Below are 57,671 nucleotides of genomic sequence, written 5' to 3' on the forward strand. Positions count from 1 at the left end.
TATTCACTGAAATGAAGATCATATCGGCTTCCTCAATTGCTTGGTCTACATCGGTATCAAAAAACAGGTTGCGCCCTCTTGCTTCTGCAACAATGGCATCTAATCCTGGTTCATAGATCGGCAACTTGTTTAAGTCGGTATGGTTCCACGCCTGAATACGCGCTTCATTGATATCCACTACTGTGATTTGAATATGTGGATTTTTCTGTGCAATGACAGCCATGGTAGGACCCCCTACATAGCCTGCACCCACACAACAAATCTTAGTAATCTTTTTCATTTTTATTGTACCAGCTTATTATAATCTACTATCTACTTCGTTTGGTTTTAACACACTCTTGGTGTCAAATACCACGCCAGAGGATTGAACCAATTCTCGGACGTTAAATTTATTGAAATCGCGGTGTGCTGTTGTTAAGACAACCGCATCATATTGTTGTTTTACGATGTCTAAGGAATTTACTAATGTAATTCCGTATTCCGTTTTTACTTCTTCTGGATTCACCCAAGGGTCATACACCTCTACTGTTAATCCATAAGAAACTAACTCATCGTATATCATAGCCACTTTGGTATTGCGGGTATCGGGACAGTTTTCCTTAAAGGCAAAGCCCAATAGCAATACTTTAGATTGGCTTACATTGATGTTTTTTTGCACCATAAGCTTGACTACTTTACTGGCAATAAAAACGGGTATTTCATCATTCACACGTCTTCCTGAAAGGATAACGTCAGGGTAATAGCCCAATTGAATGGCTTTATGTGCTAAATAATACGGATCGACCGAAATGCAATGTCCTCCTACTAAACCGGGTTGAAACTTCAGGAAGTTAAACTTGGTTCCCGCTGCTTCTAGTACTTCTTGGGTATCGATTCCGATGCGATCAAAAATCAAAGCCAACTCATTCACAAAAGAGATATTGACATCGCGTTGTGCATTTTCAATTACTTTAGCGGCTTCTGCTACTTTAATGGAGGAAGCTTTATGTGTACCTGCTTGGATGATCTGTTGGTATAATTGATCGATTTCTTCTGCAATAGCGGGTGTGCTACCCGAAGTTACCTTGACAATGGTTTCTAAGGTATTGATTTTATCTCCTGGGTTGATACGCTCTGGTGAATACCCTACGTAAAAATCGCGGTTGAACTGTAGTTTTGAAGTGGCTTCTAATACGGGAATACATTCTTCTTCTGTACAACCTGGATATACGGTAGATTCATAGATGACGATATCGCCTTCTTTGAGGACCTCTCCGACTAAACGGGAAGCGCTCTTTAGGGGTGATAAATCAGGTGCGTTGAATTGGTTAATGGGTGTTGGAACGGTAATAATGAAGACATTGGATCCTGCTAAGTCTTTTCTTTCAAAGCTAGGCAAATATCCTTTTATACCTCCAGAGGTTTGGTATGCGATAAGGGAAACTCTTAGCTGATCTTGGTCGGCTTCTTTGGTTTCATCTTGTGCTTTTTGTAGGGATTCAATGCGTTGGGCATTGATATCAAATCCCACTACAGGGTAGTGTTTAGCGAATGCTAGCGCCAAAGGCAAACCTACATAGCCTTGTCCTACAACTGCAATCTTATATTCCTTTTCCATTTTTTTTACTACTTTCTTATTTACTTTAGGGACGGGATAAAAAAGTAAGGTGTTTTAGCCATAGGCTACTCCCTAAGCTTACAAAGGTACATTTTTTAACTCTTTCTCTAGCATAGATTTGATTATTTTTAAGGAAAGTCGCCAACTGTCACTTCCTAAAAACACACACATAAAATGAATTAATTGTTAAAATTATTTAAATAAAATGAAATAAACGCAATGGTATACGCTATCTGTATGTTTTATTGAAAGAAATAATGCTTTTGCTTTTTGTGCTTTGTGAGGTTTGTGCTTTGTGAAATCGCAGGATTTGTCGATTAAAGAAGAATGGCTCACTGTTATGAGGTTATGGGTTAAAGGTTATGGGTAAAGTCTGATCTCACCGCCTTGTAATCCACCCCCAGTATGTCCTGAGGCAATGAAGGGTCGCATCACGCGCTGACACAATGCTGTGGGGGCTGTGTGGAGTGACTGATTAGAGCAACGGATGCGTTCCCTCCTTCGTCGGGATGACATACAGAGCGGAGCGACTGAACGAATACTGGATAGAGTAACGGATGCGTCCCTTCCTGCGTCAGGGACATACAGAGCGGAGCGACTGACTAGCGTATTGTCTTTTTGCTTTTTTTCAAATCCTCTTTAATCGATAAACCTACAACCTCACAAAGAGCAAACCTCACAACACCCCATGCTTCTTCGCGAAAGCCATAAAATCTTTTCCTACCCAATCCCCTATTTTTCTACTTCCGAATGTATTCAGGTGGTCTTCATCGTAATAGCCTAGGGTATCATTGAAGTAGGGCAATGTGGAAGTACGGTCAAAATCAAATTGCCAATAGAGTACTTGTTCGGGGTTCTTTTGAATCGCGTCGCGTACGTATGGTGGTTCTGAAGCGTGGACCACTTGGATATCCGCACTTTCATCATTATAGAGGTAATCACGGGTTGCGCGTATCGGATTGCGGTCTAACGTAGGGTAATCGCCCAAGATAACCAGGCGTTGATCGGGTTCTAAGCTTTCTACTAAAGAGGTAAAAGCAACGGCTAAAGAAGGGACATCTTCTAACCAGGCACTAGCCACGAAAATGGTTTTGCTCTTTTCTGTTAGTTCTTCTACTTCTTCCATCAGTTTTTCATAGGTTTCATAATCTGCTTCTTTGTCAAAATCACTTCGATTGATATTGGCAAAAAGTGGGTAACGATTATTACTCACCGACCAAAAGGAGAAGTTATTGTCCTTCCCTATTTCATCGAGAATGGCTTTATATACTAAAGCATGACTATCGCCAATGAGGCAAATGGAATCGGGTTGTGTTTTGGTCTCATCCCCATATAATCCCACTGCTTTGAACTGATGCGCATGGGACTCCATACCGAAGGTTGGTGTTGCATAGGCCGCTGGAATAGGGAATAAATATTGATTCATGCGGTAAATTCCACCGCCTGCCAGTACCACAAGCATCGCTAACCCGACAAATCGAGGAACGAACACCTTATTGGAATAGGTACGAAATACATTTTCTACATAGGTATAGGACAACCAGGACAATCCATAGGTCAAGGCGGTAATTCCGACCATCTCGTAAAGAGTGAAGTCCAGCCGCATGTTATAATAGCGCAAAAAGGCCATAATCGCCCAATGCCACAGGTAAATCGCATAGGATAGTTCGCCTAGATGCACCATTACCTTGGTTTTAAAGAGTGCATTTACTTGAGAAGTCGTCGTCAAGAGTAAACACCCCGTAAACACACAAGGGAGTACAACCCATAGCCCCGGAAAGACAGTTTGTTCTGAAAATCCTATGGCACAGGCTATAATCCCAACCAAAGCAATCCACGCGATGGGATTTTGATATTTACTAAACTTTGTTTGGAGATCATCCGCACGAATCGCGAGAACTGTACCGATTAGAAATTCGGGGATTCGCGCAAGTAAAGAAAAATACATCTCACTTTGCTGATTGAGGTATACACTGGAATAAAAGGAATACCCCAATAACCCCACAACGAGCATCAAACTCACCACAAAGAGGTATCGCTTACGCACAAACCATAAAAACAAAGGCAACAACAGATAGAACTGCATTTCGATGGACAAGGTCCAGGTATGCAACAACGGATTCTCCTGATTTGAAGCACCAAAATAGGTATCGAGATGTGCAAAGTAATTGTTGGAATTGAATAAACCCGCTACAACTAGGGTACGTCGTAAGTTGAGAATATCCACCCATACATAGGCCCAAGCTCCTACTATTCCCACACCTAGCAAAAGCAATAAAAAGACGGGTACAATGCGCTTAATCCTTCCTAAATAGAAATCCAAGAAATGAAAGGTTTCTTTTTCTTTTTTGTGCAAGATGATACTACTGACCAAAAAACCCGAGATCACAAAAAACACATCTACACCTATAAATCCACCACTGAGCCAAGCGGGATTGAGGTGAAAAATAAAAACTAAAAGTACGGCTAAGGCTCTCAATCCTTGTATGTCGGGTCTATACTGCATGGTGGTGCGTGGTTGTAAAGTCGTTTTTTTGTGAAGTGGTAAAGGTAGAAGATTTATCGATTAAAGATGGTTTTTTGTGAGGTTCGCTCACCTCCTTTGTCGGAAATCATCCAGTTATTTGGCAAATTGCCATTTACCACTACGAGATTTTACATCTCATCGCCTCACCTCCTCACCTTCTCACCTTCTCACCGTCTCACCGCCTTTGTCGGAAATCATCCAGTTATTTGGCAAATTGCCATTTGCCACTACGAGATTTTACATCTCACCGCCTCACCATCTTCTCTCCCCTTTCCTCTTTCCAATTGATTTTTTGTAACTTTGTGTAAATCCACTCTTCGTTATGTTTAGACACCAGGGTAAAAATCGCGCGTATTCCCATAACCTCAAATTAGCATCCGTACTATCCTGTGTGGCTGGTATTGTCAATAGTGTGGGAGTTTTGGGGTTACATACCTTGACGACGAATGTAACAGGCCATTTTGCTTTTTTTGCAGAAGAAGTCATTGAAGAAAACTACAATCGTGCGATTGTCTATCTGGTCTACACCTTTTTCTTTCTCTTGGGATCCTTTGTTTCTAGTTTAATTATGGAATGGGTATTGAAGCATAAACCCGAAGTATCCTATGTGATTCCCATTGTATTAGAGATGGCGCTCTTGGTGGGACTCAGTATTATTGATATCAATGCACCCCAGGCCTTGGTGAAATACAGCGTATTTACTGCTTTGATTTTACTATTTGCAATGGGCGTACAGAATTCCTTGGTAACTAGAGTATCCGGTGCTGTCGTGCGTACCACCCACTTAACAGGGTTATTTACCGATTTGGGGATTGTGTTATCCCAGCTGTTCTTCTATAAGAACCGTTCCGAACGCATCAAACTCTACCGCAGTATTTTTTTGATGCTTGCGATTATTGGCTGTTTCTTTATTGGTTGTGTAGCAGGTGGATTCCTTTATTTTCACTACCAATTTAAGACCTTGCTACTTGCCGCTTTACTCTTGTTGTTTGCCCTTTGGTATGATCAGCTACTCATGAGTTACTATGCCTTAAGACGCAAAATCCAAAAAAGAGACTTTCGATTTTAATGAAGAAATTGTTTTTTTTGCAAAAGGCTTTTTGAAACAATCCTATTTAATCGATAAATTCTACGATTTCACAAAGAGCAAACCTCACAAAGCCCCCCTTTCTTTTTTAAAGGGTAAAAAAGAAACAAAAAACCCTTCAACTAACCCAAATAAAGGTCAAATTAGTTTTCAAGGCTGAAAATAAAAGAACTCACTACGCTCAAACACCTTTTATTTTTACAGCCTTTTCAAACATTTGACGCTCTTTATTTGACTTACGTTGAGGTAAATTGTCTTTTGTAAAGAGGTTGTTTACTTTTAAGTAAATTGGTTTTCTATTGTTTGCTAGATTGCTTTTTTGTGATTTTGCAAAAGGCTTTGTGAAACAATCTTCTTTAATCGATAAATCCTCACAAAGCACGAACCTCACAAAAAACAAACCTCACAAAAAACAAAGTACAATCCTTTCTTTTTTAAAGGGTAAAAAAGAAACAAAAAACCCTTCAACTAATCCAAATAAAGGTCAAATTAGTTTTCAAGGCTGAAAATAAAAGAACTCACTACGCTCAAACACCTTTTATTTTTACAGCCTTTTCAAACATTTGACGCTCTTTATTTGACTTACGTTGGGGGTAAATTGTCTGTTATAAAGATGTATTTTGCTTTTAAGTAAATTGGTTTTGTTTTTTTTGCAAAAGGCTTTTTTTTAAACAATTCTCTTTAATCGATAAATCCTACGATTTCACAAAGAACAAACCTCACGAAGCCCCCCTTTCTTTTTTAAAGGGTAAAAAAGAAACAAAAAACCCTTCAACTAACCCAAATAAAGGTCAAATTAGTTTTTAAGGCTGAAAATAAAAGAACTCACTACGCTCAAACACCTTTTATTTTTACAGCCTTTTCAAACATTTGACGCTCTTTATTTGACTTACGTTGGGGGTAAATTGTCTTTTGTAAAGAGGTTGTTTACTTTTAAGTAAATTGGTTTTCTATTGTTTGCTAGGTTGCTTTTTTGTGATTTTGCAAAAGGCTTTTTGAAACAATCCTCTTTAATCGATAAAACCCACGATTTCACAAAGAACAAACCTCACAAAGAACGAACCTCTTCCTCCTTTAAAAATTATGAATTATGTTTGCATAGTCTTAACATCTGATGGTACGTTATCGGTATCACCTTGTTTGTTTTGGACTAAAAAAGGGTAACGATTTAGGGAGAATCTCCTAATTTTCTTATGGTTTCATTTAGGTATACATACTTCTTCATATTGGTTCTTGTTTTGGTGTTGAGCTGTACAAAACGGCCAATGCTTGAATCGTCTCCACGGCGAGCAACTACTGCAACGGAACAGAGCATTAAACAAGGTTTGAATTTCTACTTGAGTTTAGATACGGTTCCGACTTTAGCGCGTAAGGAGTATATTGCGGCTTTTCTTCATCAACAAGATACGGCCTTTACTTCCTCTCCTTATGGTCGTTTTCTAGAAGGATTGCCTTTTTATTATGCAAAAGCACCGGATAGTTTTGCGCCTTATTTTGTACCGGCACTCACCCACTACGCTACGCTAGATTTTCGTTGGAAACGCCTAGTTACCTATACTAAACTACAACAACAGTTAACGCAACAGGGGGTGGCTACTTCCGACTTTATGGCTTTGCTTTATGCGCAGCTCGACAGTGCGAAACAACGCCCTACTCCTGTGGATTATCAGTTGTATGATTTATTGGCTAAGGCTTATTTTATGCATCGCGATATTCCTCAGGCATTAGAATATACGACCTTACATTTTGAACATCATCCGTTTCAAAATCATCGCGTAACACAATCTCGTTATTACGATATTTCTTTTTTATTGGCGGCAGAGTTAGAGGATAGCACGAAAACACATCAGGCTTTACTTCAATTGAAAGTCCTCTTGCAACATTCTACGGATTCTATTGCCATAGCACGATATTATGATATGGAAGCGCGTTATTTTGCGCTGGTTGGTCGCTATGATGAGGCCTTAAAAAGTAGCAAGCGCTACGTTGAAGTGAATGAACAAAACAATCAAATCAATCCTGTCATTTACAACAACTTAGCAACGAGTTTTGAGCGAAACAATCAGTTGGATTCAGCTATTTTCTACTACAAAAAAGGGATTGCCGTAGCGCGGCAAATGAAAATTAAAGAACAGCACCTTCTCTATGGTGGATTGAGTACGGTGTATAAACGCCAAGGGAATTATCAACAAGCTTTACTTGCCTTGGATTCTTCTTTTGCCCATGTTACCCGCCTAAAGGAGCGAATGAACGCCAATAAACTGAAGGAGCTAGAACTGCAATACCAAACAAAGGAAAAGGATGTAGAAATCTCCACCTTAAAAGATAATTTTTTACTTCAACAAAAGAACTTCCAACAGCAACGTTGGATTACGTGGTTGGTTGTCTTTTTTATTATTGGGATATTATCTTATGGTTTAATTCTGTATCGCCAGCGTTTGCTACAGGAAAAAAAACAAACACTTAGCGCTTCAAAACAAGAAAATGCAGTTGGAACAACGCATCTTACAGGTGCAGTTGAATCCTCATTTTATCTATAATGCTATTGCGAATTTACAGGGGCTTATCAACCAAGAAAACAAAGCGGTAGCGAATCGTTATCTCATTGCCTTATCCAAGTTGATTCGCCATATTTTAGAGCTGAATCGCCGTGATTTTGTTCCTTTATCGGAAGATTTACAAGCCGTTGAGAATTACCTTCAGGTGCAACAGATGCGTTATAGCAATCGATTCACTTATAGTATTCATACGGATAATATAGCCGTGGACGATATACTCATCCCTCCGATGTTGTTGCAACCCTTTATTGAGAATGCGATTGAACATGGTTTTCAACATATTGATTATCAAGGCGAGCTAACGCTTACCCTAGATCAACGAGATCAGGAATTATTTATCTCTATTCGCGACAATGGCCGTGGATTTCAACCCACAACGGAAACAGCGAAAAAACAATCGCTTTCCCAAATTATCACCCAAGAACGCTTGGATGTCTTGTTTCACGATCAGCCTCAACGTGCGTTTTTTAAGCTACGCGAAATTCAAGACACCTCTTCTTCCTCTGGGGTAGAAGTTATTTTGTGCTTACCGCTTATTTATCCTTAATTTCCCCTTATGAAAGTATACATCCTTGAAGACGAAGCTGCTATTTTAAAATACCTTCTAGCCCTAGTTGTTGATATTCCTTACCTTCAACTTGTAGGGTATTCGGATACCATAGCAAAGGCTCACCCAGAGATTAAAGCCTTACAACCCGATTTGATTCTAGCAGATATCCAGTTGAAAGACGGCTGTAGTTTTGAATTATTGCAACAGGTTCACCATCCGAATTTGCAGTTGATTTTCATCACCGCTTATAGTCAATACGCGATTAAAGCGCTTAATCTTGGTGCATTGGGTTATCTACTGAAACCCGTAGACGATATTGAGTTTACGCAAACCATTGAGCGTTGTTATCAAAAGAAATCTACGCAAAAGGTGGAGGAAGTACAGCTTCAAGTGGCGATGGATCATCTGCAGTCATCGGCTTCTCCAAAGCGCCTAGCACTAAAAACATTTCACTTTACGCAAATTGTTTCTATTGCATCGATTATGTATGCGAAAAGTGACAAAGGATATACTACTTTTTACTTGCAAAATGGCGAAAAACTCATGGTATCGAAAGTATTGAAAGAATACGAAGATTTGTTGTTACCGGAGGACTTTATCCGCTGTCATCAATCGTATTTAGTAAATACAGCTTTTATCAGTAAGTATTACAAAGAAGGCTACTTGGAACTAGTGGACCATACTGACATTCCAGTTTCTGAACGCAAAAAAGAGTTAATTCTAGCTTATATTCAACGCATCTCCTAACCCGCTTTAAACGAAAAATCCCTCAATTCCTACGAATATTAATTCAAGAGGCACGAAAATCAAGAAGCGCTTACTTCTTTGGTCTATCCCTTTACCTTTGCATCCAAGAAAAAGTTGATCGATTGGCATGTAAGCGTTTCGTATACCCAGAGGAAGGAGAATTATTGTAATGTTACCTACTTAGTCCCCATTTTTCTCTGGTTTACTCCCTTACTTCAATCCTCGTATAGCAAGTATAGCTTGCTATAGTGATGAATTAATGGCTATGAAAACTAAAAATATAAAGATGAGAAAATCAGTTCTTTTAATGGGTTCCATTCTCGCTTGATGAACGGTTTATCGCTTACAGTGTAAGGTGAACAGCTGATGGTTGATCGTGAATCGTTTTCGGTGAACGGTTCACAGTAAATGACTAATAGTTAGTAAGGTCTATGCTTTTTTACTCCTCCATCATCTGTCATCCTATTTCGCTCATTATTTTACAATCTATAATTTATTTACAAAAAACTTTGAAAAAGAATTTTTACGTTTAGAGAGTGCTATAACCTAAACTACAAATTAAAAAACGCGAGATGTTTGACATACTCGCGTTTTTTTATGTGCTTTGCTCTTTGTGAGGTTTGCTCTTTGTGAGGTTTGTGCTTTGTGAAGTTGTAAAATTTATCGAGTAAAGATGGAACTCTGATTCGAACTGTTTGAAAAACTCATCCAGCAATAGATCTTTTGATTCTACAATTTATCTTGTTACTTGGTAAATTGCCATTTGCCACTACGGGATTTTACATAACACCTCCTCATCTCTTTTTTTCCAGAATTTATCTTGTTACTTGGCAAATTGCCATTTGCCATTTGCCACTACGGGATTTTACATCGCACCGCCTGACCTCCTCACCGCCTAACCTCCTCACCTTCTCATCGTCGTTTTTTTTTAATAATTTGCGCCTTCACCCGACATCCTAGTTGTTTTTATCTCCCTCTTTCAAGCTATTTTTCCTTAAACTAGAAATCCGTTGCAAAGAATGTCCATCCATTTTATCTTGTAAACTGCTCTTTTTTCACATTCTTACGTCAAGAAATGGAAGAAAAACAGGCATTGCTTGTTGAAATTCTTATACTAAGTCTATTTTTTGTGGAATAACACTTAAATAAAGAATAATCTTTTTACTAAAAAACCCGTTGCTAATTAAAAAAATCCTACCTTTGCTTCGATTTTGGCAATTAAACGAAATTGTATAGCCTGGTAAATTTCATCCACAGCTCTAAACTGTGTTTATTTTTTTCAAACCTTTACTACTGTTTTTGCATTTATCAACCAAAGGATAAATATTTTTTTATTTTCATTCGTAGTAAGTAGGTTTTTCAAAACAACTTTGCAACACACGTTCGTTTCTAACGATAGAAACGATCTAAATGATGACTACTAATTTAATAATCAAGTGTTCTTCTTTATCGTTTGCAAAACGATAACAATTTACAAACTAACGAATACAGCAAATATTTGTTCACTTATAATTCAATTAATGGCAGACTCATTTTTTAAGAAAGAAAACAACAAAAAGAAAAAACAAAAGCAAGACGAAAAATTAAAACGCCGAGAGGAGCGTAAACAAAACAATAACAAAGGGAAGGATTTAGAGGATTTATTTGTTTACGTGGATAAGATGGGGCAATTAACCCACCTTACTCCGGAAGAACAAGCTGCTCAAGAGAAAAAAGAAGCAGTAAAGATCGAAAAGATCACACAAGAGGAACACGAAGGTATTATCAGCTATGTAACAGATAAAGGATATGCGTTCGTTATCGATTCTCAAACAAGAGAAAGCATCTTTCTTCACCAAAATGAATTAAGTGTCCCATTAGAAAAGGGATTAAAGATAAGCTTTAAGCTAGAACAAAGTAAAAACGGAATACGCGCGGTACACGCCGCTAAAAAAGAATAAATTAATTTTAATACATTATGCAACAAGGAACAGTAAAGTTTTTTAATGAAACTAAAGGATTTGGTTTTATCACACCAGACGATAACGGAGCAGATATTTTCGTTCACACTTCAGGTTTAGTTGACCGCATTCGTGAAAACGATGTAGTTACTTACGAAGTTGAAAAAGGTAAAAAAGGATTAAACGCAGTTGAAGTTAGAAGAGTAAGATAATTACACCTAACTTTTACGGTTTTTCCGTAGATGATTAAAAAAAGCCAATCAATGTATGTTGATTGGCTTTTTTTATTGGAAGAGGGCGAGATGGTGGGGTGGTGTGATTGGTGAGAGGGTGTGATGCAAAATCCCGTAGTGGCAAATGGCAATTTGCCAAGTAACTAGATAATTCCCGATAAGATGACAAGGTGGTGACATACAGAGCGGAGTGACTGAACGGAATTACTAGCGTTGAGTAACGGATGCGACCCCTCTGCGTCGGGGTGACATACAGAGCGGAGTGACTGGATGGAATTACAGACGTTGAGTAACGGATGCGACCCTTCCTGCGTCGGGGTGACATACAGAGCGGAGTGACTGGATGGAATTACAGACGTTGAGTAACGGATGCGCCCCCTCCTGCGTCGGGGTGACATACAGAGCGGAGTGACTGATTAGAGTATTGCTTTTTCGCTTTTTTGTCTTTTTGTGAAGTTGTAGGGCTTATCGATTAAAGACGATTGACAAAAAAAGCCTCCCACACAGAGCAAACCTCACACAGAGCAAACCTCACACAGAGCAAACCTCACACAGAGCAAACCCCACAAAGAGCAAACCTCACAAAAAACAAACCCCACAAAGAGCAAAAAAAAAGACCAACCCTAAAAAGGATTGGTCTTTCTTATTTCAGATTATCTACTGTAAACTGTCAACTGCAAACTGTCAACCGTCAACAATTACTTATACATTTTATCTCTTAGTTCTTTCACTTTTGGATCATCTAAGTAATCTTCAAACGTCATATAACGGTCGATTACTCCATTTGGCGTTAATTCCAAAATACGTGTTCCAACGGTTTGAGCAAACTCCTTATCGTGTGTCGTGAATAGTACAGTTCCTTTAAACCCTTTTAATGAGTTATTGAAGGCTGTAATTGACTCTAAGTCTAAGTGGTTTGTTGGTTCGTCTAACATCAATACATTAGCTCTTAGCATCATCATACGAGACAACATACAGCGTACTTTCTCTCCTCCTGATAATACTCGACCTGTTTTTAATGCTTCTTCACCAGAGAAAATCATTTTTCCTAAGAAACCACGTACATATACTTCGTCTCTTTCTTCTTCTGTTTTCGCCCATTGACGCAACCAGTCTACTAAAGTCAAGTCATTTTCAAAAAAGGCATGGTTATCTGCTGGTAAGTACGACTGAGAAGTTGTAATCCCCCACTCTACTTTTCCTGCATCTGCAGCACGATTTTCATTGATGATTTCATAGAAAGCTGTTGTTGCACGAGAATCACGAGAGATAACTACAATTTTATCTCCTTTCACTACGTTTAAGTCTACATCTTTAAACAGAACTTCACCATCAATTGAACTAGCCAATCCTGTGATATTTAAGATTTGATCTCCTGCTTCTCTATCTTGATCAAAGATAATCGCTGGATAACGACGAGAAGAAGGTTTAATATCATCTAATTTCAATTTATCAATCATCTTTTTACGAGATGTTGCTTGTTTTGACTTCGCAACGTTCGCGCTAAAACGACGGATAAATTCTTCTAATTCTGCTTTTTTCTCTTCTGCTTTCTTATTTTGCTGAGCTCTTTGTTTCGCTGCTAATTGGCTTGACTCATACCAGAAAGTATAGTTACCCGAATAGTGCGTAATTTTTCCAAAGTCAATATCTGAAACGTGCGTACAAACCGCATCCAAGAAGTGACGGTCGTGAGAAACCACCAACACTGTATTTTCATAGTTTGCTAAAAAGTTCTCTAACCAACCGATGGTTTCAAAATCCAAGTCGTTGGTAGGCTCATCCATAATCAACACGTCTGGGTTACCAAATAAAGCCTGTGCTAATAACACACGTACTTTTAATTTAGCATCCATTTCAGCCATTAATGTATAGTGAAATTCTTCTGCAATCCCCAAGTTAGATAACATGGTAGCGGCATCAGATTTCTGCATTCCATCCATTCATCTCATCGAAACGAATTTGAAGCTCCCCAATACGGTCAGCATTCTCATCTGTATAGTTCAAATACAGCTCATCCATTTCTTTCTTTACCGCGAATAGGTCTTTATTCCCCATTACTACCGTTTCTAATACGGTATTTTCGTCAAACATATTGTGGTTCTGATTCAAAACCGACATACGTTTGCCCGGCTCTAGAATAACGTGTCCAGATGTTGGATCAAATTCTCCAGATAAAATTTTCAAAAACGTTGATTTACCAGCACCATTTGCACCGATAATTCCATAGCAATTACCTTGTGTAAAGGTTACATTTACTTCATCAAATAAAATTCGTTTACCGAACTGAACTGACAGATTTGAAACTGTTAACATTATTTCTCGTTTGATTTAATTTGTGCAAAATTACTAAATATATATGAGATTTAATCCCTCTTATTTATTTCAATTTTGAATTACTTATTTTAACCATCTGTTAACAAGTTTAAATAATCGTAAAACTTACTTTTGCTATCGACGTCAATTTTTAACTAGCATTATTCCCCAAAACAATGTGTAGTAACTTTTTACATACAAGTATTCGCTATGGTTTATTGCCATTAATCACGTTGCTATTTTCTTGTCAGAAGAAATTTGAAGCAACGGATTACTCGGCCTATTTCAGTGGCGAAATACAAAACCCAACGAGCAATTACATTTTATTTTTCAAAGATAACGACTTGTTAGACACCATCTACCTAGATGAAAACAATCGCTTTGAGAAGAAATTTGATTCGCTCAGTCCAGGCATGTACATATACAGGATTAATCCTGAGTTTCAATACGTGTACTTTGATAAAAACGATAGTTTACACCTGCGTTTAAACTCAAGAGACTTTGATCATTCTATTATCTTCTCCGGTCGTGGTTCTGAAAAGAACAACTATTTGATGAACTTAACGGTAAAGAATTTAGTAGATGAATCGACTCGCTACGAGAATTACGACTATGGTGTGGATCGATTTATTCGTTTTATTGATTCGACCCATGCTGCTCGTACTACCAATTATTTGAGGAGTAAAGCAATTATTGGCTGGGGACCAGAATTTGACGTATACGCGAAAACGAAATTAGACCTTCATTTTTATAGTCAGAAAGAGATTTATCCAATCGCTCACTACGTGCGTACGAAAGAGGATATTCGCGAGCAACTACCAGCGGATTACTATGCTTTCCGCAATAAGGTAGATTTCAACAACGAAAACCTTATTCGCTATTCTTCTTTTACGAAATACTTGGCCATCATGCTGAGCTCTATTAGTGATGAATCGGATCTTGATTTTGACAGTGAGACAAAATTTGATAAAAATATCACCAAACTCAATGTTGTGGATACCTTAATTCGCAATGAGAAGGTAAAAAATACGATTTTAGATAATATTGCCCTGATCTATCTCTTAGAAGATCAAAATCTAAATAACAACGATAAGTTTTTTGATGCTTATTTTAAACTCTCTACGGACACCACTCAACACCAAGAGATTATTAAGATTCAAACGGCTGTTCAGAATCTAAAATACGAAAACCGCTTACCTAAAGTGGATTTAGTAGACCTCGATGAGAAGCCCGTAAACTTTAAAAAGCTAATTCAAAAGAAAACACTAATGTTCGTTTGGACCAAAAACGGCTTAGCGCACGCAGAAGCGAGCCACAAAAGAGCATTAGATTTATTGGAAAAACTCCCAAATATCCAAGTAATTTCTGTTTGCATCGATGGGGAACACCAAGAGTGGAAAGAACTAGTTAGTCCTTATAAACATCCTAACCTTATCGAATTGCGTTCTACGGATTTTAATGACATGAAAGATAAATGGATCATTACCAAAATTCAACGCAGTATCATCTTAAATAAAGATGGCAGCATTCAAGAGGCCTTCGTCAATATTTTTGACCGCAATATGGAGCAATTGCTGAAATAGGTAATGTAGTTTTGTGCTTTGTGAGGTTTGTGCTTTGTGAGGTTTGCTTTTTTGCAAATCGCCTTTAGTCGATAAATCCTACAACTTCACAAAAAACAAAAAAGCGACTTAGCAGATAATAGAAAACTAATTTACTTAAAAGCGTAAAACATCTTTACAAAAGACAATTTAACCCCAACGTAAGTCAAATAAAGAGTGTCAAATGTTTGAAAAGGTTGTAAAAATAAAAGGTGTTTGAGCGTAGCGAGTTCTTTTATTTTCAGCCTTGAAAACTAATTTGACCTTTATTTGGGTTAGTTGAAGGGTTTTTTGTTTCTTTTTTACCCTTTAAAAAAGAAAGGAGGAAAGGGCTTTGTAAGCTTTTTTGCAAATCGCCTTTAGTCGATAAACCCTACAACTTCACAAAAAACCAAAAAAGCCGACTTAGCAGATATTAGATAATCAATTTACTTGAAAGTAAAATACCTCTTTACAAAAGACAATTTAACCCCAACGTAAGTCAAATAAAGAGTGTCAAATGTTTGAAAAGGTTGTAAAAATAAAAGGTGTTTGAGCGTAGCGAGTTCTTTTATTTTCAGCCTTGAAAACTAATTTGACCTTTATTTGGGTTAGTTGAAGGGTTTTTTGTTTCTTTTTTACCCTTTAAAAAAGAAAGGAGGAAAGGGCTTTGTAAGCTTTTTTTGCAAATCGCCTTTAGTCGATAAACCCGACAACTTCACAAAAAACAAAAAAGCGAAAAAGCAATACGCTAATCAGTTACTCCGCTCTGTATGTCACCCTGACGATGGAAGGGTCGCATCCGTTACTCAACGCCAGTAACTCCGTCTAGGATTAGGTGAGCGCGGGATCATCTCATCGGGAATTATCCAGTTACTTGACAAATTACCATTTGCCACTACGGGATTTTTACATCTGACCAATCTCACCGCCTTATCGTCTCATCGGGAATTATCTTGTTCCTTGGCAAATTGCCATTTGCCGCTACGGGATTTTACATCTCACCAATCTCACCCTCTATCTCACCGAGTTACTATTTTGTTTTGGTGTTCGATGAATATATCTCACCGAGTTGCTATTTTGTTTTGGTGTTCGATGAATCTACACTTCGTTTCGATTTTCACTGCGTTTCGATTTCACCACCTTATCATCTCATCGGGAATTATCTTCTTCCTTGGCAAATTGCCATTTGCCACTACGGAATTTTACATCTCACGAATCTCATCGCCTCACCGTCTTTTGTTCATAATTTATCATGTTACTTGGCAAATTGCCATTTGCCATTACGGGATTTTACATCACATCCTCTTGGTTTGTTCCTTCACAAAAAAGCACAAAAAAACCCTTCAATAGCAGAAAGAAGTTTGAGGCTATCAAAGGGTTTATATATCTTTAAGAATTCAGTATAATATATTTAGTCCCCACTAATATTTTTATGATATCTTAAAATGTTCATACACAAGTAGATTTTGTGTACTATTTTCAAACTCCTAGGACAAAATTACAAGTAGTTTTGTAAAAACAAAGCACATCCGTTCTTTTTTTTCCTTGTTTCATCCCTCACTTCCACTCACCTAGACGAATAATACGGATAAAAAATAGTCAATCGTTTTAAAACCAGCACTATTAGAGAAATAGTAAAAAATTAAAGTTTTTCTTTCCATTTTCATTGTATGTTCTCCTCATTATTTGCTTCATTCCTATATTCTGTATATTTCGTAGGTGTTTTTCTTCTTTCATTCTTAAGATTTCTTACTTTGGGTCCTAGCAATTCGGGTATAGGATTTAATAATTCACAATCTTTCCTTGATTTTACGTCATAAAATGAAAATAATCCGAATTTCAACGGCATAAATCATTATTTTTATTTTTTTTATAGATATAAATCCCTATTTTATAAAAGAATAGTAGTACCTTTGTGGCTATTTTTAAATTTTATATGAACAATTTCGAACTATTAGGTCTAAATGAATTGCTAGTATCTGCAATTAATGATTTGGGATTTGAGAATCCCTCAGAAATCCAAGAAAAAGCAATTCCTTTATTATTAGAAAAAAATACCGATATTGTTGCGTTAGCCCAAACAGGGACTGGGAAAACCGCAGCATTTGGTTTTCCGCTTATTCAGAAAATTGACCTGTCTAAAAAACACACTCAAGCGTTGATTTTATCGCCAACGCGTGAGTTATGCTTGCAAATTGCAAATGAAATCAAACAATACTCTAAGTACGTAAAAGGACTTCATACAGTAGCTGTATACGGTGGGGCGAGTATTACAGAGCAAGCAAGAGAAATCAAACGTGGTGCACACATCATTGTAGCTACTCCAGGTAGAATGCAAGATATGATTAACCGCGGAATGGTTGACATCAAACATATTGAGTACTGTGTGTTAGATGAGGCAGATGAAATGTTGAATATGGGGTTTTATGAGGACATCACCTCTATTTTAGCTGACACACCAGAAGACAAAAGTACTTGGTTATTCTCTGCAACAATGCCTGCTGAAGTAGCAAGCATCGCAAGAGAGTTTATGTCTAATCCTGCTGAGATTACAGTTGGACATAAAAATCAAGGTTCTACTAATGTTAGTCACGAGTATTATGTAGTTTCTGCTAGAGATCGCTATTTAGCGTTAAAACGTTTAGCAGATGCTAATCCAAATATCTTCTCTGTAATCTTTTGTAGAACAAAGAGAGATACACAAGCGATTGCTGAAAAATTAATCGAAGACGGTTATAACGCAGCAGCTTTACACGGTGATTTATCGCAAGCACAACGTGATTCGGTAATGAAAGCGTTTAGAGGAAAGCAAATTCAAATGTTAGTAGCGACAGACGTTGCTGCTCGTGGAATTGACGTGGATGATATTACACACGTAGTAAACTACCAACTTCCGGACGAAATCGAAACGTACACACACCGTAGTGGTCGTACAGGACGTGCTGGAAAATCAGGAGTTTCTATGGTGATTATCACGAAAAGTGAGGCTCGTAAGATTTCTCAAATCGAACGCATCATGAAAACGAAATTCGAAGAGAAACCGATTCCTTCAGGAATTGAAATCTGCGAAATTCAGTTGTACCACATTGCTAATCGTATCAAAAACGTAGCGGTTAGTTCTGAAATTGATACTTTCTTACCTTCTATCATGGAGTTATTGGAAGATTTAACAACGGAAGAATTAATCAAAAAAGTAGTTTCTGTTGAGTTTAACCACTTATTAGAATACTACCAAAAATCTGGCAACAGCTTAACTAATGTAGGTTCTGCAGGAAGAACTTCTAAAGAGGTTCCTACAGACGGAGCAGTTCGTTTCTTCTTAAACTTAGGAGCAAAAGACGGTTTCGACTGGATGAGCTTGAAAGATTACTTACGTGATACCTTAGAATTAGGACGTGATGATTTGTTCAAAGTAGATGTAAAAGAAGGATTCTCTTTCTTCAATACAGATGCTGAGCATGCAGATAAGATTATGACTATCTTAAACAACGAAACGTACCAAGATCGCCGAGTAAATGTTGAAATCTCAAATAATGACGGTGGAAGAAACGCTGGCAGAAGAGATCACAACAGACGCGGAGGCGGTGGACGTGGCGGAGATGGAGGTTTCCGTTCTGAGCGTAGAGATCGCGGTGATAGAAATGACAGAGGAGGCGAAAGAAGAGGTGGTGATCGTTCAACGAGCAACCGTTCAGATCGCGGAGGACGTTCTAATGATCGCAACGACAGAAATGATCGCGGTGACAGAGGAAACAGAAATGACAGAGCACCTCGTAATGAGAGAAGCTCATCAAATTCTTCTAGAAGAAGTGGTGACAACAGCGCACCAAGACGTCCAAGAAGAAGTTAATCTGTTAATTTTTTTCAAATAAGATATAAAACTGTAAAATATCCACTATTTTTAAGCAATTTTAAAAATGATGAGAAATTTTACAGTTTTTTTATTTACATGCCTAATCTCTTTCGCGGCATGGAGTCAGTCTTCCCAAGTGAAAGGTACAATCTACAACGACAAATCGCTTTTACCAGTGGATGATGTCAACGTAATTAACATCACCCAAGTGAAAGGAACAGTCAGCAAAAGGGATGGTTCATTCTCTATCGCTGCCAACCTCAACGATTCCATTCACTTTTCATTTCCTGGTTATTTGCCTATTAAGTTAAAGGTAACCAATGACTGGTTGAACAACGATAATCTTAAACTGTACTTGACGGAACAGTCTATTGAATTGGCTGAAATCTTCATCAAGAAATACGACTTAACTGGAATTCTAGAAGTGGATACCAAATTAATCGAGCTGAATGATAAGCTACAGGTTGACTTTTACAGACGTACGAGTATGCCAACGTATAATATTGCGGTAGGTAGTTATTTTAGCCCTGTAGATGCGGTATACAACTTATTCAAAGGAAAAGCCAAAGAACTTAAAAAGATCGAGGACATTCGAGAGGATCAAAACATGATTGCTTTGATGCAAACACGCTATGACCGTGAGATTGTTTGTGGTTTATTGGGTATCACCCAAGAAGATATCATAAAGACATTAAAAAACTGCAACCAGTCGGATCGCTTCATTTATACGGCTACTGATTTTCAAATCTATCAGGCGCTAAATGAATGTTTTGAGAATTCGAAAATATTAGTAAAAAAACAAAATAATACATCCAGATAAGGGGTGTATTTTTTTTGTTCTTTTCTTCGGATACTTCCTCGCAAAACCAAAAAATAAAAAGTATTTTTGTACGCAATAACTACACATAACTAATTTTAATTCTCGCACTAAAATGAATATCATTTTAAAATCTGCAAAAGTCATAGATTCAACAAGTCCTTTCAACAATCAAGTTGTGGATATACACGTAAAAAATGGAAAAATTGAAAAAATAGCGGCTTCGATTACAGAAGCGGATGCTACAGTTGTTCAATTGGATCATTTAAGTGTTTCTCCAGGTTGGTTTGATACTTCTGTTTCCTTTGGTGAACCAGGATATGAAGAGAGAGAAACCTTGGTTCATGGTTTAGAAGTAGCTGCAAAGAGTGGTTTTACGCAAGTGGCTATTGAATCAAACAACAACCCCATCACGGACAACCAAAGTATTGTGAGCTTTATCAAGCAAAAGGCATTCGGACAAACAACGGAAGCTTTCCCAATTGGAGCGCTAACAGTAAAAAGTGAAGGAACGGATCTAGCAGAATTATACGATATGAAAAACGCGGGTGCTGTAGCATTCGGCGATTATAAAAAAGCGATTGACAATGCAAACGTCCTAAAAATTGCGTTGCAATATGTACAAGATTTTGATGGATTGATTCTTGCTTTTTCTCAAGATAAGAGCATCAAAGGAAAAGGAGTAGCACACGAAGGTGTAACGAGTACGACATTAGGATTAAAAGGAATTCCTCCTTTAGCAGAGGAATTGCAAGTGGCTCGCAATTTATTCTTGTTGGAATATACGGGTGGAAAAATGCACATTCCGACTATTTCAACGGCTAAATCGGTAGAACTAATCCGCGAAGCTAAGGCAAAAAGGACTACAAGTAACTTGTAGTGTGGCCGTTCATCAGTTGGTTTTAACGGATGCTAAATTAACGGAATTTGATAGCCGTCATAAAGTATCTCCTCCTCTACGCGATGAAGCAACAAGACAAGCGTTACTACAAGGTGTCTTAGATCATACCATCGATTGTATTACTACGGATCATACGCCCTTAGATATTGAGCATAAAAAGCTTGAATTTGATATGGCTACGTCTGGAACTATTGGATTGGAGTCTGCTTTTGGAGCCTTGAATACCGTGTTGCCTATTGAGATTATCATTCAAAAACTAACAGCAGGACGCGCTATTTATGGTGTACCGACGGCTAGTATCCAAGAAGGAAATGAGGCTAACCTCAGCTTATTCTCTACGGAAGGCACCTGGACCTTCACAAAGGAAAACATCCTATCAAAATCTAAAAACTCCGCGTTTTTAGGAACAGCGATGCAAGGAACGGTATATGGTGCCATTCGCCTTGACAAGCAAACATTTAATTTTTAGTTTGACTAAAAAACAACTTATATTATTCAAGTATTATGATTAAAACTTTTACGGCCAAAGAAATTGAAAGCGGAAAGAATATGGCACTTGCATCACACCTTACTATTTTAGGGTGTATGATTGTCATCTTTATGAATATTGAGCCGAAGAACAAATACGCTGGATTCTACATCAAGCAAACGTTTGGTTTGCATTTGATGTTCTATATCTTTGGGTATTTTGTATCCAATGTGGACTCACTCATTGCAACAGTTCCCTTTTATCTTTGTTTTGTTGTCTTGTGGTTCTATAGCTTTTTAGGCTCTATTCAGGGAGACGTACGCGTACTACCTGGAATAGGGGGTTATTTTCAAAAATGGTTTGACAAATTATCTGCATAAATATGGAAACATCGTTATCAATCAATTACTTGATTCAAGAACCTAAGGTAAAGAAGGATAAGAATCCTTTAATTCTATTGCTTCATGGTTATGGTAGCAATGAGGAGGATTTATTTTCATTTGCAAGTGAACTTCCTGAAGACTATTATATAGTATCTGCTCAAGCGCCCTACCTTGTTCCACCTTACGGTTATGCTTGGTATGCGATTCACTTTGACGCTGATGCTAATAAGTTTTCTGATGATCAACAAGCCATTGAATCTCGCGATTTAATCGTAAAATTCATCGATGAATTAACAGCAAAATACGCGATTGATTCAGATAATATAAACTTGGTTGGATTTAGTCAAGGGGCTATTTTAAGCTACGCAATTGCACTATCTTATCCGGAGAAAATCAATAAAGTGGTTGCCTTAAGTGGTTACTTCAATGCCAATATCATTACCCCTGGTTTTGAACAACACGATTTCAGCCAGTTGCGCTTGTTTGCTTCTCATGGTACAGTAGATCAGGTCATTCCTGTTGAATGGGCTAGAAAAACATCACCTATTTTGGATGCCTTACAAGTTAAACACCAATACAAAGAGTACCCGGTAGGTCATGGTGTTCATCCCTTGAACTTTGCAGACTTTAAACAGTTTTTGATTGGTTAATTGGTAATCGAATATATTCATAATAAAGCCCATTCTGCTGTAGAATGGGCTTTATTATTATGGGTAATCGGTGATATCGATATTGAATCATGTCATAAGACCAATTGTCATTGGCCCCTACGCACCTCATCGTCGCAACAACAACCAACGTACAAAAAAACCAACCCCTTTAAAGGATTGGTTTTCTAGCTATTGAAAATCTTCTGTTAACTCTTAACCCTTAACTCTCAACCAATTAATAGTTCAACTGTACCCAGCCTGTTTTTAATTTACCATGGGATACAATCACATAATAGTACGTACCAGAAGGTAATTTATTGCCGGATTTATCTTGTCCCATCCATTCATTTTTATATCCTAAACCATGGCTATATACCTCTACTCCATTTCGATTAAACACTTGTATTTTAGCTACGCCATACTCCGTTAAATCAAAAGAGTCATTGATTCCATCTCCATTTGGCGAGAAACCTTTAGGTATAGGACAATCTTGAAAACTAATGGTAAAACTGCTTTCATCCCAACAAAACGCATCATTCCCTCCGCGTTTAGCATAGATATACAGCGTAGTGGGTTCTATTATTACCTCTCCTTCTTTTAATTCTAATCCTTTTCCCTGAGGCTCGGTATGATATGAATTACCAGGGGATAATGAAGGAAGCACGTAATTTTCACAATATACCCATTGATTGTCAATGTGATCAGCTATAATAGGTTCATAGATGGTGAGTTGGAATGAACTTTCTCCATCACAGCCACGCTCCCCTACGGTATAAATATAGAGTGTTGACTCTCCTTTTACCGTATAAACCTCCCCTGCTTGATAGCGAGTTCCTTGTCCATCTTCTTCTGAATAATACTGTTCCCCTTCTTTTAATTCAGGCAACACATAGCTTTCACAAGCATATACAGCATTTAATTTGGTTACTTGAATAGGAGCCGTTCGAATTGCTTCAAATGTTGCCACCTTGACGCATTTTGTTTTTAAATTAGTCACCTTAACATAAACCATGGTGCTGCGTTTTACCTCGATACTATCGGGCATCTCTCGGGTAAGTTCCTCATCTTCATAATACGCAATCGCATACTTACGCACACTATCTTCTCCCAAGACTTCGAAAATACGGTCTTTATGCTGTGCAATGTTCATGCTTACCTGACCTTGAGGATCTTTTACACTCCCACAAACAACATAATTTGGTAGATTATTCACTTGAAAATCATCTTTTATGAAATTGAATGAACGTTCCATAACAAAATCTTCTCCTTCACAATTTTGATACATCGCTTTAGCAGTATAATTAACGTCTTCGGTAATAATCACATCAATGATTTCTTCTCTTGAAAACGGCATGCCATTTTTATACCATTGAAAATTAACCGATGATTCCCCATCGGGAATGAAACGCCAAGCTTCATTCGTTGTGGTCCATGTTCCTGTATTGCGTCCTGGAGGTACTTGAAATTGCGTTCTTGTTCCTCCTTGGATACCGATTAGTCCATTTCCGCTATTGTGACTGCGATTGACGGGTCTATTTTTAACGTAGACATCAATGATATTCGTTCCTTCATATAAAACGATTTGGGAGGTTTGTGTGCTTCCCTCAATATCATTTGGATTAAAGGGCACATTAAACAAGCCCATATGATACATATTGACAACCAACGCTCGACAAGGGTATGTACCCAACACTTGGTAATTAAAGGAATAATCTTCGGGGGAAGTAGCGGGATACAAATCCTGGTATACGCCAAATACGGCTTGGGTAAAAGGTCCCATTGTAGTTCCTATTGGCAAAGAAGGAAGCGCTTGATTGAATTCCCATGCACTAAATGCATTGGGGCTATACATCCCTTCCGAGACTTCATTTTTAATACTAAACGAAAGAGCTCCATTGGTAGAGACTAATGCTTTATTGTATTGCTTGCCATAAAAACAAAAATCAAACCCTAAGTGAATGATATCCGACCAAATATCATCTGCTGTTAAAGCAATACCATTTCCGCCAAAAAAAGGAAAAGGTGGGTCGTATTCAATAGCTTCGACGCGATATTGATCTGTTTTTTTAATGTCTACATACTGAACCGCTAATCGATGGGCTACAGGCCCTTCTTCGCAGATGTAATAGGTATCTGTTGCGGAGGGAGGTAATCCTTCTACTCCTCCATCTAAATTAGCACACATTGGAGGGATGAAGTAAGAATACGGCAAGGGGCCTCTCCACTTCGTTTTGGTTTGCCCTGATGCATCTTGACAAATCGCTCGGACGTAAAATTCAAAAAAGGCTCCTTCTTCTACCTCTTCCACTAGGAGCGCTGGTGTATTTTCTACTAGGATTCCCCTTGTAGTATCTGACGGAGCTGCTTGTCCTTGCAAGGTTGTATACACTTCCCAAGCACGTTCTTCTCCACGTGGGGTCCACGATAAGCGTACATCAGCGGTTCTGCCGATAAATTCGGCTTGTAAGTTTGTGGGAGCAAAACAGGTTACTTGCTGACCAAAGGTCAGTTTAACATTGGGCCGATTGGAACTGGAACTTAGATACTCCATTGGAATAGCATTATCTCGGGCAGCTGTAAAATGCATTGCTGCGATAGAAGTAGCTGCGACATTAAATCCGTCAACTCCATCTCCATTTCCACTTCCCCCCGCATTTGCCTCTACTAAAACCAACAAACTTTTTGTACGGTCTAAAAAGGGGAATGATTCGTCAAATGCGATGAAATTAAACCCTAAACCAGCAGAGGTAAATGGGCCATCATACATCAGGGTAGCTCCTTGTATAAAGGTATTCCAATTGGCTGCCGTAAGTGAGGTTGCCTCCACCTCTTTCAAGTAAATTTTGATCGGTCTTGTAGGTTTGGTTGTTCCAATAGACCAAGCAATCTCGTTGATATAGCCCGTTCGACCTATTTCTGCAGCGGTATAAAGTGCCGCAGAACGTTCAAAACCATACCAATTACTCAATGGTTGTCGGATGGTAGCTGTACCTGTTCCGATTGTTACTTCTTGTCCCAATACCTGAACAAGATGAAACAAGAAAAGAAAAAGCAAGGTAATTTTTTTCATCTGTAGTTATTTTGGTTTTTTTAGTTATTTCCCAAATATATACTAAGAAAATATTATTATTAACATAAAAATAACAGATTAAGTAAATTTAATTTCGCTTTGATCTGTTTTTAATGACCTTTTAATGTTATTCTAATTTGTATAAAAAATAGAGTGCCCTGGGGTACTGAAAAACATTTTTACGTAAATTTTGGTGTAAATGGCAGTAGATAAACAAAAAAAGCCAATCCTATTTCAAGGATTGGCTTTTTCATTTCAGCATATCTGTTGTCAACAGTTAACCGTTAATCTCAACCCTTAACTCTCAACCCTTAACTCTTAACTCTTAACTGTTAACTCCTTAATAATTCAACTGTACCCAGCCTGTTTTTAATTTACCATGGGATACAATCACATAATAGTACGTACCAGAAGGTAATTTATTTCCTGATTTATCTTGTCCCATCCATTCATTTTTATACCCTAAACCATGGCTATATACCTCTACTCCATTTCGATTAAACACTTGTATTTTGGCTACGCCATACTCCGTTAAATCGAAAGAGTCATTGATGCCATCTCTATTTGGCGAGAAGCCTTTAGGTAAAGGACAATCTTCAAAATCAATGGTAAAGCTACTCTCATCGTAACAGTACACTGTTTTATTTCCGTTTCGTGTTACAACATAAATAGTCATTGGTACGATAACCTCATAACCTTCAAAAAGCTCTATTCCAGTTTCTCCTTCCCCGGTGTAATATTTGCTATCCGCAGGAAGTTCTGGTAGGGTAAACACCTCACATGTAAGCACCTTGCTTTCCAATACCGGAGCAAACACCTCTGGTAAAATCTCTATTTTAAAATTCGATTCCCCATAACATTGCTTCTCGTCTTCGTGATAGACATAAAGGGTGTTGATTCCTACCACATCATATCGATCCCCTGCATTGTATCGAGTTCCCGCTCCATACGGTGCTGTGTAATACGCTTCTCCTTCGGCTAATGCTGGGAGTATTGTCTCCTTACAAACGAAAATATCTTTTATTTTCGTTGCTCCTAGCTGTGTATTAATTCCCAATTTAAAACTTACTGTTTTAGAACATTCCGTAATGTTGTTGGTAACCTTCATAAAGATGGTTTCTGCCAATGGATCCGTAGTTGTATGTAGCGTTTCCAACTGATTTTCTCCATTTTCAGCCTCTGCTTCTGTGGCATAATATTCAATCGTAAAGTCATCTACATTTAACTGTTGCAGTACATTTGGAATATTTTCATCCAAATTATACGTATACGTACTACCTGGTTTTTTCGCACAATCAAATACTGTTTTTGGTGTTCCTAGAATCATTGGTTCTTTCAAAAACTTAAAGCTTTTTTCGATGACCATCTCTTCACCATTACAGTGTTCATACTTAATTCTACCCGTATACGTTGTAGACTCTTCAATCGTTACGGTAATATCTGTATCTGTAGTAAGTACCTCACCATCTTTCAACCATTCAAAACTCGCGATTGACTCACCATCTGGTGTAAAACGCCAAGCTTCATTTTGTGCCGTCCAATCACCTGTATTTCTATCTGCTGGAAAGTGAGCTAAAGTACCGTCTTGGTTTTGCATCCCTATTAAACCATTACCTTCATTCCAGTCCTCACATGGTATTCTATTTTTCACATACACCTCTACAATATTTGTTCCTTCATATAATACAACCTGGGTAGTTGCAGTGCTTCCTTCAATATCATCTTCATCATATCCACAACTAAACATACCCATTTGATAAATATTAAACACCAAGGCACGACATGGATATGAACCCAGAATCTGATAATTTACTGAATAATTATCTGGTGATTCTTCAGGATTAGTATCTTGTAAAACACCAAATATTGCATTGGCAAACGGAGGATCTCCAAAATCTCCTACAAAAGGAATAGGATCAAAAAATTCCCATCCACCTCGAGTACCTGGTTCATATAAACCTCCTGGAACAACTCCCTCAATACTAAATGTAATTGCCCCATTGGCGGAAATTAAGACTTTGTTGTAACTATTACCATAAAAACAAAAATCGAATCCTAAATCAATGATGTCCGACCAATCGTCATCCAGAGTCAAATTTACAGCATCTCCTCCGAAAAATGGGAATGGTGGCGCATAGTCAATCGCTTCAACTGTATAATCTGTTGTTGCTTTGATATCGTAATAGTTTGCTTTTAAATCTAATGTATACGGATCATCGGAACAGATGATATAATCTCCATCTGCCGAAATATTTAATTCAATATCATCTAAAGTAATTCCTGCACATCCAGGAGGATGAAAGATAGAATAATCTTTAGGTCCTGTCCACCAACCTTTTTCCGTATCCGAACAAATAGGACGAACGAACACCTTATAGAACGTCTCTTCCGGCACATCTTCTACGATATAAGAAGGATCACCTTCTACTATAATCCCTGTATCCGATTCCGTTGGATACGGCTCTCCATTTTCGATAATAAAAACCTCCCATTTGGTTTGTCCTGGTCCAGGAATCCACGTTATTTCAAAATTATTTGTATTTTCAATTAACAAGGCATTCAAATCTGTCACATCTTTACATGTATAGATCTTAACTACTATGTTATCCACAGCTGCAGGTGGTTGAGTTCCTGAATATGAATTTTGTATCCATTCAAAAACAAGGCGCATATTTTGGCCTGCAAAAGCTGTCACATCGACCACATTTCGCTGAACTGTAAATTGATTTGCATTGACAAACAAGGTAGTTGGGTCAATCTCTATGCGATTAGCAGCTGGGGTGATTGGTGTATCTGCTGTTGGTGTAAATGAGGCTGGCACCATCCAAACCTTCATGAAATCATTCGGTTCATCATCCCATCTAGCATCAAAGTCACCCATTGCTCGCCATACAAAAGAAATATCGAGCTGCTGTGTATTTGCAGGAACAATAAAGTCTTTAAATGCATGAATTACCGTTTCCTCGTCCACGTTGTAGGTATTCCTAACTCCACTGTTATTCGTTACGTACAAAGAACGGGTTCCGTAGGCACTTACTGCATTTCCAGCTACCCACTGATGAAAATTGTTTTGAGTCGTTTGAAAATAGACATCTTCTTCAAAAGACTCGTTGTACGGTAGCGCTTGAGCTGTCATATTCGGGATATTAACCGCAATAGGCCCAATCCATTTACTCTTGGTTGTTGCATCACAAGCCGTTCTCATCCACACATAGTAAAAAGAACCCGTGGTAAGATTGGCAAATGTATAGGTATTTCCAGTAGCACTATGTGTAGCTACGTCAGTATCCAAAGCTAATGGCAATGGATTTGTTCTCAATAAAAACTCGTAGTTATCTACACCAGTTGCAGGCGTCCAACCTACAGTAAAGCTTGTGCTAGTAACGGCATTTACTGTTAAGTTTTGAGGTCTACTACAAAGCACTTTACTCAAATTGACATTATCAATAGCAGCAGGAGGTTGTGTACCACCAAAAGCATCGTTTACCCATTCAAAAACCAAGCGCACTGTACTGCCTGCATAAGGCGTTCCATCAAAAAAGATCAATTCACTTTGGAAGACATTATTCCAATAATAATTAGACTGCCCAATTTGAACCACTCCATCCTCATCTTCGTCAATTTCCTCATTGGTCACCAATACATAATCAGTAGGGACCACCCAAACTTTAAAGTAATCACTAGGCCAAAACTCACTGTCTCCCATACAGAGCCAATCAAAGGTCAACTGTAATTCATTGACATCAGCATCAATAGTAAAATCTTTATACGCATGCGCAACCGTCGATTCCCAATCTTCATCCTCTGTTTCATAATGATGCGAAACCCCTTCATCATCGCTGATGTACATGGCGTGCGTTCCACCGTTATTTACAGCAGTACCAACAACCCATTTATTCACTTTATTGCCGAGGAATACAAAGTTATTTGTTCCTTCAAAATCATCTATAAAAGGCAATGCAGTCGGAACCATTTGAGTACTGAAATTCACTGGTCCAACCCAATCAGAAGACTCATCGTCTGTACATTTCGCTCGAACATATACTTCGTATGCTGTATTCGATATAAGCTGCGTTGCGTTATAAGTAGCGGCTTGTACTTCTACACCTGAAGTAGGCTCACCCGTACCAGCTATTTGTACAGCTACTTCCCACTCCTCTTCTTGGTACCCCGCCGTCCAATTGATTTGCGCGCTATCTACTGTTCGATTAGAAACCGTTATCCCGCTCGGCGTAGGACAAGCTGGAATATCTTCCACAATAACATTGTCAATATATAAACGCCATCCATCTAATCCTCCCGGTGGTACATGCCAAGCAATATTGACATTTCCTGTAAAAGGCGTGCCATTTTCATCTGCTAAATACACGATTTCTTCTCGGTACTCTATATTAGAGTATTGATTCAGTGGGACTAATTCACGTGTAAAATTAGCCGGTGCGGTTCCATTTGTTGACAGCATCACTCTAAAATCATTGGGTTCACCCTCAGACTGAACACGATAGAAATAGCGCAAGCGTTGATTACCGTTCAATTGAATGGTTGGTGAGATTAACCAATCATCATTATCTCCATCATTGTAATCGGTATACAATATCGCTACTTGATCTCCTACATAAGGATTGCTACCGTAGTTTAAATCCCAAGTATTATCATCCTCATTTCCATCTACAACCGTCCAACATTCTTTTGTTGGAGAATCGGAAGCAAAGGTTTCAACAAAGGGAAGAGTAGTGATAACGGTACAAGTAGTAGGATCTTCAAAAAATAAAGTTGATTCATCATTTCCTCCTAGTACATTTAAGATACTACTCGTTTCAAACCAATGCATTCCTCTATCCTCCATCCAAACTTTAATCTTTGGTGAGGCTAGGACAAATGCAGGTATTACTAAGAGAGCGAGTAGCACTCCCTTCAGTAATTGTTTTCTTTTTGCCATAAATTTTTTTTTACTATTACTACTATGAATGAACTAAATTAAACAAAAATTTAGTTAAAAAAACATTCTCGAAACTAAGTAATCAAAAAAATATTTGATTTAAAAAACGAAAACAAAACAAATATCGCAAAATATAAGAGAATAAGACAATCTACAGTCGTTTAAAGCCTATTTGTTTTCCTAATTTTTTAACACGTAAGTTTATTCAATTTCTCTTCCTTAGGCTGCAAAACATCGAAGAAATCAGTTATAAAAAAGAAAGAGAAGACTACAATTGCATATCTTTTTCGCATATTCTAGCAGAAAAAGTATCGTTCCCCATGATTAATAATTACATTTGTTAGAAATGAACTAAAAATGACGGAAGAACACAACAATAATTCTGGCGTACAGCGCAAACTCAAAGCTCGACACTTAATCATGATTGCCATTGGCGGTTGTATTGGAACGGGTTTATTTATGGCCAGTGGTGAAGCCATTCACCAAGCAGGACCTGGAGGTGCGGTATTAGCCTATATTGCTATTGGTGTAATGGTTTATTTTTTAATGACTTCCTTAGGTGAAATGGCTACCTATTTACCTGTTTCTGGATCATTTAGCACCTATGCTTCCCGATTTGTCGATCCTTCACTTGGGTATGCTTTGGGTTGGAATTACTGGTTCAATTGGGTTATTACTGTAGCCGTTGATGTTTCGATTGCTGCCTTGGTTATTTCGTATTGGGAACCTTTGAGCTTCCTTCCTCCTTGGGCTTGGAGTTTGTTATTCTTTGGAATTATATTAGGATTAAATACCTTATCTGTAAAAGCATACGGAGAATCCGAATATTGGTTTGCCTTTATTAAAGTTATTACAGTGATTGTCTTTTTAGGGGTTGGTTTATTGACCATTTTCGGTATTTTAGGAGGCGAATACATTGGTTTTAAGAACTTCACTATTGGAGATGCTCCTTTTATAGGGGATGGATTTTCAGGTAAGTTCCTTACTGTTTTAGGGGTATTCCTCATTGCGGGATTCTCTTTTCAAGGAACAGAACTCATTGGAATCACAGCTGGAGAGTCTGAGAATCCTGAGAAAAATATTCCCAAAGCCATCAAGCAGGTCTTTTGGCGTATCCTTATCTTTTATATCCTTTCTATTTTTGTAATTGGCTTGATTATTCCTTATACTAGTCCAGAGCTTCTAGGTGCTGATATTACCGAAGTTGCCAAATCTCCTTTCACCTTAGTTTTTGAAAAGGCACATTGGGCATTTGCTGCAGCTTTGATGAATGCGGTTATCTTAACTTCTATTCTCTCTGCGGGAAATTCAGGTATGTATGCTTCTACTCGTATGTTATATGCAATGGGAAAAGACGGAATGGCTCATCGTTCATTTGGTAGAACCAATAAAAATGGAGTTCCTATTTTATCCTTGTTAGCCACCGCTTTAGTGGTATTGCTTATTTTTATCATTCAATCGATTACACCAAAAGCCGTTGATTTTATCTTAGCAGCTTCTGGTTTAACTGGTTTTATTGCTTGGTTGGGTATTGCCATTAGTCACTACCGCTTTAGACGTGCGTATGTTACACAAGGTCACAATCCTAAACAATTGGTATACCGCGCAAAACTGTTTCCATTTGGCCCCATCTTTGCCTTTATCCTTTGTTTATGTGTGATTATTGGTCAAGATAGTAAAATGATTTTTGAAGGAATCGTCGATTGGCATGGGATCTTTATCACCTATATGGGGATTCCTTTTTTCTTATTCTTCTACTTTTATCACAAGCTGAAATACAAAACGAAGCTCATTCCACTGAAAGAAGTGGATTTGAAGCGATAGTTTATTGGTTTACGGTGGACTGTTAACCGACCACCGTAAACTAAATTAACAGTTAACTATTTCTGTTGAAAGGCAAGATGAAGCAATTCTGCTTTTATTCTGTTTTCCTTAAATACATCTTCGTGAAAATCCATCAACTTGTTTAAAAGATAAAGCGACTGTTGTTTTTCACTCGGACGTAAATCTCCCGTAATCAATGAGGAAACACGCTGAATTTCATTCATTTGATTTAGCAATTCTCGTTGTCCTATTGGGGTAATTTCTATAATTTTACTTCTTTTATCTACTTCAGAATCCTTTTGAAGTACAAATTCTAACTGAATCAAGCGGTTGATGATTTGCATCCCAGTAGCTTTCTCTTGTGTGCTTCTGCGAATTAATTCCATTTTTGTCATTTCTCCGTGTATCCACAAATTCAATAAAACAATCCAATTATCTTGGTTTGTTAGGGATCCATCCGCTAACAAGGAACGCCAATACATTTTACTGTAATTGGCCATTTTAAATAAAGCTAATGTAATTTGTTGTTCGGTTGTAAGTTTTGTAGCTGTAAGTTCTAAAGCATTGTTTGGTATAATTTCTTCTTTTGTTTCGCGAATCCACTTCTTAAATCCATCGATCGTTTGAGCATAGGTTGGCACTAACCCTCCCTCTGTTTCCTTTTCAAACTCGAAAAGAAGATGCATAAATTCAAGTAGTAATTTGTGGTTCATATTGACCTAAAACATTTAAATGGTAGCAAGCAACTTCCTCAATTGCTCAACCAAATATATCTATTTCAAAACATCAATTATTTTATTATATCTTTACCAAACAAGACACACTTAACCTCTTATTCCTAAGAGTTATTTCATTCTCTAATGAATTATACTATATTATTACTTATAAATTCGCAATTTGAGAATGTTTTGTTTTTGTAAAAAAACTGCATTTCACCTCATTTAGAAGTACAACTTCTTAAAAACAACTTTTTGGCTTCGCTGCTTACTCCTTTTTCTCTTTTATTTTCTCTTTTTTATAGAAGAAACGACAGACAAATACGACATCCTATTGGTCACAAAAGAGAAAAAACCCTACCTTAGTGCACGATAAAATTAATCACACAATAGAATGAAAAAAATACATTTACTTGCTCTAGCTATACTTTCAAGTCATGTTCTCTTTGCTCAACGCAATTTGACTATGCAAGAAGCAACCTTAGGGCAGTATACTTCTTTTGCACCTGAGAAACTTACTCAACCGAATTGGAAATCTTCTAATGCTTTGACGCATTTGAATACCAAACGAGATAGTATGTTTATCCGTACATCATCTGTACAATGGGAATCTTCTTTTTTACTTACAGCAGCAGACCTCAATCAAGCGATTAATCAATCGATCACAGAGGCTAAATTTAAAGTAGCTTCATTTCCTTCTGATATCCGTTGGAAAAGCGACGTAACGATGAATTTCTCTATTTTAGATACAGAGAGTAAATTCAGATGGTTATTGCAATACAACACACAAGATAAAAAAGTAGAGATTCTACAAAAAGTACCTGCAAAAGGCCAGGAACACCTTGTATCCAGAAACTATGATTACGTTGCTTGGTTGCAAGACAACAATATTGTAGTTAGCGATAAAAAAGGGCAACAAATAGCAGTTACTCAAGATGCTGATGCAGCTATTGTTAATGGTAGTTCTAATACACACCGCAACGAGTTTGGTATAAACAAAGGAATGTGGTGGAGTCCAAAACAAGAGCAATTATTGTACTATAGAAATGATCAATCTCAAGTAACTGATTATCCCCTGGTCCAGTGGACCCCTAGAGTAGCTGAAAATACAAACATCAAATACCCTATGGCAGGCATGGCAAATGAACGTGTTTCCTTGGTTATTTTTGATGTCTATACCCATGCTAAAGTTACCTTACAAACAGGAGATGCAGATCAATTTTTAACGATGGTTACTTGGGATCCTTCTGGAAACTATGTATACGTTGGAGTATTAAACCGCGAGCAAAATCACCTGAAAGTAAATAAGTACAATGCAGCGACAGGTGCATTTGAAGGAACGTTATTTGAAGAAAAATCGACTACCTATACTGAACCTTCTCAAGGCTTGATTTTCAATCCAGCAGATAGCAAATCATTCCTTTATTTATCTGAAAGAGGAGGCTACCGTCAACTGTATTTATATTCAACTGAGGGTAAACTCATCCAAGCCTTAGGTCATGCTTCTGTTATTGTAGAGGAAGTTCTAGGTTTTGACAAAGAAGGGAAGAATGTATACTATACTGGAATTACCAATCAAGGATTGGATAGACAGTTATTTAAAGTAAACCTTAAAAAAGCAAAAACAGAACAGCTGACTACTCGTACAGGAACACATGACATTGTATTCAATGAAGATAAAACCTTATTCGTAGATTCTTTTAACAGCATTGAAGTACCTACAACCGTTTCTATCGTACAGGCATCAAATCAAAAAGAAGTAGAGCTCTTAACGGCTAAAGATCCTTACCTAGGAGTGATTGACATGCCTAAGATGGAGTTAGTAACCCTTACTGCAGCAGATGGAAAAACACCGTTAAATGCACGCGTTATCTATCCTACTAATTTTGATGCTACGAAAACCTACCCTGTTATGGTGTATGTATACGGAGGACCACATGCGCAATTAATTACCAACACTTGGTTGGGTGGTTCATCTTTATTCTTCCAATACATGGCCCAACAAGGTTATCTTGTTTTTACGGTTGACAATAGAGGAAGTTTCAATAGAGGAAGAGATTTTGAACATGTGATTCACCGTCAATTGGGACAAAATGAAATGGCAGATCAAATGCAAGGGGTTAAATATTTACAATCCCTTCCGTATGTAGATCAAGAGAAAATTGGCGTTTACGGTTGGAGTTTTGGTGGATTCATGACTACAACCTTGTCCGTTACCCATCCTTCTATATTCAAAGTTGGTGTTGCAGGTGGGCCCGTAATGGATTGGAAAATGTACGAAATCATGTATGGAGAGCGCTACATGGATACGCCTCAAGAAAATCCTGAAGGATATGAGCGTACTAGTTTATTAAACAAAGCGACTCAATTGGACAATAAATTATTAATTATTCACGGTGCACAAGATCCTGTTGTTGTACAACAACACTCGATGCTATTCATTGAGGCTTGTATTAAAGCGAATAAGCAAGTTGATTACTTCTTGTATCCTACGCACGAACACAATGTACGTGGACTTGATCGCGTTCACTTGAATACGAAAATTGCACAATACTTCTTTGATCACTTGGCTAAGCCTAGAAATTAAAAAGCCACATTGATTCAAACAATCCAATACACCAAGCGGGTAATCTAGTTCGATTACCCGCTTGTTTCATTAAAAAAAGCCTGCATACGAATATACAGGCCTGACAAACTAAAAAAACGCATCAATTCTTACTTCAGTGAATAAGTAATTTTCTTTTTTATATTTTAAGCAAGAAACAAGTCCAAGGAATTGGCCCGTATTTCTACCATTTGATGATCGGTATACAACAAATTGAAGATCAATTCTTCATCCATCCACAAGGGAGATGCTCCTAATTGTTCCAGACGCTCTTCGATCAACTCCTCCAAACTATCTACATCTGCATAACATAAGGCATTCAGCCAGACAATATGTCCTTTGCGTTTTCCTTTGGTGATTTCTGCATATTGATTTCCCTCCTGATCTTGTGCAAAAACAAACAAGTAATCCGATAGAATACAATCTTCATTGCGTTCTATAATATCCCATACCTCATCTACTCCATCAAAAGTGTACCACTGCATAACCGTTGGTTCCTTTTTACGTTCACGTTTTCCTAAATAATTAGCCTTTTCGCTTCCACTTTGCGTTTGGATTAAAATTAATTTGCGCATTTCTTCTGAAAAGCCAAATCGACGCTGTAATGCATTGATTTCTTTGTCAACTGCAACAGTTACACCAGAATCAATGAAAAATAAATGTTTTTGGTAGTGTTCCATCGTTTTTTTTTGACTACTTAAATTTCATCAAAAAAATTGACACAAGACTACCCGAATCAATAAGATAACCTTTTGATAACTTGGACAAAATATAACGTCAAATCTGGACTAAATTAATTTTTATCCTTGATTTGCTCAATAAAAGTAGAAGGGGAAATGCCTTTAATACGTTTGAAAGTTATCGTAAAACGGCTATGAGAGGCGAATCCACACAAATCAGCTAAATAGCTAATTTTGTATTTAAGGGTTTCTGGATTCTCTTGCAACAACATGACAATATAATCAATGCGTAGTGTATTGATATAACTCGAAAAATCTTGTTGTTTATGATGTTTAATAACATAAGATAAATACCGGTGATTTACTCCTATTTGGCTAGCAAGTTTACTCAGAGAAATTTCATGCTTTAAGAATTCTTTTTTTGCTTCAAACAGCTGAATTCCTTGTAGGATTAATTCTTCTGTTTCTTTGGAAATATAACCATGATCTACGGCAGTATCCGTTGTTTTGGGAACTACTTCACTTGGTGTAACAACAGGTAAAACAACTGGAGATAAGGTAGGGTGTTGCCTTTCACTTTCTCTGCTGTATTTTCTTCTACGGTAGTAAAACAACGAAATAAAAACAAGCATACCACTTCCTATAGACAAACTATACAGTACATATTTTTTGTATGCATCCTTGGTTTCGCCTTCTTTTTCATAATAAGAGCCTACAAGGAAATCGGCAATTTTCATTTGAGCGTCCAATTGTTGTTCGATCAATTGCATGTATTTCTCATTATAGAAGACATACTGTTTATTATCTCCTATTTGCTTGGCGTGTTCTTTTAAAGAAGCTAGTACTTGTTTTTTTAATTCCAAAAAATCCGCTTGCTCCCCTACTTGTTGTGCTTTCATCAAAAGCAAAAACGATGTTTCATAATCTTGGCCAATTAAATGCGCCATACCTAAACTATTGTAAATAAAGCCTTTTAGAGGACTTTCGGGATAGGCTGAGTTCTTCAACTCTTCCAAGGCATTACTCAATATATCAATCGCCTTTGGCATATTTTTTAAGCGAATATAATTTTCTCCTATTAACTGATCTGTGCTTGCTAAATGAAAAAAACGCAATTTAGCGTCTTCTATTTTCTCAAACTCTTTTCTTCCCTCATTCAAGCATGTAATCGCATCGGTATACAATGCTGCATTCATGTGGTAATAAGCTTGTTCTTGCATCAAATTACCTTTTAAGATACTCATTTCTATAGGATTGCTAACAGCTTTACTCCAGTATTTTGCTTTGATCAACGACAACTTACCTAAAGTTTCGATACCATTTTCACGATACAAGGTCGACAAAGCCCCTTGTATTCTTGCCTGTAGATTTGGGTGTTTATATCTTGCTGCTAGGCTATCAGCTTGTTTTAGTGTTACGATTGCACGGTCTCTATTGCCGTATTGCCGCAACAAGGAGGCCCGCAACATATAAACTTCTATTTGTTCTTCGCTAGTAGTAGAGGCTTGTTCAAGCTTCATTAGATGCGATAGCGCAGTTTGTGGAGTCGATGTGGAGGACACCTTCGACATCTGCTGATACAGGCTATCGAAGGTGTTATTTTGAGCTTGGCTAGCCGTTGTAGTAATCAGAATACAAAATATTATTCTAAAGTTCATTAAAATTGCTATTTTAAAGCAAATATAACAGAAGATATTGCTTATATATTATAAATATTAGTTGATCTAGGGGTTACTATTACTTGCTTTCAGGTAGACTTAACTTCCCATAAGGGGTGAACTAAATTGAAGCAACTCAAAAAAGCCTATGTAATAAACATAGGCTTACTATCAAACACAAATATAATAATACAACAATCAAAATGGGGACCTGAGTTTATTTCAATGCAGATTTATTGCTTATCTAAATTTAGTGTTTTTCAATTCAGTATTACGTTTCGTATTTTATATAAATAAAATACTCTTTTACATTTCTTTTACAAATATTTAACTAACATTCAACAAATTAAAGAAAAGCACTTTACGAATTGCGTAAAACAGCAAATAACAACAAATTTAAAAAGCTTACTAACAAGAACTTACACCTATATAAAAATTAAAAAAAAATTCGCTCTACTACGCTTAAAATGGTTTCTTTTTAGTTAAAAATTACAAAATTTTAAAAATGGAGTAAAAAATAATAACTCCTTTTCCTTTTTATTTTTTTGCGGTAAATAAAGACACAACAAGGCATTCTACTCCTTTTTCCCTGCTATAACCTCCTATTTGCCTCACTCTTCCGTTTCAAATTCTGAGGAACGAATTAAAAAAAAGCGTATATTTAAGTACAAAACCAAAAAAAAATCTGCAATGAAAACTTCTGAATTAACCACTCAAATCCAACTTTTCTTGGATTTCAATGAGCCAATTGTGCTACAGGTGTATGCAATTATTGGCGAAAACTTAGAGCTTATTCCTTTATTTCTTACGCGAGATGAAGCCACACATTTAAGCTCATTGTACAGTAATCAACTTTCTAAATTACTCAAGAAAAATGAGCATCATTTAGATGCGTCTGACGGTTCCATCTCTGATATCTTTTTCCAGGGACAAGGATTTTTAAAGGGTGATAAAACGCTAAACAATAGTGACCTTCCTACGGTAAAATACTTGTTAATTGAGCTAAAAAAAGAGAATCAAGAAGTGCAAATGCTCAAAAAAATAACGCACAAGCAACTTATTGAAGGCCGACACCAACAGTTAATTACACCTGTACCTAAAATTAGACAACGAAATGTATTAGACTTGACCCCAAAAGTCAAGGCTATTTCCATGAACAATCACACTTTTATTGCTTAGGCAAGCAAATTAAGAGAAAAATAAGTCCCCACTCTTTTACTCTCTCATTGCATACACCGTATAGTTTTTAGTTTCGACTGAGAATAGTATCTCCAACTTATGGCGATCCAATCGAATATAATTGGTTTCATCTGCATCGATCGTTATCATTGCAGCTCCGTTTACTTTCTTCAATGTAATCTCTGGCAATGTTGGAATATCATCGCTAAAGAAAAAACTTGCTTTATTTCCCATGTTGACTACTCTAATGTGTCCTTTATCACATTGAATTAAGGTATCTTCATTTTCAAATAGTACAACCCCCGAATATTGACCGACAAAAAAATCTGTTTTGGTTATCTCTCTTTTCATGTATTTTATACTAAATATAACAAGAGATACTATACACAATCCTAGTATTACGCGTCCTATTCTAACTTTCATTTTATTTTTTATTTGATTCTTTAATTTAGAATCAAATAGTATACTAAAATTCATTTTTTATCTGTAATTTAACATTTTAATCACAAAGCTTATGAAAGCAACAAAGGGGGGCAATAATTGAATGGAAAAAACACAAAAGCTCTTGTATTATTGACGACTATTTTTACTGTATTTTCAAGTTTACTATAAAAATGAACGTAAAAATGCATTTGAATTATTTTTTTTACATTTGACAAACAAAACCATAAATAAACTTCAAAACGATTATAGCATTCAAGAATTAACTTTAGTTGATTCTCCCCTTAATTTATTGAACATGAAGAAGAACAAAAAAACAACAATACAAGACACGGATCAAGCCGCTGAACCGGTCAAAGTCAGAAAAGTATCTTCTGGACCTATCCGCGATAAAGCACGCACCATGAGCAAGATGATTGCGGCGGTAGGTAAAGTATTACAAAAAAAGGGATATACAGGACTTACTGCACCAAATATTGCTAAAGCCGCAGGTGTGGATAAGAAATTAGTATGGACCTATTTTGGAGGAATAGACAATTTAGTAGAAGAGTACATCAATCAGAAAGACTTCTTTAAAAGTACTGCGAAATCTGGTATTGACGACCTATTGCAAGATCCAGAAAAATTAACGCAAGACCACATCAATCAGCTCCTTCAAAATCAATTTGAGACCTTATTAACCAATCGCGCCCTTCAGCGTATTATTCACTGGGAAGTAGGAGAAAGCAACGAAATCTTGCGCAAAATAGCAGATAAACGAGAAGAGATTGGAGAGGAATTATTCTCAAAGACAATTCCTTATTTCGAGCATTCCGATGTAGATGTTCGCGCGCGGTTTGCTATCGTCATCAGTGGTATTTACTATTTGACTTTACACGCTAAAAACAATGGTAGTAAATTCTGTGGTATTGATATCAATACAGAGGACGGCAAACAACGCATCTCAGATATTATTCAGGAATTAATTTTTGATGCCTACGATAAAGTAAAATAAAAAGAGGATCTAGTGTAATACTAGATCCTCTTTTGTTATTTTTTTATCTTGTTATTCTTTGTCCATTGCTTTTCGAATTTCTTCGTGAACAGCTTCCCATTTCTTGGTTAGTTCATCACTGATTTTCGCTCCTCTATTCTTCAGCTTCTTAAGCTTCATACCATATAGGATACTAAATAAACCTAAAGTCATAATAGAAAAGGCGGTCCAATACACAATGGTAAATGCACCTGCTTCTAGATTTGTCATCATGAAAATAGCAAATAGTAAACCTAAAATTCCGAAGAGTACCATGGAAGAAATCCCCTTTACTCCATAGTTATTTAATTCTACAGCCATACTCAAACTACGCACAGAACGGAATAATAAAACACATCCAACGTAAATAGGTAAAACCTGTAAGGTAATAGCAGGTTTACTCAATAGAATCAAACCTAACACTACATCGACAATTCCGGAAAAGAGAATCCATCCCCAGCCATCCAACTGCTTTCTATTGCTTAAAGCGAAAGCGATTTCAGCAATTCCCGAAAAGAAGAAAAGCCAACTAAACAATAAGGCTAATGATAAATACGATGCAACCGGTGTCATCATAATGAATATTCCAGCAATAATGAATACAACTCCTAAAATTACGGGAAGATACCAATGTTTCACATTTTGCTTGATGCGATTTAAAATAATACTACTCATATGTTTATCTTTTCTTTTAAAGATACAACTTTATTGGCTTTTGTGAAAAAAAAATCAATAAATAGCTTCTAAAATAAAAACACAAATAGTATTCACATTAAATTCTCCTAAAAAACGAAATTATTCATCACTTTCTACGTCTTCATATCGAGCGACATTGAAGCTAGGAGAGAGTACTTTTAAGGCTGTATTAGGATCTTTGCGTTCCAATCCTTTCACACCCATTAAATCGCTAACAATTGTATATATGTTTGTCGTGGAGATAGGTGTTTGATCTCGGCCTGCTACTTTATATTGTTCATTCACCGAATCACTATGCCAAATAACGAAAGGTACTTCCAATCCCTTTTTAGTAAAACCATGAACGAATTTATCTTTTCGGTGTGTTTGACCATGATCAGAGACATATAATACCATACTTTTTTGGTGATCAACCTTTTTAATAATTTCATCTAATACATAATCAGTATAGAGGATACTATTGTAATAAGCATTAATTAGTGGACGATCGTCTCCTTTAAAATGCTCAAAGGTTTCAGGATATCGTTCACTTACCTTCATATGACTTCCTTTCAGGTGAATAAATACCAATCGTTTTTTACTTGAATCTTGTAGTATTTGTTCCAGCATCGGAAGTACAACCTCATCATGGGATTTCTCTTTGATGTGTTGCTTGTGTTTTGCGTCTTTCGTTATAATACTATATAAGTTTTCATAGATGCCTATTTCATCTTGATTAGACAGCCAATACGTTTCCCATTGCTTTGTACTATTTGCAAGACCGATAATATTATCATTCAAAGCTTCCAGTTTAAAATCCTTCTTTTCCACCGGAACTCCTTTTGATAACATGAAGGTTAATGACGTATTTGTAAATGAACTTGGTGCGACTGCTTGATCGTAAATCAATACATTAGCTAATCGTTTCTTTAATAAAGGTGTTGTTTCAAGAGAGGAACCATAAATTCCTAGTGCATCTTTACGCGCTGACTCTCCAAGAACTACAACAATTGTCTCTAGATCTGTATCTTCAACTGTAAATGGAGGATATACCATGTGCTGTTTTTTAATCTCAGCCAATTCTTTAATAAAACGATTGGCTTCATAAAAAGAAGCGATATTATACAGCGGAGTATTGGTTAACATATTGTATTTTGCCATCCATCCCATGGATTCACCAGTCAGTATTTTATCCTTTTGATAAAAGCTATACGATTTAAATCCGATTGGGTAAATCAGTAAAACCACAGCTAAAAGAAGTACATATTTCGTTTTTATTTTATACTGCCCCAATCGATACATTCCGTACAACAGCGCAGCATAATATAAGAATACCAATACAATTGTTAGTTTAAATGTCAGTAACGCTTCTAACGCTTCGGCCTTATTTGTTGTTAAGAAATTATAGGCCAAGGCTACATTAAAGGATTCTTTGTATAGCAGAAAACTCATAATCGTTAAGCCATTATTCCCTACAAATAACGCCAACAACAAAGCTCCTAGATATTTTCCTATTTTAGGTATATTCCAACAAGCGAGAATGATACACAATAACACTACGTTGTTTAAGAAGAGCCTAAACTCCAACATCGTATAACGTATAAAGTACAAAATATTAGGTAAGAAAACTAATAAAAATAAGCCGATGAAAAGATACAGTTCTTTTCTTTTTTTTGTCAAAGTCATAAGGTAGTGCAAATCGATTATCAGGTATTAGGCCTTTACTTTTTGAACTAAAAAAAGCAAGTATTCCTCTCCTGGTTTTGGGAAATCGGTTGCAAACTTATTTTAAAAAAACAAATTTAACAATTATTTAAACTAAATATTACTTTATTTTTAAAAAACCTAACTTTCATTTTTATTTTAGCTTCAATTTTACGTTAGTTTTTAGGTGTTCTTGTTTTAATAAAAATCATCACAATAGCAGTTGTAATTACGCCCATCATCAAAGCCATCAAAAACCCTTGTCTGGCATAATTCCCATAGTTAAAATAACTAGCTGCATCCGCTTCATTTGCATAGAAGCCTAATTCAACTGATCGTTTAATGACAGTTGGGAAAAAATCAGGTGTAATGATATAGCTTGTAATCCACTGTGTCAAAGGGCTTAGTATCGCAATAACTAAAGAAAGTACTACCCCAGACAACATTCCTTCACCATAATTCATATCCCCATCATAGAAGTTTTTTTTCTTATCCTTTAAGGCAAGAACCATAATTACAATCGCTGGAATAGCAAATAAATTTGTGAGGTATAAGTGATAATCAATATATTGGTCGTGTAATCCACTTACTTTTTCGAGGACCATCCACAGCAATCCCACAATAGAAAAAATAACGCCCCACTTTACTTCGATACTAATATTTTTCATTGGTCTACTTTCAATTTTAGTTTAGTAATTTCTCGATTTTCGTTCCCAGTTCCAAGCACTAGCTAACATCTCATCTAAGGTTTTTGTCGGCTTCCAACCTAATACACGTGCAATTTTATCCGTATTTGCCCATGCTTTGTCTATATCGCCAGGACGGCGTTCTACTATCTTATAGTTAATTTTGATTCCACTCACGCGTTCAAATGAATGTACAAGTTCAAGGACAGAATATCCCTGACCATTCCCTACATTAAAAGCTTCTACTTGTGCTGTATTTTCCTTTTTCAATAAATATTCCATGGCACGTACATGGGCATCTGCCAAGTCAACTACATGAATATAGTCACGTACACACGTTCCGTCAGCAGTATCATAATCATCACCATAAATAGATAAATAAGGGCGAATCCCCACTGCGGTCTGTGTAATATAAGGAATCAGATTATACGGTACACCTACTGGAGATTCACCAATGAATCCCGATTCGTGTGCTCCAATGGGATTGAAATAACGCAATAAAACTGCCTGTAAAGGATAAACTTTGGCTAAATCTACGATAATCTCCTCTCCTACTTGTTTGGTATTTCCATAAGGAGAAAGTGCCGTTTTAATCGATTCTTCTTCTGTAATCGGCATCACCTCCCCTTGTCCATAGACAGTACAAGAAGAGCTAAATATTATTTTATCCAACCCTTTCTGTTTCATGGCCGATAGCACGTTAATTAAAGAGAAGAAATTATTTTCATAATATGCTAAAGGCTCTTTCATGCTCTCTCCTACCGCTTTCGATGCTGCAAAGTGAATGACTCCCTCAATATCGTGATGCGTATCAAAAAATTGAAAAACACTTGATTTATCACGCAAATCTATTTTTTCAAATAGTGGTGCATGTCCTGTGATATTTTTAATTCCATCTACAACCTCTACAGCTGCATTGGATAAATCATCAATAACGACTACCTCATAGCCTTTTTGCTGTAATGCCACAACTGTATGAGATCCTATAAATCCTAGCCCACCTGTTACTAGTATTTTCATTCTATTTATTATAAAAAGTTATCTTTCAAAGATAACAGATTTTTACACGTCTAGTTTGTAAAATTTCAATCTCACAAGCAAACAATAATAGCATGCCTGCAAATCAATCATTAATACCTCTTCATTGTTTCCTCTACTTGAAGTAGTAACCATCAAATTCTCATTTTATGCATTTTTCACTTGACCATCTATCGTTGTAAAACAGTATTTATTTCAACATTTGGTTTCTCTTTTTTTTGGACTCAATCTAAACAATGTGTTGTCCAATTCAACAATATGGGGAAGTGATTCGACCAAAAACACCTTAAAACCCCAGTAAAATCGAATGGCACGCATCTTGCACTAGATAACGCAAGAGATTCATATCTCCTCAGGTTTCTTGTTTTTACTCTAATCTAGAGCATAACCAAGACACAATATATTCCACTAATTGAAACACATATGAAAACAAACAAAGTCCCCCAGCTTGCGTATTCATCTCTTGATACTTCGCAAAACTCGAATAAGCAGAAACGCTTTAGCCTAACGGATTATTTAGTGTTAGCGCTAACTTTTGTCCTATTATTCAGTAGTGTCGTTATACTTTATCATTTTCACCCTTACTTTGAACGCATGCAATTGAAGCGATTAGAAGGTTGGGGAGGACAATTATTCTTTGGACTTAGTATGGCACTTTTAGCGGTACAGGTACTATTCTTATGCTATATATTTTATCAATATTTCAGATATAAACCTGTTGCTCCCGTTGGAGATAGTGAATTACCAACTTGTACAGTGCTTGTTCCAGCCTATAATGAAGGGCGTTTAGTTTACGATACCTTATTAAGTTTGGCGCAGAGTGATTATCCTGCAGAGAAACTAGAGATTATTTCTTTTGACGATGGTAGTAAAGATGACACCTGGGTTTGGATGCAAAAAGCGAAAGCCCTATTAGGATCTCGTGTTGAAATTTATCAACAACCGCGTAATATGGGGAAAAGGCATGCCTTATATCGCGGGTTTAAATTGGGGCAAGGCGAAGTATTTGTAACGGTTGATAGTGATTCGATTGTTAGACAAGATACCTTAAGACAATTAGTGAGTCCATTTGCTCATAATGAACTATGTGGAGCTGTTGGAGGTAACGTATTGGTACTAAATACAGAAGATGGAATTATTCCAAAAATGTTGAATGTAAGTTTTGTCTTTAGTTTTGAATTTATTCGATCAGCTCAAAGTGCATTAAACAGTGTATTGTGTACACCTGGAGCGCTAGCAGCTTACCGCAGAGAGGCCGTTATGAATTGTTTAGAACAATGGATTAACCAAACGTTTATGGGAAATCCTTCCGATATTGGAGAAGATCGCGCGATGACGAATATGATCTTAAAACAAGGATACCACGTGTTATTTCAAAAGAATGCTTATGTCTTGACTGACACCCCTAATAGTTTCAAAGGTTTATACAAGATGTTTATCCGTTGGGAACGCAGTAATGTGAGAGAGAATATCATGATGAGTAAATTTGCTTTCAAAAAGTTTAGAGCAGGCTCTACTGTTGGGCCTCGTATTTTACTCTTGAATCAATGGTTGAAAGTAATTTTAGCTTACCCTATGATGCTCTTGATGTTGTATCTAATCCTTAGCTATCCAATCATGTTTATCAGTAGTGCTTTGGCCGGTATCTTAATCTTCTCGTCTATTCAAGTACTGTTTTACGCGAAGAAATACAACCTTAAAGATTCATTTTGGGCTTATACGTATAGTATTTTTTACACTTTTACACTCTTCTGGATTACGCCTTATGCCATTGCTACGGCCAATCGAAGAGGTTGGTTAACCCGAACACTTCCTACTAAATAGTAGTAGATATCCATAGTTGAAAAAGCGAGCTATCTTAACCGATAGCTCGCTTTCTATTTCTACTCTTCTTTTAATCGAATAGCTAAAATTTCGCCTGTAGCACAAAGCGTATCATTGGCTGTCAAGGTCATGTCTACCCATACTTTTCTGCCTTCAATACTTCTCAACTTTCCTTTTAAAACTAAAGGAACTCCCATAGGCGTCATCGCTTTAAAATCCACTTTAAGTGAAGCCGTCACACAACGCACTGGAATAGGTTCTTCCAACGGTTGGTTTTCTGCCAAACAAATAAAAGCGGCTGCTGATCCTGTTCCGTGGCAATCCAGCAAGGAAGCGATTAAACCACCATATACGCTTTCAGGTAAGGCCGTAAATTGAGGTTGCGGTGTAAAATGAGCGATTGTTTCATCCTTTCCCTCTACATACGTTTTCAATTGATGTCCCGCTGGGTTTAATTTTCCGCATCCATAACAATGGGCTAAATTTTCTGGATATAAATCCTGTATTGCCTTTTTCATATTCTATTTTTTAGTTGAGCTAAAAGGTAAGTATTTTAGCTGATTTGTAACCTTATCGAGATTTGAATTCTTCCAAAATCGCTTTATACAATTGGTATCCTCGTTGAAAATCTCCATCTTCTACATAACGACTCGCTTGCCTCAATAGTTTCTCTTCCTCCGTTGAATTGTGTTGTACATAACGCTGTATTTCCTCCTGAAAACTTTGTTTGCTTGTACGGAATCCAGCAATGATTACTACTCCCTCTTCTTGGATATAGAGGTATTCAAATTCGTTGAGATACGCTTCTGCCAATGCCCATTTTTGATCTTCAATAAAGGTGTGTAAACGGCGCAATAATTCATGCGGATAGCTTGCTTCTACGATGGAAACCACAGATTCAAGATTCCAATCTTTGTATTTCTTTTGTTTAAACGTCATGTGATTGGGGTACAGATCTTCTCGTGTGGTATAGGTCTTTTCAATATAGCGAGTAAAATCAGCCTGAAGTTCATCAGGAAGTTGTCTCAGCTGACTTTTAATGTTGCGTTTTTTAAATACAGGCGTACAGCTCCCCCACACTTCTGGTTTACATTCAAACGATAGATGAACCACCTGCATGTGCTGGTCATATAAAATAAGATAGGACAACGGCATAGTTGCACCGTGCCTTTGACTGCAATAAAAAAGAGGGATAAAAACCGCTTGTTTCCAATCGTACGTTTTGAACCATACGGCTTCACTGTAAAACATGAGCATGGAAGATTCGTACCGTGGATGTTCATACACAAAGTTTGCTTCGCCTAAATCGTTCTTCAATTTTAATGTAATAGCGGAAGGCAAACCAATGTAATCAAAGGCCCTTTTACCATCATAATTGTTACACGCGGCGCTCACCTTAATATATAAACTTGTGTCACCATCTTCATCTAACCACATTTTTACTGCTGTCAACTCATCTTGATTCAAGGATTGAGCAGAAAGAATGGTTGATCCTAAAAGGAAAATGCCCAAACACAGCAGCATGCGGTGGATGTTAGAAAAAAGATTTTCTATCATTTGTTCTCAATTTTACATCTAAGCTAACGCTATAAAATTCAAAATGGTATAAAATGACTTTTAATTTTCCACAATTCATCAATGACTCAAATAAAAATTCGCATTTCTTATATTAAAACTATATTTTTTCACAATTGTTCTAAAAATAAAAATAAATTTTTCTTAAAAAATACCTTTCAACAGGCTTTTTTATAAAAATAAATGACTTATCTTAGGCCTCTATAAAATTGTAATACAAAAAAGCGACTCAATGAAAAGAATAAAACGTATTTTACTGATTGCCACCCTAGCATTGACAAGTACAGTTTTTGCACAAGGCAACGTTAAAACCATTACAAATCAATTCTCTACCTTATTTAATACCTCATCAAATTATCAAAATTTTAAAATTGTTGATAAGCAAAGTCTGTTGGATTTACAACATAATGTGGAGGATTCTCTTCGTCAATATAAAACCACTGTAACCGCTAATCAAGCGCTTATTGATCAACATAAACAAGATTTAGAAACAGCTACGCAAAAGCTTACTACGGCTGAACAGGAATTGAAAACTTCTTTAGCCAAGGAAGAGCACTTTGAGTTTTTAGGTATTGCTGCAAACAAAAACACCATTCAAACCATCATACTGGCATTATTTGCTTTTATGTTTGTCTTGGTTGCGCTATTCTACTACCGCTTTAAAAGATGTCATGTAGAAACGAAAGATGCGCTGCTCAGATTAAAAGAAACAGATGAAGAACTGGAAGAATTTCGCAAATCTTCTTTGGAGCGAGAGCAAAAAATCAGAAGACAGTTGCAAGATGAAATCAATAAAAATAAAGTTGACTAAGCTATTTTACAGCAAAGTAACCAATAAAAAAAGTCGTAAAGTAACGGATACTTTACGACTTTTTTATTTCTATTCCTCATGGAATGCTATGATTGGCACATGAGTATGATAGCTTAATTTTTTTGTCATACTGGAAGTGAACAGTTTTTCTAAGAAACTTCTATTGCGCTTCACGGATACAAGTAAATCAATATTTTCTTTATCTAAGAATGTAAAGATTTCTTTTTCTACGTCTTTTCCTTCTACTAAGGTGAAGGTAATTGGATTTCCATCGTAATATTCTAACCAACTTTCTACTACTTCACGATTTACTTTCTCCACATCTTCAATTACATGAATACACTTGATAGTAGCATCATATCCTTTGGCAATCTTTACCAATTTGTCTAATACAATTTTATCACTCGCAGCAAATAAAGTTGAGAATGCAATAGAATTGATTCCGTTGAAAACTGCATCGTGTGGTACGCTTAATACAGGTGCTTTTAAAGAGTTAATTGCATTCACTGTATTAGATCCTAGCAATTTTCTGTCCCATCCTGAATTTCCATTGGTACCCATTACTACTAAGTCGATTTCTTCTTCTTCTACTCTTTTCTTCAAAATGGTATTCAAGAAGCCTTCTTCAAGAATAAAATGCATCGGCACGTGATCTAAGTTATTTTCTTTAGCGATATCGCGAATGAAAGGCACTTGATCTTTAAAATTTTCGAAATTGCTTAATTCGATTGATTTATATACGTCTTGGACCATCACAGGATTCGCTGTTGCAGAAATTACAGGCATCTCATAAGCATGTAGTACAAAAAGGGTTGCTTTTTGACTATCTGCCATTTTTAGCGCGTATATTAATGCGTTATTTGCTGTCTCTGAAAAGTCCGTTGGAAAAAGTATTTTTTTCATAGTAGTGTTAATTTTGATTTCTATAAAGATAAGAAATTAAGCTTAACTTTTTCGTTTCCGAACATCAAAAAATCACAGTATTTACACTACTTTTAAATAAAAAAATAAGACTTGAAAAGGTGAAAATTATGTAAGTATTTTGTAAAAATGTCTTTTGATTTTTGTCCTATTTTTATTTTCTACTTCCTAGGTATTCTCCTTTTTATTCTTTTTCCTTGAGTGAAGCTATTTTGGGATGAATGCCAAAAGTTTTCTCGTAGTTCACTGTCATATTTCCCTTGGTAATAACAATTTTATAGGCATTCGGAGTCACTGCTCTTAATTCAATGTGATCATTCATCTTGTCTAATGAAGTAATGAAACCAGATTCGCGTAGTAGGGTTGTATCTAGCTCCACTCGCTTCCAATAGGAAGTAAATAACTGCACCACTAATAGCGGATCTCCTGTAATTTCAACTGCTAGAATTTCTGTGAGTCCCTCTCCAAATGCTCCCCTACGATCTGGATGTTCTTCGACGGTATAGGTCACATAGAGGTACTCGTCTTTTTTAATAGAGATACCTGGTGTATATTTATCGATAATTTGATTTCCTTTTTTCTCTTGTCCCAAGTACGCCATTCCTTTCGTCAGTTGTAAATAAACGCTAAAACGAGAAACGACAAAATTGTAATCCAAGTTTCTAAACAAGGTAAAGTCTTCGTTATTGGACATCCCATGGAGCTGTCGTTCAAGCATAGCATAACTTCCATCTGGTTCGCTTTCACTGCTTATCACTTGTTTACCTTTCGACTGTAGCGTGACTTTTGTCTTATCTAAGGCTAATTGGTACGTTTCGCGGAGTTTTTGTACCTCTTGATAGAGGCTGTCGCGACTGTAGGTTTGGTTGGATTGAATCAACTGCAATTCAACTCTTTGATTTTTCCACTCTTCTTCATAACATTCCAAACAGACCACTTGGGCTACTTGTGTTTTTGTTCCGGTAGCATTGTTTTTAAATCCTTGTTTGATCATTTCGCCTACTGCAGGATTCTGAATATTCAAATCGCCCTGTTTCAGTTTGATGTTATTCTGATCCAATACGTTTTCTATCTTCAATAGGAACACGACTCCTTTTGACGATATTTGCGTTGCCTTTTCTTTTTCTTGTTCGGTCATTCGGTAGGATTGAGCACTCATTGCTACACTGCTTAAACAAATTATAATGAACACAATAGCTTTCATAGGCCTTTTATTTTAACTCAAATATAAGGAGAATTCGCGCAATTTAACCTTGGAATCTTCCACACTGAGATTGCTCAATAAGTATTATCTTTGTACCTTATTATAGATGTAAACCATGATATTACAAGATACTATTGTCGCTTTAGCTACTCCTTCGGGTGCGGGTGCCATTGCCATCATACGGGTATCGGGAAAAGACGCTATTACATTAGTTAACAGCATCTTTAAATCGATCAAAAACAAAGATTTAACGAAACAAAAAACGCATACGCTTCACCTTGGTCATATTGTGGATGGGGAACGTGTACTGGATCAGGTCTTGATTTCTGTATTTAAAAATCCGCATTCTTATACGGGTGAGGATACGATTGAAATTTCGTGCCACGGCTCAACCTTCATCCAACAGCAAATCATTCAGCTATGCCTTCGAAAAGGGGCTAAAATGGCGCAACCGGGTGAGTTTACCATGCGTGCGTTCTTGAATGGTAAATTAGATCTATCTCAAGCGGAAGCGGTGGCGGATTTAATTGCTTCGGATAATGAGGCTAGTCACCAAATTGCCATGCAGCAAATGCGCGGTGGTTTTTCGAATGAAATCGCCTTATTACGGGAACAACTGCTCAATTTTGCTTCGCTAATTGAATTGGAATTGGATTTCTCTGAGGAGGATGTGGAATTTGCTGATCGCACGCAATTTAAAGCGCTGATTGATCGCATCGAATTTGTCCTGAAACGCTTAATCGACTCTTTCGCGGTTGGAAATGTAATCAAGAATGGTATTCCGGTTGCGATTGTAGGGGAACCTAATGTGGGTAAATCGACTTTATTAAATGCTCTTCTAAACGAGGAACGTGCGATAGTCTCGGATATCGCAGGAACTACACGTGATACGATTGAGGATGAATTAGTCATCGACGGAATCGGTTTCCGATTCATTGATACGGCTGGAATCCGCGAAACGAAAGATGTCGTGGAAAGCATCGGTATTCAAAAGACTTTCGAGAAAATTGAAGCGGCTCAAGTAGTGATCTACTTGATTGACGGCGGGCAGTTAACAAATCAATCGATCGAACAAATCAATATCGAACTAGAGAAATTAAAGAATAAATATCCGCTTAAACCGCTTCTCGTGGTTTGTAACAAGCAAGATTTACTCTCTGCGGAACAAATTGCTTTGATTCAGTCGAAAATTGACAACTTAATGTTGATGTCAGCCAAAGCCAACCTAGGTATTGAGGAACTGAAACAGACGCTACTCGGCTTTGTAAACACAGGGGCGCTACGCAATAATGAAACAATCGTAACGAATACACGCCACTACGACTCACTCCTGAAAGCACTGGAGGAAATCGAAAAGGTGAAATGGGGTCTTCAAACGAATCTATCCGCGGATCTTATGGCTATCGATATTCGCCAGGCACTCTACTTCTTCGGGGAAATTACGGGTCAGGTTACGAATGATGAACTGCTGGGGAATATTTTTGCTAATTTTTGTATCGGAAAGTAGGTTACGTTTCCGTTGTTAAGATATACTTTCTTTTAATTGACTATCAGTAAATTAAGACTGATAGTCTTTTCTTTTATGTTCTTTTCTTAGTATATTCGTTGCTACAAAATCATCACATATTTTAAATATGTAGCAAATGTCATCACATAATGAAAATCACACTAAGAGAACGTCTATTACCCAGTGGTAAAATCAACCTATCTATCGAATACTATAAAGGTACCATACTCCAACCGAACGGTAAACGCAAAACAGTTAGAGATTATGAAAACTTAAAACTGTTCTTACACAGCGAACCTAAAAACCCTAGTGAAAGAAAAGAGAATAAAGAAATCCTGGCACTTGCCAAACAAATTTTAGCTATTCGAGAAGCAGAGTTTTACCAAGGTCGCTTTGAACTAAAGAATACGACTAAAGGTAAAAGAACCTTTTTAGACTACTTTCAGGAGAAAACGGAGGAGAAATCTGATAGTCCCAAAAACTACGGCAATTGGACAGCTACCCTAATTCATCTAAAGCGATGCATCTCCCCTAACACTATCTTTGACGATGTTGATGAGAAGTTTATAAAACGAGTGCGTACTTATTTTGACAAAGAAGCCCGTACTAAGAGTGATCTCCCTTTATCTCTTAACTCTAAATATTCCTACTTTAACAAATTTAAAGCTTGTTTGCGTGCAGCCTTTGATGAGGGTTATTTAGCTCTGAACTATGCAGCTAAAATCAAATCATTTGAACAGGCTGAGAGCCAACGAGAATACCTGACGTTTAATGAAGTACAACAATTAGTCCATACGGAATGTAAATATGAAGTTTTAAAACGCGCGTTCCTATTCTCCTGTCTTACAGGGTTACGATGGTCAGATATCCACAATATGACTTGGTCAGAGGTTCGCGATGAAGATGATTCAAGTCGGGTAAACTTCAGACAAGAAAAAACAGATGGTGTTGAGTATCTTTACATTTCTATTCAAGCTAGGGAGTTATTGGGGGAACGCAAAGGCAATCGAGATCGGGTGTTTATTGGCTTGCGGTACTCAGCTGTATATAACAACGCTATTGTACTGTGGTGCAATAAGGCTGGGATATCCAAGCATATTACTTTTCATAGTGCCAGACATACAAACGCGGTGCTCTTATTGGAGAACGGAGCGGATATCTATACCGTATCTAAACGCTTAGGACATCGTGAAATCCGCACTACTGCTATCTATGCTAAGATCGTAGATGAGAAAATGAAAGAAGCTTCTAATTTAATTCCTGAACTTGATTTTTAAAATGATGAAAAGACTAATTTTTATAACTTGTATTTTATTGATTGCAATTATTTCAACAATAGTAAACTACACAAAGTCTAAATATGGATATATCGGAATCATTAGTGTATTATTTGGAGTAAGCTCCTATCTCATTTTTAAAGAGCTGAGAATTCTATGGCGTTTTCTTACTGCATATATGTTTAATCTCAGAACTGATTTTTTTGATAAACGTATTGAAAGACCAAGATTATTTGTCTATATATCGTTTGGTACAATGGCCATAATTTCTTTATATCATTATTTACATATACAGAAAATAACATTTTTTGATCAATATTTCACAACAACTTCACTAGTACTATTAAATGTGGTTTCAAACATGTTATTAACCTTAACATGGAGAGATAATTTTAAAGAAACGTTTATTACAAAAATTCAACAGCAGATTATCAAGAGAAATAATAAAGCTTTTGAATTTAACGAATACTGCCTGAATGATCTCAAAACGTTATACAATAATCTAATCGATAACGACTTCATTGAATTAATAGATTCCAATACAGATGTTAATGATACTGATAAATTTGCTGAAACACTATTTAATGGTACACTTCCAAAAGCTCCAATTTTCATGCTTAATATGGATAACATTCAAACTAAATATTTGTGGGATAGACTAGTTGCAAATAGTACTGGCTTTACATTAGACAAATTCTTACTGATCTTCAAGAATAAAAACTCAAATGCTACTAGACAGAGTATTGAAACATCCTTTTCAAATAATAAGAACTTTCCTAAAAGGAAAGAAGATATAGATAGTTGTTTCAATTTCTTAGGAAAAGGTTAAGATTTGAACAAAAAGGTTAAGATAACTTAACAATCAATGAATTGCATTTTTAAAAAGAAGTGATTTGCACTATAACCATATAAAAGAAAGTATATGAAAACAATAGAAAGCAAAGACTTAAAAAGGGAAAATGTAAGTCAATTACAACAAATATTACTTCAAACAATTGAAGAGTTTAGTGCATTTAAAAACCAAATGATCCATCAACAAAGGGAACTAAAAGAAGCCATTGGTCTTAATATAGCACAACAAAAAGAAATGCTTAATGTACAAGAATTATCTGATTACATAGGTATGTCTACATCAAGTATATATAAACTTGTTTATAACAATGTGATTCCATTTTATAAACCCAATGGCAAGATATTATACTTTGACCGCGAAGAAATAAACACCTGGCTTCGTCAAAACAAGAGTCAATCTGTTTCTCAAATCGAGCAACAAGCCTTGGAATATACCTTCAAAAAAAGAAAAAAATAAAGCGTTCAAAATTGCCCTTTGAACGCTTCAGATTACTATTGTCTCACTCTTAAGAGTATGCTGCAAATATACGCATTATACTCTTATCAATCAACTATTTATTTAATGGAAGAAGCAAGCGTATATGACGTATCATCACGCAAAGACTCTGTGTATGATAAAATTCACGAAGAACTGTGTAAGCATTTCATTATCAAATTCAATGAAATCTCTTTAGAGTTTGAGATATTCTGCTCAAAATCAAATAAAACACTCGAATTCAACGAATCCTCTTTACTAATACATTTACATCGAGAAAAGATAAATGTAAGCCCACAAGCCCTTAAAACGTATTTAAAAAGTCATTTTATACAATACTACAACCCTATTGTTAACTATTTTGAACAACTCCCTCCATGGAATGGAAATGATTACATTAAAGAATATGCTTCTTATGTCAATACAGATGATAATGAGTTATTTGCTCATCATCTTCTAAAATGGGCTATACGAGCAGTCAAGACAGTCATACATCCCGAACAGATCAACAAAAACTGTTTAGTATTGGCTAATGGAGATCAAAATGCTGGAAAATCATATTATCTTGAATTCTTAACTCCAAAATCATTAAAACGGTACTATTCACAAAACATAGGTATAACTAAAGATGACAGAATAAAGCTCTGTAAAACTTTTATCGTAAATATTGAAGAACTTGATGTTATGGGAAAAGCAGATATTAATTCTCTTAAGGCCATTATCTCTCAAACAACAGTTAATGAAAGATTGCCTTATGCAGACAAATCGACTTTACTATATCGTATTTGTAGTTTTACAGCAAGTACAAACCAGTTAGAATTCTTAAATGATGATACAGGTAGCGTTCGATGGATTGTTTTTGACGTTATTGGTACTCTTGATTTTTCATATAGTGAAACTTTTAATATTGACAACTTTTGGTCACAAGCATATCATATTTACAAATACCACCCCTCTTTCAAATCTGATTTAACTTCTGAAGAAGTAATATTAAATGAAAAAAGAAATGAACGGTTCACTATTCAAACTGTAGAAAGTGAATTTATTCTAAGATTTTATGAACCAACTGAGGATTTTCAGGAGTTTAGAACTCCTACGGACATAATGACTGAACTTTCTGTAATGGGACATAAACTAAATAATCAACGCATAGGTAGTTCATTAAAAAAACATCAGTTTAAAAGAGTAAAAAGCTCCAAAAGACAAGTATATGGCTATTTAGCCAAGCCTAAATTTAAAGACAGTCCTTATGGTTTTAAAGAATAATTGCTCCAAATACAAAAAGAAGTTACCTAGTTACCTAACAAGAGATAACTAATTATAAATGAGTAATTTATTTAGGTAGGTAACTTAAATATGAAGTTACCTATTTACTGAATTTCAGGTAACTAGGTAACTATAAAAAAAGCTTACCTAAGCAGATACCTTTTTGATTAACAAATAGTTATACCTAAAAGGTAACCAGGTAACTATAAATAACGTTTAAGAGCATATGATAAATTGTAGTGAAGCAAAAAAGATAAGTTTAGAATCTATTTTGGAAAAAATAGGAGCTAAAAAAGTCAAACAGAATAATCGGGAAGCTTGGTACCTAAGTCCGTTTCGGAATGAAACAACAGCTTCATTTAAAATCGATATTATAAAGAATCTTTGGTATGATCACGGAGAAGGAAAAGGCGGAAACGTCTTAGACTTTGTAATGAGATATTATAAGTGTGAATTAAAAGAAGCACTACAGATTTTGGATGATGAATCTTTTTCTTTTCACCAGCCTACTTTTCAAGACGATGCTATTGAAAAAGAAAAGAATTACGAAATAAGAGCAATTAAGCCTCTAACGAATACGCAGCTCATCAACTATATACAAAGCAGGTGTATCAGTCTTAAAATGGCTAAAAAATACTGTGTAGAACTTCATTACAGTCTTAACGATAAAACCTATTATGCTATAGGATTCAAAAATGAGCTGAATGGGTATGAAGTTCGAAACAAATACGTCAAAATGTGTTTAGGAACTAAAGCACCTTCCTTTTTTAATAATAACAGTAGTCAAATTATTCTATTTGAATCGTGGAGTGATTTTTTGAGCTTCCTAACGCTATATCCAAAAGCAGAAAAAAGGTATGACTACTTGATATTAAATTCGGTAGCAACATTAAACACTATTTTAAATAGTGATACAAATAATTATTTGTACAAATGTACAAATGGTGAAAGTGACAAATGTATCAAAAACACTTTGTACAAAGAATTAAAGTATGATATAATTATTTGTTGTTTTGATAATGACGATGCTGGAAACAAAGCCACTGAAAAAGTACAAGATGCTTTTCCTAATTGTATAAAAGATGGAAGAAGCTTATACCCTACTCACAAAGATCTGAACGATTATCTTATGAAAACTTAATGGTTTTTAGGTAGGGCAAGATGTGTGTTTGTACGTACATAATTTAACAATTATACGACAAATACTACTTTGCCACTGCGTGGGATTTATACGGAACTTTTTGAATGAATTACATTTTTGTAAAATAGATAAGTTAGGTAAAGTCTAAGGTTCAATAATTTGACAATATTTAAAAAATAAAAAACTAATGAAAAATAAGAAGAAAAAACGATCAAAAGAAGATCAAGGACTCTTGCTACTTATGCAACAAACAAATAGAAATGAAGTAGTAAGCAATAAAGAAATAATGAGAGTTTTAAGAGATAGTAAAGATAAGAAACTATAATTTCAAGCATATCTTATTATTATAAGCGGACTTCTTTCTATTTGAGAACTGTTTT

General features: G+C 36.5%; 41 protein-coding genes and 2 pseudogenes (1 of these 43 cut by a window edge). 25 read left to right on the forward strand and 18 right to left on the reverse strand.

Going from position 1 to position 57,671, the window contains the following annotated elements:
• The 3 genes from M2306_RS07595 to M2306_RS07605 form a co-directional block, all read right to left on the reverse strand.
• A protein-coding gene (locus tag M2306_RS07595) for a UDP-glucose 6-dehydrogenase (protein ID WP_259188355.1) crosses the window boundary here: on the reverse strand, positions 1-280 show its start. It extends 1,121 nt beyond the left edge of the window; only the first 280 of its 1,401 coding nucleotides appear in the window; it begins with the start codon at positions 278-280; the stop codon falls past the left edge of the window.
• Between the two features lie 18 nt (positions 281-298).
• Positions 299-1,597, reverse strand: coding sequence for a nucleotide sugar dehydrogenase (locus tag M2306_RS07600; RefSeq protein WP_115090052.1), 1,299 nt, complete (start codon positions 1,595-1,597; stop codon positions 299-301).
• A 676-nt stretch (positions 1,598-2,273) separates the two neighbouring features.
• Positions 2,274-4,103: an acyltransferase family protein gene (locus M2306_RS07605; protein ID WP_259188354.1), complete on the reverse strand. Its 1,830-nt coding sequence runs from the start codon at positions 4,101-4,103 to the stop codon at positions 2,274-2,276.
• Positions 4,104-4,446: 343 nt separating this feature from the next.
• Here M2306_RS07605 and M2306_RS07610 point away from each other — a divergent pair, with 343 nt between their 5' ends.
• The 6 genes from M2306_RS07610 (at position 4,447) to M2306_RS07635 (ending at position 11,218) form a co-directional block, all read left to right on the forward strand.
• Positions 4,447-5,193 (forward strand): YoaK family protein, encoded by a 747-nt coding sequence (locus M2306_RS07610; RefSeq protein WP_259188352.1) that lies wholly within the window; start codon positions 4,447-4,449, stop codon positions 5,191-5,193.
• A gap of 1,283 nt (positions 5,194-6,476) precedes the next feature.
• Positions 6,477-7,751, forward strand: coding sequence for a hypothetical protein (locus M2306_RS07615; protein ID WP_498882802.1), 1,275 nt, complete (start codon positions 6,477-6,479; stop codon positions 7,749-7,751).
• The gene (locus M2306_RS07620; protein WP_498882803.1) at positions 7,696-8,316 is read left to right on the forward strand and encodes a sensor histidine kinase; all 621 of its coding nucleotides are present in this window, start codon (positions 7,696-7,698) and stop codon (positions 8,314-8,316) included. The genes M2306_RS07615 and M2306_RS07620 overlap by 56 nt, the downstream gene beginning before the upstream one ends.
• A 9-nt stretch (positions 8,317-8,325) precedes the next feature.
• Entirely contained in the window at positions 8,326-9,066 is a 741-nt protein-coding gene (locus tag M2306_RS07625; protein WP_259188350.1) for a LytR/AlgR family response regulator transcription factor, read from the forward strand.
• 1,520 nt (positions 9,067-10,586) lie between these two features.
• Positions 10,587-11,006 (forward strand): cold-shock protein, encoded by a 420-nt coding sequence (locus M2306_RS07630; RefSeq protein WP_006264932.1) that lies wholly within the window; start codon positions 10,587-10,589, stop codon positions 11,004-11,006.
• A 17-nt stretch (positions 11,007-11,023) separates the two neighbouring features.
• Entirely contained in the window at positions 11,024-11,218 is a 195-nt protein-coding gene (locus M2306_RS07635) for a cold-shock protein (protein ID WP_002991706.1), read from the forward strand.
• A 719-nt stretch (positions 11,219-11,937) separates the two neighbouring features.
• Here the strand turns inward: M2306_RS07635 and M2306_RS07640 are convergent.
• Positions 11,938-13,555: pseudogene (locus tag M2306_RS07640) on the reverse strand (ABC-F family ATP-binding cassette domain-containing protein).
• 176 nt (positions 13,556-13,731) lie between these two features.
• Between M2306_RS07640 and M2306_RS07645 the strand changes: the two are divergent.
• The 6 genes and pseudogenes from M2306_RS07645 to M2306_RS07670 all read left to right on the forward strand — a co-directional run bounded on the left by M2306_RS07645 (position 13,732) and on the right by M2306_RS07670 (position 22,211).
• Entirely contained in the window at positions 13,732-15,138 is a 1,407-nt protein-coding gene (locus M2306_RS07645; RefSeq protein ID WP_259188348.1) for a TlpA family protein disulfide reductase, read from the forward strand.
• A 1,936-nt stretch (positions 15,139-17,074) separates the two neighbouring features.
• Positions 17,075-18,988: a DEAD/DEAH box helicase gene (locus M2306_RS07650; protein WP_115090043.1), complete on the forward strand. Its 1,914-nt coding sequence runs from the start codon at positions 17,075-17,077 to the stop codon at positions 18,986-18,988.
• A 67-nt stretch (positions 18,989-19,055) separates the two neighbouring features.
• The gene (locus tag M2306_RS07655) at positions 19,056-19,811 is read left to right on the forward strand and encodes a carboxypeptidase-like regulatory domain-containing protein (protein ID WP_115090042.1); all 756 of its coding nucleotides are present in this window, start codon (positions 19,056-19,058) and stop codon (positions 19,809-19,811) included.
• Between the two features lie 112 nt (positions 19,812-19,923).
• Positions 19,924-21,178 (forward strand): annotated as a pseudogene (locus M2306_RS07660) (dihydroorotase).
• A gap of 35 nt (positions 21,179-21,213) precedes the next feature.
• Positions 21,214-21,558, forward strand: coding sequence for a hypothetical protein (locus M2306_RS07665; protein WP_115090040.1), 345 nt, complete (start codon positions 21,214-21,216; stop codon positions 21,556-21,558).
• 2 nt (positions 21,559-21,560) lie between these two features.
• On the forward strand, positions 21,561-22,211 hold the full coding sequence (locus tag M2306_RS07670) for an alpha/beta hydrolase (RefSeq protein ID WP_259188346.1): 651 nt from the start codon (positions 21,561-21,563) through the stop codon (positions 22,209-22,211).
• A 235-nt stretch (positions 22,212-22,446) separates the two neighbouring features.
• Here M2306_RS07670 and M2306_RS07675 read toward each other — a convergent pair whose 3' ends face one another.
• Positions 22,447-25,281, reverse strand: coding sequence for a T9SS type B sorting domain-containing protein (locus M2306_RS07675; RefSeq protein ID WP_259188345.1), 2,835 nt, complete (start codon positions 25,279-25,281; stop codon positions 22,447-22,449).
• Between the two features lie 340 nt (positions 25,282-25,621).
• Positions 25,622-30,220 carry a choice-of-anchor J domain-containing protein gene (locus tag M2306_RS07680; protein ID WP_259188344.1) on the reverse strand — a complete coding sequence of 1,533 codons (4,599 nt, stop codon included), beginning with the start codon at positions 30,218-30,220 and terminating at the stop codon, positions 25,622-25,624.
• A 357-nt stretch (positions 30,221-30,577) separates the two neighbouring features.
• Between M2306_RS07680 and M2306_RS07685 the strand changes: the two genes are divergently transcribed.
• Complete coding sequence (locus M2306_RS07685; protein WP_259188343.1) at positions 30,578-32,044, forward strand: amino acid permease; 1,467 nt, start codon at positions 30,578-30,580, stop codon at positions 32,042-32,044.
• 56 nt (positions 32,045-32,100) lie between these two features.
• Here M2306_RS07685 and M2306_RS07690 read toward each other — a convergent pair whose 3' ends face one another.
• Positions 32,101-32,757 (reverse strand): MarR family winged helix-turn-helix transcriptional regulator, encoded by a 657-nt coding sequence (locus M2306_RS07690; RefSeq protein WP_259188341.1) that lies wholly within the window; start codon positions 32,755-32,757, stop codon positions 32,101-32,103.
• Between the two features lie 397 nt (positions 32,758-33,154).
• Here M2306_RS07690 and M2306_RS07695 point away from each other — a divergent pair, with 397 nt between their 5' ends.
• Positions 33,155-35,347, forward strand: coding sequence for a S9 family peptidase (locus tag M2306_RS07695; RefSeq protein ID WP_259188340.1), 2,193 nt, complete (start codon positions 33,155-33,157; stop codon positions 35,345-35,347).
• Positions 35,348-35,511: 164 nt separating this feature from the next.
• Here M2306_RS07695 and M2306_RS07700 read toward each other — a convergent pair whose 3' ends face one another.
• Both M2306_RS07700 and M2306_RS07705 read right to left on the reverse strand, forming a co-directional pair.
• Complete coding sequence (locus M2306_RS07700; protein ID WP_115090034.1) at positions 35,512-36,045, reverse strand: hypothetical protein; 534 nt, start codon at positions 36,043-36,045, stop codon at positions 35,512-35,514.
• Between the two features lie 113 nt (positions 36,046-36,158).
• Complete coding sequence (locus tag M2306_RS07705) at positions 36,159-37,703, reverse strand: helix-turn-helix domain-containing protein (RefSeq protein ID WP_259188339.1); 1,545 nt, start codon at positions 37,701-37,703, stop codon at positions 36,159-36,161.
• Between the two features lie 690 nt (positions 37,704-38,393).
• On the opposite strand from M2306_RS07705, the gene M2306_RS07710 reads away from it, so the two are divergent.
• The gene (locus tag M2306_RS07710; protein WP_115091609.1) at positions 38,394-38,882 is read left to right on the forward strand and encodes a hypothetical protein; all 489 of its coding nucleotides are present in this window, start codon (positions 38,394-38,396) and stop codon (positions 38,880-38,882) included.
• 36 nt (positions 38,883-38,918) lie between these two features.
• Here M2306_RS07710 and M2306_RS07715 read toward each other — a convergent pair whose 3' ends face one another.
• On the reverse strand, positions 38,919-39,233 hold the full coding sequence (locus M2306_RS07715; RefSeq protein ID WP_259188338.1) for a hypothetical protein: 315 nt from the start codon (positions 39,231-39,233) through the stop codon (positions 38,919-38,921).
• A 388-nt stretch (positions 39,234-39,621) separates the two neighbouring features.
• Here M2306_RS07715 and M2306_RS07720 point away from each other — a divergent pair, with 388 nt between their 5' ends.
• Positions 39,622-40,317, forward strand: a complete 696-nt coding sequence (locus M2306_RS07720; protein ID WP_115091608.1) for a TetR/AcrR family transcriptional regulator — start codon at positions 39,622-39,624, stop codon at positions 40,315-40,317.
• A gap of 51 nt (positions 40,318-40,368) precedes the next feature.
• On the opposite strand, the gene M2306_RS07725 is transcribed toward M2306_RS07720, so the two are convergent.
• The 4 genes from M2306_RS07725 to galE all read right to left on the reverse strand — a co-directional run bounded on the left by M2306_RS07725 (position 40,369) and on the right by galE (position 44,420).
• Positions 40,369-41,010: an HdeD family acid-resistance protein gene (locus M2306_RS07725; protein WP_259188335.1), complete on the reverse strand. Its 642-nt coding sequence runs from the start codon at positions 41,008-41,010 to the stop codon at positions 40,369-40,371.
• Between the two features lie 120 nt (positions 41,011-41,130).
• Positions 41,131-42,696: a phosphoethanolamine transferase gene (locus M2306_RS07730; RefSeq protein ID WP_498882804.1), complete on the reverse strand. Its 1,566-nt coding sequence runs from the start codon at positions 42,694-42,696 to the stop codon at positions 41,131-41,133.
• A gap of 194 nt (positions 42,697-42,890) precedes the next feature.
• A complete protein-coding gene (locus M2306_RS07735; RefSeq protein ID WP_259188332.1) occupies positions 42,891-43,382 on the reverse strand; it encodes a DUF4199 domain-containing protein in 492 nt (163 codons plus the stop codon).
• A 21-nt stretch (positions 43,383-43,403) separates the two neighbouring features.
• Complete coding sequence (galE, locus tag M2306_RS07740; protein WP_115090030.1) at positions 43,404-44,420, reverse strand: UDP-glucose 4-epimerase GalE; 1,017 nt, start codon at positions 44,418-44,420, stop codon at positions 43,404-43,406.
• Positions 44,421-44,861: 441 nt separating this feature from the next.
• Between galE and M2306_RS07745 the strand changes: the two genes are divergently transcribed.
• Entirely contained in the window at positions 44,862-46,262 is a 1,401-nt protein-coding gene (locus M2306_RS07745) for a glycosyltransferase family 2 protein (protein WP_259188330.1), read from the forward strand.
• Between the two features lie 59 nt (positions 46,263-46,321).
• Here the strand turns inward: M2306_RS07745 and M2306_RS07750 are convergent, their stop codons facing one another.
• Complete coding sequence (locus tag M2306_RS07750; RefSeq protein ID WP_115090028.1) at positions 46,322-46,780, reverse strand: PaaI family thioesterase; 459 nt, start codon at positions 46,778-46,780, stop codon at positions 46,322-46,324.
• Between the two features lie 52 nt (positions 46,781-46,832).
• Positions 46,833-47,819, reverse strand: coding sequence for a hypothetical protein (locus M2306_RS07755; protein ID WP_259188328.1), 987 nt, complete (start codon positions 47,817-47,819; stop codon positions 46,833-46,835).
• Positions 47,820-48,069: 250 nt separating this feature from the next.
• Here M2306_RS07755 and M2306_RS07760 point away from each other — a divergent pair, with 250 nt between their 5' ends.
• Entirely contained in the window at positions 48,070-48,648 is a 579-nt protein-coding gene (locus M2306_RS07760) for a hypothetical protein (protein ID WP_259188327.1), read from the forward strand.
• A 69-nt stretch (positions 48,649-48,717) separates the two neighbouring features.
• Here the strand turns inward: M2306_RS07760 and M2306_RS07765 are convergent, their stop codons facing one another.
• Both M2306_RS07765 and M2306_RS07770 read right to left on the reverse strand, forming a co-directional pair.
• On the reverse strand, positions 48,718-49,551 hold the full coding sequence (locus tag M2306_RS07765) for a universal stress protein (protein ID WP_115090025.1): 834 nt from the start codon (positions 49,549-49,551) through the stop codon (positions 48,718-48,720).
• A 202-nt stretch (positions 49,552-49,753) separates the two neighbouring features.
• Positions 49,754-50,773 carry a hypothetical protein gene (locus M2306_RS07770; protein ID WP_259188324.1) on the reverse strand — a complete coding sequence of 340 codons (1,020 nt, stop codon included), beginning with the start codon at positions 50,771-50,773 and terminating at the stop codon, positions 49,754-49,756.
• A 115-nt stretch (positions 50,774-50,888) separates the two neighbouring features.
• On the opposite strand from M2306_RS07770, the gene mnmE reads away from it, so the two are divergent.
• The 7 genes from mnmE to M2306_RS07805 all read left to right on the forward strand — a co-directional run bounded on the left by mnmE (position 50,889) and on the right by M2306_RS07805 (position 57,616).
• Positions 50,889-52,280 carry a tRNA uridine-5-carboxymethylaminomethyl(34) synthesis GTPase MnmE gene (gene mnmE / locus M2306_RS07775; protein ID WP_259188323.1) on the forward strand — a complete coding sequence of 464 codons (1,392 nt, stop codon included), beginning with the start codon at positions 50,889-50,891 and terminating at the stop codon, positions 52,278-52,280.
• 149 nt (positions 52,281-52,429) lie between these two features.
• The gene (locus M2306_RS07780) at positions 52,430-53,557 is read left to right on the forward strand and encodes a site-specific integrase (protein WP_259188321.1); all 1,128 of its coding nucleotides are present in this window, start codon (positions 52,430-52,432) and stop codon (positions 53,555-53,557) included.
• Between the two features lie 4 nt (positions 53,558-53,561).
• Complete coding sequence (locus M2306_RS07785; RefSeq protein WP_259188320.1) at positions 53,562-54,386, forward strand: hypothetical protein; 825 nt, start codon at positions 53,562-53,564, stop codon at positions 54,384-54,386.
• A gap of 93 nt (positions 54,387-54,479) precedes the next feature.
• Complete coding sequence (locus M2306_RS07790; protein WP_259188319.1) at positions 54,480-54,866, forward strand: helix-turn-helix transcriptional regulator; 387 nt, start codon at positions 54,480-54,482, stop codon at positions 54,864-54,866.
• Between the two features lie 105 nt (positions 54,867-54,971).
• Complete coding sequence (locus M2306_RS07795) at positions 54,972-56,150, forward strand: VapE domain-containing protein (RefSeq protein WP_259188318.1); 1,179 nt, start codon at positions 54,972-54,974, stop codon at positions 56,148-56,150.
• A 226-nt stretch (positions 56,151-56,376) separates the two neighbouring features.
• A complete protein-coding gene (locus M2306_RS07800; RefSeq protein WP_259188317.1) occupies positions 56,377-57,291 on the forward strand; it encodes a DUF8464 domain-containing protein in 915 nt (304 codons plus the stop codon).
• A gap of 187 nt (positions 57,292-57,478) precedes the next feature.
• Entirely contained in the window at positions 57,479-57,616 is a 138-nt protein-coding gene (locus M2306_RS07805) for a hypothetical protein (protein WP_259188316.1), read from the forward strand.
• Positions 57,617-57,671 lie beyond the last annotated feature (55 nt).

The sequence above is a fragment of the Myroides gitamensis genome (genome assembly GCF_029894455.1).
Lineage (GTDB): Bacteria > Bacteroidota > Bacteroidia > Flavobacteriales > Flavobacteriaceae > Flavobacterium > Flavobacterium odoratum.

What these genes read in the sequence shown, in the direction of transcription:
- M2306_RS07765 (WP_115090025.1), bottom strand. Translation starts at nt 49,551, where the DNA reads ATGAAAAAAATACTTTTTCCAACGGACTTTTCAGAGACAGCAAATAAC.
- M2306_RS07605 (WP_259188354.1), bottom strand. Translation starts at nt 4,103, where the DNA reads ATGCAGTATAGACCCGACATACAAGGATTGAGAGCCTTAGCCGTACTT.
- M2306_RS07610 (WP_259188352.1), top strand. Translation starts at nt 4,447, where the DNA reads ATGTTTAGACACCAGGGTAAAAATCGCGCGTATTCCCATAACCTCAAA.
- M2306_RS07805 (WP_259188316.1), top strand. Translation starts at nt 57,479, where the DNA reads ATGAAAAATAAGAAGAAAAAACGATCAAAAGAAGATCAAGGACTCTTG.
- M2306_RS07685 (WP_259188343.1), top strand. Translation starts at nt 30,578, where the DNA reads ATGACGGAAGAACACAACAATAATTCTGGCGTACAGCGCAAACTCAAA.
- M2306_RS07690 (WP_259188341.1), bottom strand. Translation starts at nt 32,757, where the DNA reads ATGAACCACAAATTACTACTTGAATTTATGCATCTTCTTTTCGAGTTT.
- M2306_RS07600 (WP_115090052.1), bottom strand. Translation starts at nt 1,597, where the DNA reads ATGGAAAAGGAATATAAGATTGCAGTTGTAGGACAAGGCTATGTAGGT.
- M2306_RS07785 (WP_259188320.1), top strand. Translation starts at nt 53,562, where the DNA reads ATGAAAAGACTAATTTTTATAACTTGTATTTTATTGATTGCAATTATT.
- M2306_RS07720 (WP_115091608.1), top strand. Translation starts at nt 39,622, where the DNA reads ATGAAGAAGAACAAAAAAACAACAATACAAGACACGGATCAAGCCGCT.
- M2306_RS07670 (WP_259188346.1), top strand. Translation starts at nt 21,561, where the DNA reads ATGGAAACATCGTTATCAATCAATTACTTGATTCAAGAACCTAAGGTA.
- M2306_RS07795 (WP_259188318.1), top strand. Translation starts at nt 54,972, where the DNA reads ATGGAAGAAGCAAGCGTATATGACGTATCATCACGCAAAGACTCTGTG.
- M2306_RS07730 (WP_498882804.1), bottom strand. Translation starts at nt 42,696, where the DNA reads ATGACTTTGACAAAAAAAAGAAAAGAACTGTATCTTTTCATCGGCTTA.
- M2306_RS07745 (WP_259188330.1), top strand. Translation starts at nt 44,862, where the DNA reads ATGAAAACAAACAAAGTCCCCCAGCTTGCGTATTCATCTCTTGATACT.
- M2306_RS07705 (WP_259188339.1), bottom strand. Translation starts at nt 37,703, where the DNA reads ATGAACTTTAGAATAATATTTTGTATTCTGATTACTACAACGGCTAGC.
- M2306_RS07620 (WP_498882803.1), top strand. Translation starts at nt 7,696, where the DNA reads ATGCAGTTGGAACAACGCATCTTACAGGTGCAGTTGAATCCTCATTTT.
- M2306_RS07725 (WP_259188335.1), bottom strand. Translation starts at nt 41,010, where the DNA reads ATGAGTAGTATTATTTTAAATCGCATCAAGCAAAATGTGAAACATTGG.
- M2306_RS07650 (WP_115090043.1), top strand. Translation starts at nt 17,075, where the DNA reads ATGAACAATTTCGAACTATTAGGTCTAAATGAATTGCTAGTATCTGCA.
- M2306_RS07635 (WP_002991706.1), top strand. Translation starts at nt 11,024, where the DNA reads ATGCAACAAGGAACAGTAAAGTTTTTTAATGAAACTAAAGGATTTGGT.
- M2306_RS07750 (WP_115090028.1), bottom strand. Translation starts at nt 46,780, where the DNA reads ATGAAAAAGGCAATACAGGATTTATATCCAGAAAATTTAGCCCATTGT.
- mnmE (WP_259188323.1), top strand. Translation starts at nt 50,889, where the DNA reads ATGATATTACAAGATACTATTGTCGCTTTAGCTACTCCTTCGGGTGCG.
- M2306_RS07735 (WP_259188332.1), bottom strand. Translation starts at nt 43,382, where the DNA reads ATGAAAAATATTAGTATCGAAGTAAAGTGGGGCGTTATTTTTTCTATT.
- M2306_RS07615 (WP_498882802.1), top strand. Translation starts at nt 6,477, where the DNA reads ATGCTTGAATCGTCTCCACGGCGAGCAACTACTGCAACGGAACAGAGC.
- M2306_RS07665 (WP_115090040.1), top strand. Translation starts at nt 21,214, where the DNA reads ATGATTAAAACTTTTACGGCCAAAGAAATTGAAAGCGGAAAGAATATG.
- M2306_RS07675 (WP_259188345.1), bottom strand. Translation starts at nt 25,281, where the DNA reads ATGAAAAAAATTACCTTGCTTTTTCTTTTCTTGTTTCATCTTGTTCAG.
- M2306_RS07680 (WP_259188344.1), bottom strand. Translation starts at nt 30,220, where the DNA reads ATGGCAAAAAGAAAACAATTACTGAAGGGAGTGCTACTCGCTCTCTTA.
- M2306_RS07715 (WP_259188338.1), bottom strand. Translation starts at nt 39,233, where the DNA reads ATGAAAAGAGAGATAACCAAAACAGATTTTTTTGTCGGTCAATATTCG.
- M2306_RS07710 (WP_115091609.1), top strand. Translation starts at nt 38,394, where the DNA reads ATGAAAACTTCTGAATTAACCACTCAAATCCAACTTTTCTTGGATTTC.
- M2306_RS07790 (WP_259188319.1), top strand. Translation starts at nt 54,480, where the DNA reads ATGAAAACAATAGAAAGCAAAGACTTAAAAAGGGAAAATGTAAGTCAA.
- M2306_RS07630 (WP_006264932.1), top strand. Translation starts at nt 10,587, where the DNA reads ATGGCAGACTCATTTTTTAAGAAAGAAAACAACAAAAAGAAAAAACAA.
- M2306_RS07625 (WP_259188350.1), top strand. Translation starts at nt 8,326, where the DNA reads ATGAAAGTATACATCCTTGAAGACGAAGCTGCTATTTTAAAATACCTT.
- galE (WP_115090030.1), bottom strand. Translation starts at nt 44,420, where the DNA reads ATGAAAATACTAGTAACAGGTGGGCTAGGATTTATAGGATCTCATACA.
- M2306_RS07695 (WP_259188340.1), top strand. Translation starts at nt 33,155, where the DNA reads ATGAAAAAAATACATTTACTTGCTCTAGCTATACTTTCAAGTCATGTT.
- M2306_RS07800 (WP_259188317.1), top strand. Translation starts at nt 56,377, where the DNA reads ATGATAAATTGTAGTGAAGCAAAAAAGATAAGTTTAGAATCTATTTTG.
- M2306_RS07645 (WP_259188348.1), top strand. Translation starts at nt 13,732, where the DNA reads ATGTGTAGTAACTTTTTACATACAAGTATTCGCTATGGTTTATTGCCA.
- M2306_RS07655 (WP_115090042.1), top strand. Translation starts at nt 19,056, where the DNA reads ATGATGAGAAATTTTACAGTTTTTTTATTTACATGCCTAATCTCTTTC.
- M2306_RS07770 (WP_259188324.1), bottom strand. Translation starts at nt 50,773, where the DNA reads ATGAAAGCTATTGTGTTCATTATAATTTGTTTAAGCAGTGTAGCAATG.
- M2306_RS07700 (WP_115090034.1), bottom strand. Translation starts at nt 36,045, where the DNA reads ATGGAACACTACCAAAAACATTTATTTTTCATTGATTCTGGTGTAACT.
- M2306_RS07755 (WP_259188328.1), bottom strand. Translation starts at nt 47,819, where the DNA reads ATGATAGAAAATCTTTTTTCTAACATCCACCGCATGCTGCTGTGTTTG.
- M2306_RS07780 (WP_259188321.1), top strand. Translation starts at nt 52,430, where the DNA reads ATGAAAATCACACTAAGAGAACGTCTATTACCCAGTGGTAAAATCAAC.
- M2306_RS07760 (WP_259188327.1), top strand. Translation starts at nt 48,070, where the DNA reads ATGAAAAGAATAAAACGTATTTTACTGATTGCCACCCTAGCATTGACA.